The 57,671-nt window shown below is 41.6% G+C and carries 55 protein-coding genes and 4 pseudogenes (2 of these 59 only partly in view); 7 read left to right on the forward strand and 52 right to left on the reverse strand.

Features of this window, described 5'->3' with window-relative positions; genetic code table 11:
* The 15 genes from manA to L0M13_RS13005 all read right to left on the reverse strand — a co-directional run.
* Positions 1 to 183, reverse strand: the start of a protein-coding gene (gene manA / locus L0M13_RS12935) for a mannose-6-phosphate isomerase, class I (RefSeq protein WP_235196891.1). It extends 795 nt beyond the left edge of the window; the window shows 183 of its 978 coding nt (coding positions 1-183); the start codon lies at positions 181 to 183; its stop codon lies beyond the left edge, outside the window.
* A gap of 38 nt (positions 184 to 221) precedes the next feature.
* Positions 222 to 1,607 carry a sugar phosphate nucleotidyltransferase gene (locus tag L0M13_RS12940; RefSeq protein ID WP_235196892.1) on the reverse strand — a complete coding sequence of 462 codons (1,386 nt, stop codon included), beginning with the start codon at positions 1,605 to 1,607 and terminating at the stop codon, positions 222 to 224.
* A gap of 367 nt (positions 1,608 to 1,974) precedes the next feature.
* Entirely contained in the window at positions 1,975 to 3,216 is a 1,242-nt protein-coding gene (locus L0M13_RS12945; RefSeq protein WP_235196894.1) for a glycosyltransferase family 4 protein, read from the reverse strand.
* Between the two features lie 11 nt (positions 3,217 to 3,227).
* On the reverse strand, positions 3,228 to 4,376 hold the full coding sequence (locus L0M13_RS12950; RefSeq protein WP_235196895.1) for a glycosyltransferase family 4 protein: 1,149 nt from the start codon (positions 4,374 to 4,376) through the stop codon (positions 3,228 to 3,230).
* A 28-nt stretch (positions 4,377 to 4,404) separates the two neighbouring features.
* Complete coding sequence (locus tag L0M13_RS12955) at positions 4,405 to 5,769, reverse strand: hypothetical protein (protein WP_235196896.1); 1,365 nt, start codon at positions 5,767 to 5,769, stop codon at positions 4,405 to 4,407.
* Between the two features lie 48 nt (positions 5,770 to 5,817).
* Positions 5,818 to 6,774, reverse strand: coding sequence for a glycosyltransferase family 2 protein (locus tag L0M13_RS12960; protein ID WP_235196897.1), 957 nt, complete (start codon positions 6,772 to 6,774; stop codon positions 5,818 to 5,820).
* A 229-nt stretch (positions 6,775 to 7,003) separates the two neighbouring features.
* On the reverse strand, positions 7,004 to 8,077 hold the full coding sequence (gene gmd, locus L0M13_RS12965) for a GDP-mannose 4,6-dehydratase (RefSeq protein ID WP_235196898.1): 1,074 nt from the start codon (positions 8,075 to 8,077) through the stop codon (positions 7,004 to 7,006).
* An 11-nt stretch (positions 8,078 to 8,088) separates the two neighbouring features.
* Positions 8,089 to 9,039, reverse strand: coding sequence for a GDP-L-fucose synthase (locus L0M13_RS12970; RefSeq protein ID WP_235196899.1), 951 nt, complete (start codon positions 9,037 to 9,039; stop codon positions 8,089 to 8,091).
* A 307-nt stretch (positions 9,040 to 9,346) separates the two neighbouring features.
* The gene (locus L0M13_RS12975; RefSeq protein ID WP_235196900.1) at positions 9,347 to 10,813 is read right to left on the reverse strand and encodes an MOP flippase family protein; all 1,467 of its coding nucleotides are present in this window, start codon (positions 10,811 to 10,813) and stop codon (positions 9,347 to 9,349) included.
* Between the two features lie 20 nt (positions 10,814 to 10,833).
* The gene (locus tag L0M13_RS12980; protein ID WP_235196901.1) at positions 10,834 to 12,942 is read right to left on the reverse strand and encodes a hypothetical protein; all 2,109 of its coding nucleotides are present in this window, start codon (positions 12,940 to 12,942) and stop codon (positions 10,834 to 10,836) included.
* A 114-nt stretch (positions 12,943 to 13,056) separates the two neighbouring features.
* Positions 13,057 to 14,073, reverse strand: a complete 1,017-nt coding sequence (rfbB, locus tag L0M13_RS12985; protein ID WP_235196903.1) for a dTDP-glucose 4,6-dehydratase — start codon at positions 14,071 to 14,073, stop codon at positions 13,057 to 13,059.
* A 17-nt stretch (positions 14,074 to 14,090) separates the two neighbouring features.
* The gene (rfbA, locus tag L0M13_RS12990) at positions 14,091 to 14,978 is read right to left on the reverse strand and encodes a glucose-1-phosphate thymidylyltransferase RfbA (RefSeq protein WP_235196905.1); all 888 of its coding nucleotides are present in this window, start codon (positions 14,976 to 14,978) and stop codon (positions 14,091 to 14,093) included.
* Between the two features lie 17 nt (positions 14,979 to 14,995).
* Entirely contained in the window at positions 14,996 to 16,147 is a 1,152-nt protein-coding gene (locus L0M13_RS12995; protein ID WP_235196906.1) for a DegT/DnrJ/EryC1/StrS family aminotransferase, read from the reverse strand.
* Between the two features lie 18 nt (positions 16,148 to 16,165).
* Entirely contained in the window at positions 16,166 to 17,659 is a 1,494-nt protein-coding gene (locus tag L0M13_RS13000) for a lipopolysaccharide biosynthesis protein (protein WP_235196907.1), read from the reverse strand.
* 39 nt (positions 17,660 to 17,698) lie between these two features.
* On the reverse strand, positions 17,699 to 18,664 hold the full coding sequence (locus tag L0M13_RS13005; protein WP_235196908.1) for a glycosyltransferase family 2 protein: 966 nt from the start codon (positions 18,662 to 18,664) through the stop codon (positions 17,699 to 17,701).
* Between the two features lie 511 nt (positions 18,665 to 19,175).
* On the opposite strand from L0M13_RS13005, the gene L0M13_RS13010 reads away from it, so the two are divergent.
* Positions 19,176 to 20,177 carry a GNAT family N-acetyltransferase gene (locus tag L0M13_RS13010; RefSeq protein WP_235196909.1) on the forward strand — a complete coding sequence of 334 codons (1,002 nt, stop codon included), beginning with the start codon at positions 19,176 to 19,178 and terminating at the stop codon, positions 20,175 to 20,177.
* Between the two features lie 60 nt (positions 20,178 to 20,237).
* Here the strand turns inward: L0M13_RS13010 and L0M13_RS13015 are convergent, their stop codons facing one another.
* From L0M13_RS13015 to L0M13_RS13060, 10 genes are all read right to left on the reverse strand, one after another.
* A complete protein-coding gene (locus L0M13_RS13015) occupies positions 20,238 to 21,212 on the reverse strand; it encodes a hypothetical protein (protein WP_235196910.1) in 975 nt (324 codons plus the stop codon).
* 52 nt (positions 21,213 to 21,264) lie between these two features.
* Entirely contained in the window at positions 21,265 to 22,395 is a 1,131-nt protein-coding gene (locus L0M13_RS13020; protein WP_235196911.1) for a right-handed parallel beta-helix repeat-containing protein, read from the reverse strand.
* 225 nt (positions 22,396 to 22,620) lie between these two features.
* Positions 22,621 to 23,307: a CpsD/CapB family tyrosine-protein kinase gene (locus L0M13_RS13025; protein ID WP_235196912.1), complete on the reverse strand. Its 687-nt coding sequence runs from the start codon at positions 23,305 to 23,307 to the stop codon at positions 22,621 to 22,623.
* Positions 23,304 to 24,041 carry a YveK family protein gene (locus L0M13_RS13030; protein ID WP_235196913.1) on the reverse strand — a complete coding sequence of 246 codons (738 nt, stop codon included), beginning with the start codon at positions 24,039 to 24,041 and terminating at the stop codon, positions 23,304 to 23,306. Before L0M13_RS13030 ends, L0M13_RS13025 begins: the two co-directional genes overlap by 4 nt.
* 87 nt (positions 24,042 to 24,128) lie before the next feature.
* Positions 24,129 to 25,331, reverse strand: coding sequence for a glycosyltransferase (locus tag L0M13_RS13035; RefSeq protein WP_235196915.1), 1,203 nt, complete (start codon positions 25,329 to 25,331; stop codon positions 24,129 to 24,131).
* Between the two features lie 299 nt (positions 25,332 to 25,630).
* On the reverse strand, positions 25,631 to 26,614 hold the full coding sequence (gene galE, locus L0M13_RS13040) for a UDP-glucose 4-epimerase GalE (RefSeq protein WP_235196916.1): 984 nt from the start codon (positions 26,612 to 26,614) through the stop codon (positions 25,631 to 25,633).
* A gap of 26 nt (positions 26,615 to 26,640) precedes the next feature.
* Positions 26,641 to 27,810, reverse strand: a complete 1,170-nt coding sequence (gene galE, locus L0M13_RS13045; RefSeq protein ID WP_311195570.1) for a UDP-glucose 4-epimerase GalE — start codon at positions 27,808 to 27,810, stop codon at positions 26,641 to 26,643.
* Positions 27,811 to 28,012: 202 nt separating this feature from the next.
* On the reverse strand, positions 28,013 to 28,477 hold the full coding sequence (locus L0M13_RS13050; RefSeq protein ID WP_235199325.1) for a VanZ family protein: 465 nt from the start codon (positions 28,475 to 28,477) through the stop codon (positions 28,013 to 28,015).
* 66 nt (positions 28,478 to 28,543) lie between these two features.
* The gene (locus L0M13_RS13055; RefSeq protein WP_235196917.1) at positions 28,544 to 29,551 is read right to left on the reverse strand and encodes a GNAT family N-acetyltransferase; all 1,008 of its coding nucleotides are present in this window, start codon (positions 29,549 to 29,551) and stop codon (positions 28,544 to 28,546) included.
* Between the two features lie 51 nt (positions 29,552 to 29,602).
* Positions 29,603 to 30,508: a GNAT family N-acetyltransferase gene (locus L0M13_RS13060; RefSeq protein ID WP_235196918.1), complete on the reverse strand. Its 906-nt coding sequence runs from the start codon at positions 30,506 to 30,508 to the stop codon at positions 29,603 to 29,605.
* 337 nt (positions 30,509 to 30,845) lie between these two features.
* Between L0M13_RS13060 and L0M13_RS13065 the strand changes: the two genes are divergently transcribed.
* Positions 30,846 to 31,847, forward strand: a complete 1,002-nt coding sequence (locus tag L0M13_RS13065) for a GNAT family N-acetyltransferase (protein ID WP_235196919.1) — start codon at positions 30,846 to 30,848, stop codon at positions 31,845 to 31,847.
* Between the two features lie 72 nt (positions 31,848 to 31,919).
* On the opposite strand, the gene L0M13_RS13070 is transcribed toward L0M13_RS13065, so the two are convergent.
* Positions 31,920 to 32,135, reverse strand: coding sequence for a hypothetical protein (locus L0M13_RS13070; RefSeq protein WP_235196920.1), 216 nt, complete (start codon positions 32,133 to 32,135; stop codon positions 31,920 to 31,922).
* Entirely contained in the window at positions 32,132 to 32,263 is a 132-nt protein-coding gene (locus L0M13_RS18365) for a hypothetical protein (RefSeq protein WP_260107520.1), read from the reverse strand. The genes L0M13_RS13070 and L0M13_RS18365 overlap by 4 nt, the downstream gene beginning before the upstream one ends.
* A 267-nt stretch (positions 32,264 to 32,530) precedes the next feature.
* Between L0M13_RS18365 and L0M13_RS13075 the strand changes: the two genes are divergently transcribed.
* Together L0M13_RS13075 and L0M13_RS13080 are read left to right on the forward strand one after the other, a co-directional pair.
* A complete protein-coding gene (locus L0M13_RS13075; RefSeq protein ID WP_235196922.1) occupies positions 32,531 to 33,010 on the forward strand; it encodes a hypothetical protein in 480 nt (159 codons plus the stop codon).
* Positions 33,011 to 33,044: 34 nt separating this feature from the next.
* Positions 33,045 to 33,494, forward strand: coding sequence for a GNAT family N-acetyltransferase (locus tag L0M13_RS13080; RefSeq protein WP_235196923.1), 450 nt, complete (start codon positions 33,045 to 33,047; stop codon positions 33,492 to 33,494).
* Positions 33,495 to 33,571: 77 nt separating this feature from the next.
* Here the strand turns inward: L0M13_RS13080 and L0M13_RS13085 are convergent, their stop codons facing one another.
* The 17 genes and pseudogenes from L0M13_RS13085 to abc-f form a co-directional block, all read right to left on the reverse strand.
* Entirely contained in the window at positions 33,572 to 33,994 is a 423-nt protein-coding gene (locus tag L0M13_RS13085) for a hypothetical protein (RefSeq protein ID WP_235196924.1), read from the reverse strand.
* A 524-nt stretch (positions 33,995 to 34,518) separates the two neighbouring features.
* On the reverse strand, positions 34,519 to 35,742 hold the full coding sequence (locus L0M13_RS13090; RefSeq protein ID WP_235196925.1) for a MalY/PatB family protein: 1,224 nt from the start codon (positions 35,740 to 35,742) through the stop codon (positions 34,519 to 34,521).
* Between the two features lie 202 nt (positions 35,743 to 35,944).
* A pseudogene (locus tag L0M13_RS13095) lies at positions 35,945 to 36,774 on the reverse strand (aldo/keto reductase).
* A gap of 25 nt (positions 36,775 to 36,799) precedes the next feature.
* A pseudogene (locus tag L0M13_RS13100) lies at positions 36,800 to 37,785 on the reverse strand (2-hydroxyacid dehydrogenase).
* 15 nt (positions 37,786 to 37,800) lie between these two features.
* Positions 37,801 to 38,949, reverse strand: a complete 1,149-nt coding sequence (gene dgoD / locus L0M13_RS13105; protein WP_052650815.1) for a galactonate dehydratase — start codon at positions 38,947 to 38,949, stop codon at positions 37,801 to 37,803.
* Positions 38,950 to 40,440, reverse strand: coding sequence for a tripartite tricarboxylate transporter permease (locus tag L0M13_RS13110; protein WP_235196926.1), 1,491 nt, complete (start codon positions 40,438 to 40,440; stop codon positions 38,950 to 38,952).
* A 15-nt stretch (positions 40,441 to 40,455) separates the two neighbouring features.
* Positions 40,456 to 40,899, reverse strand: a complete 444-nt coding sequence (locus tag L0M13_RS13115) for a tripartite tricarboxylate transporter TctB family protein (protein WP_052650813.1) — start codon at positions 40,897 to 40,899, stop codon at positions 40,456 to 40,458.
* A gap of 92 nt (positions 40,900 to 40,991) precedes the next feature.
* The gene (locus L0M13_RS13120) at positions 40,992 to 41,975 is read right to left on the reverse strand and encodes a tripartite tricarboxylate transporter substrate binding protein (RefSeq protein ID WP_235196927.1); all 984 of its coding nucleotides are present in this window, start codon (positions 41,973 to 41,975) and stop codon (positions 40,992 to 40,994) included.
* A gap of 21 nt (positions 41,976 to 41,996) precedes the next feature.
* Positions 41,997 to 43,019 carry a 2-dehydro-3-deoxygalactonokinase gene (locus L0M13_RS13125; RefSeq protein WP_235196928.1) on the reverse strand — a complete coding sequence of 341 codons (1,023 nt, stop codon included), beginning with the start codon at positions 43,017 to 43,019 and terminating at the stop codon, positions 41,997 to 41,999.
* Between the two features lie 15 nt (positions 43,020 to 43,034).
* Positions 43,035 to 43,682: a bifunctional 4-hydroxy-2-oxoglutarate aldolase/2-dehydro-3-deoxy-phosphogluconate aldolase gene (locus tag L0M13_RS13130; RefSeq protein WP_235196929.1), complete on the reverse strand. Its 648-nt coding sequence runs from the start codon at positions 43,680 to 43,682 to the stop codon at positions 43,035 to 43,037.
* A 153-nt stretch (positions 43,683 to 43,835) separates the two neighbouring features.
* Complete coding sequence (locus L0M13_RS13135) at positions 43,836 to 44,600, reverse strand: IclR family transcriptional regulator (protein WP_235196930.1); 765 nt, start codon at positions 44,598 to 44,600, stop codon at positions 43,836 to 43,838.
* Positions 44,601 to 44,692: 92 nt separating this feature from the next.
* Positions 44,693 to 45,595, reverse strand: coding sequence for a sugar phosphate isomerase/epimerase family protein (locus L0M13_RS13140; RefSeq protein ID WP_235196931.1), 903 nt, complete (start codon positions 45,593 to 45,595; stop codon positions 44,693 to 44,695).
* Between the two features lies 1 nt (position 45,596).
* Positions 45,597 to 46,421, reverse strand: coding sequence for a sugar phosphate isomerase/epimerase family protein (locus L0M13_RS13145; protein WP_235196932.1), 825 nt, complete (start codon positions 46,419 to 46,421; stop codon positions 45,597 to 45,599).
* A 181-nt stretch (positions 46,422 to 46,602) separates the two neighbouring features.
* Positions 46,603 to 46,764 (reverse strand): hypothetical protein, encoded by a 162-nt coding sequence (locus tag L0M13_RS13150; RefSeq protein WP_235196933.1) that lies wholly within the window; start codon positions 46,762 to 46,764, stop codon positions 46,603 to 46,605.
* Between the two features lie 139 nt (positions 46,765 to 46,903).
* Entirely contained in the window at positions 46,904 to 47,632 is a 729-nt protein-coding gene (locus L0M13_RS13155) for a GNAT family N-acetyltransferase (protein ID WP_235196934.1), read from the reverse strand.
* Positions 47,610 to 47,900, reverse strand: coding sequence for a hypothetical protein (locus L0M13_RS13160; RefSeq protein ID WP_235196935.1), 291 nt, complete (start codon positions 47,898 to 47,900; stop codon positions 47,610 to 47,612). The genes L0M13_RS13155 and L0M13_RS13160 overlap by 23 nt, the downstream gene beginning before the upstream one ends.
* Positions 47,901 to 48,180: 280 nt before the next feature.
* Entirely contained in the window at positions 48,181 to 49,809 is a 1,629-nt protein-coding gene (gene abc-f, locus L0M13_RS13165; protein WP_235196936.1) for a ribosomal protection-like ABC-F family protein, read from the reverse strand.
* 372 nt (positions 49,810 to 50,181) lie between these two features.
* Here abc-f and L0M13_RS13170 point away from each other — a divergent pair.
* A pseudogene (locus L0M13_RS13170) lies at positions 50,182 to 51,157 on the forward strand (ATP-binding cassette domain-containing protein).
* Positions 51,158 to 51,172: 15 nt separating this feature from the next.
* Positions 51,173 to 52,015 carry an ABC transporter permease gene (locus tag L0M13_RS13175; protein WP_235196937.1) on the forward strand — a complete coding sequence of 281 codons (843 nt, stop codon included), beginning with the start codon at positions 51,173 to 51,175 and terminating at the stop codon, positions 52,013 to 52,015.
* Positions 52,016 to 52,020: 5 nt separating this feature from the next.
* Here L0M13_RS13175 and L0M13_RS13180 read toward each other — a convergent pair whose 3' ends face one another.
* From L0M13_RS13180 to L0M13_RS13200, 5 genes are read right to left on the reverse strand one after another with little or no spacing between them, the layout of a single operon-like run.
* Positions 52,021 to 52,602 (reverse strand): hypothetical protein, encoded by a 582-nt coding sequence (locus L0M13_RS13180; RefSeq protein ID WP_235196938.1) that lies wholly within the window; start codon positions 52,600 to 52,602, stop codon positions 52,021 to 52,023.
* Positions 52,593 to 53,846, reverse strand: a complete 1,254-nt coding sequence (locus L0M13_RS13185; RefSeq protein ID WP_235196939.1) for a M28 family metallopeptidase — start codon at positions 53,844 to 53,846, stop codon at positions 52,593 to 52,595. Before L0M13_RS13185 ends, L0M13_RS13180 begins: the two co-directional genes overlap by 10 nt.
* Before the next feature lie 35 nt (positions 53,847 to 53,881).
* Positions 53,882 to 54,985: a zinc-binding dehydrogenase gene (locus L0M13_RS13190; protein ID WP_235196940.1), complete on the reverse strand. Its 1,104-nt coding sequence runs from the start codon at positions 54,983 to 54,985 to the stop codon at positions 53,882 to 53,884.
* Between the two features lie 51 nt (positions 54,986 to 55,036).
* The gene (locus tag L0M13_RS13195; protein ID WP_235196941.1) at positions 55,037 to 55,885 is read right to left on the reverse strand and encodes an alpha/beta fold hydrolase; all 849 of its coding nucleotides are present in this window, start codon (positions 55,883 to 55,885) and stop codon (positions 55,037 to 55,039) included.
* 23 nt (positions 55,886 to 55,908) lie between these two features.
* On the reverse strand, positions 55,909 to 56,295 hold the full coding sequence (locus L0M13_RS13200; RefSeq protein WP_235196942.1) for an ABC transporter permease: 387 nt from the start codon (positions 56,293 to 56,295) through the stop codon (positions 55,909 to 55,911).
* Between the two features lie 71 nt (positions 56,296 to 56,366).
* Here L0M13_RS13200 and L0M13_RS13205 point away from each other — a divergent pair, with 71 nt between their 5' ends.
* Positions 56,367 to 56,702 (forward strand): hypothetical protein, encoded by a 336-nt coding sequence (locus tag L0M13_RS13205; RefSeq protein ID WP_235196943.1) that lies wholly within the window; start codon positions 56,367 to 56,369, stop codon positions 56,700 to 56,702.
* On the opposite strand, the pseudogene L0M13_RS13210 reads toward L0M13_RS13205, so the two are convergent.
* The 3 genes and pseudogenes from L0M13_RS13210 to L0M13_RS13220 form a co-directional block, all read right to left on the reverse strand.
* Positions 56,672 to 56,803: pseudogene (locus L0M13_RS13210) on the reverse strand (ABC transporter permease); the annotation flags it as partial. The gene L0M13_RS13205 and the pseudogene L0M13_RS13210 sit on opposite strands and share 31 nt — an antisense overlap.
* Entirely contained in the window at positions 56,772 to 57,380 is a 609-nt protein-coding gene (locus tag L0M13_RS13215; RefSeq protein ID WP_235196944.1) for an ABC transporter permease, read from the reverse strand. The gene L0M13_RS13215 and the pseudogene L0M13_RS13210, both read right to left, overlap by 32 nt.
* Positions 57,377 to 57,671, reverse strand: partial view of an ABC transporter permease gene (locus tag L0M13_RS13220; protein ID WP_235196945.1) — the 3' portion only. Its footprint extends 95 nt past the window's final position; only the last 295 of its 390 coding nucleotides appear in the window; its start codon lies beyond the right edge, outside the window; the stop codon is at positions 57,377 to 57,379. Before L0M13_RS13220 ends, L0M13_RS13215 begins: the two co-directional genes overlap by 4 nt.

Here is a 57,671-nt window from a genome sequence, read left to right on the forward strand (position 1 = left end):
TAATTTCTTGCCTTTTAATGCCCCGTTTCTCACCACAGAGGGGCCGTTTTCATGTGCAGAAATCACCCAAGCTTCTCCCGTCAAATGAGTCGGGATTTGATAATCGAATAAAGTTTGCAGTCTGCTGCCTCCCCAGATCCGCTCTTGGAAAACAGGATCAAGAAAAACCGGCTCTTTATACATGAACATGCCTCCCCATCCCAAAGATAAGAATTTGCATTTTATTGCTGAATAGCCGACAGTCTCCCTTTGCAGACTGCTTCGATTTCTTCCCATTCATTCAAAGCCCGGAATATATCCTCCTCGATCAATTCACTGCCAGTTTGGACTTCAATGATCTCCATTTCAGTCGTAGCACGAAGGGTATGCTTTGCAGCCAAAGGAATATGAATCACATCGCCAGTTCGCACATGGCTCAGCTGGTCATTGATCACAAAAACCCCTTCGCCTTTTACAATTGTCCATACTTCGCTTCGCTTATAATGAACTTGATAACTGAAATTTTTACCCGCATGTACAGTGAGGCGCTTGATCAGCACTTCATTTCCTTCTGGGTACTTCGTGTGTTCCAATACCCGGTACCATCCCCACCGGCGTTCTTCATACATCGGGCGGCCGCCAAAGCCGTCGACATATTCTTTTACTTTTGTACTGGCATCTTTATCGGTCACTAAAATCCCATCCGGGCTTGCAGCCACTACGACATTATCAAGACCGAGCAGCGTAATCGGCACGTCAAGTTCATTGACGATATGCGAATTTTTCACGTTTTTGCCGATGACGCCTTTCCCAGTAATCGAACCGCCCATTTCTTCCGTTAACGTATTCCAGGTACCAAGGTCTTTCCAATAGCCTTCGTACGGCAGCGAAATAATTTGCTTCGCCTTTTCCACCACTTCGTAATCGAAGCTGTTTTTAGGCAAAAGATGATAATTTTCGAGGAGCCCTTCATAATCCGTCGGAAGGCCACGTTCAATTAAAAGGTCAATAATATAATCCAGCCGGAACGCAAACACTCCGCAATTCCATAAAGCATTTTCAGCAATCAGGGTCTCTGCCTCCGTTTCACTCGGTTTTTCCTTAAAATAATCAACGGTTAAATAATCATCGCCATTCAATGCTTTCGGAATAATATATCCGTATTTCGCAGAAGGATAAGTCGGTTTAACTCCCATTAAAGCCAAATCGGCTCCTGAGTTTTTCAGCGCTTCCTCTAAGTCGTGGACTCGTTTGAAAAAAGCATTGTCTACATATGGATCCACAGGAAGCATGCCGACCACTTCATCAAGCCTGCATCCTTTTACAGAAAATAAGTAAACGGCCGCCAGTGCAATTGCCGGGAAAGTATCTCTTCTTTCCGGTTCGGTCACGATATGGACAGATGGCCCCAATTGAGTTTTAATCATGTCCACTTGAGAATAGCTCGTTGCTATAATGGAATGGTCTGCTAGGTTGGTTTCCTGCAATTGCTGCCATACACGCTGGACCATCGACACCTTATTGCCCTCTTGGTCATTCAGTACCTTCAAGAATTGTTTTGACCGTGCATCATTCGATAAAGGCCAAAGCCGTTTACCTGATCCTCCTGACAATAAAACAAGTCTCATATAATATCCTCCCATCGCCTTCTAATCTGCTTTATTCACGCTAATTCAGCCGCATTTAACACATGACTCTTAAGTAGGTATAAAGAATGACTTAATCCACACCCAAAGATTCTTTCTACCTGCATAAGAAATGGATATAACCCCATTGTACTCACAATTATCTGATAATTCAATATAAATATTCACATTAGTTAGAAATATCAGAAATCATTAAATCTTTTTATGGAAAATATCATTCATTTTTATAAGTAATTAGAATTACTTAACCTAATTAATTTAATTTAATCCCTAAATGAATATGGGTATTTAGGTTTTCCGGATTTTAAAAAACCGTCTTGTCCCTATGTGGACAAGACGGTCGGCTTACTTATAAAGATTTTAATACTTCCCGGTATTTGCCGATTGAATTTTCCCGCGTAAGATTCTGTTCTAAATACACACGGCCATTCAATCCCATACCTTTTAGCTCTTCCCGGTTCATCTCATAAAGCTTTTTAATTGAATCGACGATTCCCGCATAGTTCTGTGGTTCTACGACGACACCCGATCCGCTTTCCGAGATCAGCCTCTCCACTTCACTGCCTTGTTCCAAAACGCCAAGAATCGGTTTTCCAGCTGCCATCACCCCGTAAATTTTACTTGGAACCGAAACACCTTTGATCCCTTTCTGATTCACCACTAAGTGGACATCGGCCGCATTCAAGGAATAACGGATAAACTCTTTCGGTTGATAGGGAAGAAACATCACATTGTTTAAGTGATTCGCTTTTGCATATTCCTGCATTCGGTTCTTCACAGCACCTTCTCCAATAAATAAGAACACAATGCCCGTTTCTTCTCTAAATTCTTTAATGATTTCTACGATATTCTCCAAATCATAGTAGAGGCCCAGATTGCCTGAATACATGACGATGAACTTATCCTGCAATCGATGTTTCGCCAAAAAGTCAGCTACCATCGGCTGATTTTTATCAAGCGGGAGGATTTCTTTTTCATTGGTCCAATTGCTGATGACGGAATGATCTGGCACGCTCTGATTCGAAAATCGCTGCCTAAGCGTTTCGGCCATGTCCCGACCGACAACTAAAACATGGTCAGCATAGCTGCAATTCCATTTATCAACCATTTTTGCGGCCTTAAATATTGCTTGGTTATTCGTGTAGGAAACAGCTTGCGCCTGCTCCGGATTAAAGTCATGGATGCTATATACATGTTGGGCCCGCTTAAGGAACTTCCCGATCGAGCCGATTAACCCGCCTAAAATTGGGGGTTGAGAAATCGTAAAGATAATATCAATATCCCTTTCCTTGAGCAGTGCTACATTCGCTAAACTGAAATACGAAAGGATATAGCGGATCCGGCTAATTTTCGAGTTCTTATTAACTTCAGGCAATTTAATCCGGATAATTTTAATCGTTTCCAAATAATCTTCCTCGAAAGTCTTCTTTACTACTTTCTTTTCCCCTGCATAGCCAGGCTGTGCCGCAATAACCGTAATCGAAAAGTCTTCTTGGAGATCTTTGGTCAATTCGGTCAACAATTGGCTGGTGGCTGCTAAGTCCGGATAAAAATAATTGATGACAAAAACGATTTTCTTTTTAGGTTCCATACGTCGCCTTCCTATCCTAAAGAATTAACAGAGATTGGTGCTTCCTGATTATCGAAATCACTGAAAATGGCTATAAGCGAATCGGTATATTTGTCTTCTGTATAATATTCTTCGTAGATCTCCCGGCTGATTTTGCCAAGCAGCTTTCGCTCTTCTTCATTTACAGCTAACTGTTTAATCGCTTGTTTGATATCCGTCACTACAGGTTCGACTAAAATTCCGCAGTCTTCTATCAATTCAGCGATAATTCCACGATCCGACGATATAATCGGCAATCCCGCAGCCATGCCTTCGATAATGGACATCGGTTGGCCTTCCACTTTGTATTTTGTTGGCAGAGCCATCATATCGGCTTGAAGGAAAAACTGCTTTTTCTCTTCCCCACGTTTCGTTCCATGATAGATAATTCGATCGGCCATTCCGTATTTATCAATAAACCGTTTCACTTCCTGGAATTCATTTTCACTTTGGATCGCTCCTACCAGATTCAATTCAAGGTCCAACCCTTCTCTGATCAAACCCACCACAGCATGGATCAATTCAACATACCCTTTTTCAGCCATTAAATTGCTCAAATACAAAATCGATATTCTGTCTTTCTTCCGATTAAAATCGATTTCACTTTTTCGGATGAAATTTTCAGGTATACCGTTTGAAACCACTTCCACTCGTTTCACGAGATTTTTATAATTGGGAGCCAATTTCCCGCCTAAAACGATGCCAACATCCACTTTCTTCAAGGTATTTTCGATGAATTTCCGCAACCTCCCGGAAGTCGCATCAATTGTTCCGCCTAGATTATTGCCATGGAGATGGGTAACCACTCGATTCTTATGGGAAATTTTACAGAAACGGATGAACAGGCAATCGCGGATCAATCCCATTTTAGTTTGAGAAATTGAAATATAAAGGATGGCATTTTTATTAAACAGACTGAGAAAAGCAGTATATACAAGTTTCACTGAATCAAAAAATAATTTATCAAATGCCAAACCCCCGGGATCTTCAAAATCCTTTCGGTTCAAATTCATTTTTTTTACATCATAGATTTCATGGAGCTTTTCTGCTTCATACAGTGATTGAAGAGCGATGCTTTCGCCTAAAATCGGAGGCGGCAGCGGCCCTACAAAAATTAAAGTTTTCTTTTTCATGTTCCCCATCCGGTTCACCTCTCCATTCCTAGGATCCCTATTTGAATTTCAATACCGGCTTTCCAGCCAAATCTTTTTCCAATGCATTGACCACCAAATAAATTAAGATAAAGACTGGAACAATGACAAGCATCGGCTTTATATAATAGATATATCCATACCAGAAAACACGCGCGATGGTGGTTACGATTAAGTAATAGCCGAGAGAAAAACCAAAATCTCCGAATAGCTTCCGGAGCAGTAATGCCGGGATAAACACCACAAGATACGTTAAAAACGGAGCTAGAATGACTCCCATTACTTGATAATTCAAGAAATACTCCCCGTATATGAACAAGCCATAATTGGTATGTATCGACTCCGCCACAAGATGCGCTGCCCCTGGACCTGCTTCCGACCCAAGAAACGAAGGCATTAATTGCGGAATATAACCGAGAAGCGTAGAAACTGTCCCATGATCATAGGTCACCTCAATGGCAGCAGCAGTGGAGTAAACCAAATCCTGGACTGTTGGATAATTCACTAAAACTGCAAATGAATCCAAAATGGCTGCTGCATCAAACACCAATCCGTTATGCCGCACAATCCCTAAATAAGAAAAGACCAAAAGCCCGATGGCAATGATGCTGAATTTCTTAAAATTAAAGTTGGCCTTAAAAATCTTCCCTTTCTTCGTGTTCGTAATGATGACGTATAAAATCAGGATCAAGCCCAGAATATCCACCCGTGCATAATGGGAAAGCAGCCAAAAAGGCACAAACAACAAAGCAGCTTTTCGCAGCATACTTCCCTTAACCCCAATCAGGACAAAAAAGTAAGAAATGGCAACCACTGAATTCCAGGCATTTCCCGGCAGCAAGCTTGGCGAGAATTCATGGTAGGCCCGCCCCGGAAGATCCGGCAGATAAATGATGGCGGACGCAATCGCAACAATGCTGAAGAACCAGGTAGACAATAAGCTATTCGAGTCCCTGAAAAAGAATTTTAAAATGACGGCATCATATTTCTTAAATGATTTATTATCAAGAACTAGTAAAAGCGACCAAATGAAGTAAAAAAATAATGCCCCAAAAGCTAAAATGTAAAAATGTTTTTCAATTAGCTGCGTTCGATCATTAAATAATGGCTGCACTTCGCCAGCAGGAGCAAATCCGAGAATGCTCAATATCGGCAGGAACAACAGCAAAAGTGAGAATGAAGCAAAACCGACTTTGAAGATGGCGACATCCATGACAAATTTAACGGCAAAAATTCCTAATATAATAAAATGAAACACATCTTCCGCATGGAATTGCTGGCCGATTTGAGCAAAATAATACAACATCGCTATTCCAGCAATGATATTGACTGCCACTTGAAAGATCCGCTCATTTTTATTGTCTGATTCACTGTAATTCACCATATGCTCATCCCTCTATCCTCATAATGCTCTTCGGTATTCGATTAAGTATTAAGTAGAAAGAATTTCAGAGAATTTATAGTTCTTTTTCGATTGTTTATACATGATTTCCAGGACTTTCAGCGGCAAGAAAGTAGAAAGATAATAGATGAACGCTTTTAACGAGCTATTCTTTTCAAATGCAGCTTCGAGCAACACTTTTCTGGCCAATTTAACCGCTTCTTTGTCGCAGCTGGTAATGCCCACTTTCAGCAATGTCTTAAAAATATTAATTGAAAATTTCTCGAAAACGCCGTTCCCTAATTCCTTCGCTAAGTTTTTATAAGCCTTAAAAATATATACTTGGCCGTTTAGTACCGCCGTATTATTCGTTGAAATGCGCTCTCCGGAATGCTGGAAAAACAGCACCATGGAATCTTTCACAAAATCAAAATTTGTAATCTGTGATAAACGGAGATATAAGTCCCAATCCTGGCAACTGGGTAAGGCGGATTCAAACCCGTTGATTTCATGAAGCAGCTCTGTTTTAACTAGAACCGAAGAAGTCGTGTCAATACAATTAGATTCCATGAGCATCGGCAAAATATTCCCACGGTAACGAGGAATAATTTCCTTAATGGTTTCGCGCTCATTGACCAATTTGACACCAGTGTATACTGCGCCGACTTCCGGATTGCTATTGAATATCGCCAGTTGTTTTTGTAATTTGTCCGGCAGCCATTGGTCATCTGAATCCAAAAATCCAATGTAATTTCCCTTAGCGTGCTTAATGCCGGTATTTCTGGCCTCAGAGCCGCCTCTATTGATCTGATGCCGAATGTATTTGATGCGTGGGTCGTGCATTTCTTTCACAACCGCTTCTGTGTCATCTGTCGAGCAATCATCCACAATGATGATTTCTAAATTTTGATGGCCCTGATGCTGGAGGCTGTAAACAGCTTTCTTCAATAATTCAGAACGATTATAAGTGGGGATTACGACACTTACTTTTTCATTTGTTTTTCCCAATCGAGTCCACTCCTTAGCGTCTGTCTCCTCTTATATATTGAACATACAATTTTACAAATTTTTAATTGCACGCTTAACACTGATGCAGGATTAAGACAGAATCTGACTCGGCGGAAGCCATACATATCTTGTCTATAATCTAATTTCTGAGTTGTACGAAAATACAGAATACTTATATGGATGAAAAAATATGCAGAGCCCCTCTCATCCGCAGCTCTGCATTTTTTCCTTAAAACTCTTTTGTGCTGTATGCTTCTTGCTTTTCTTTGCCTAATAAACGCAAATCGTTTTTAACCATAATCTCTACCAACTCTTCAAATGAGGTAGCAGTGGGATTCCACTTCAACAGCCGTTTCGCTTTTGAAGGATCGCCCAATAATTGTTCCACTTCAGCCAAACGGAAGTAATCCGGATTCACTTCAACAATTACTTCTCCTGTACGCTTATTGATGCCTTTCTCTTCCGGCCCTTCGCCTTGCCATTCGATTTCTATTCCGGCATGAAGAAACGCTAGTGTCGCAAATTCACGGACCGTATGCATTTCTCCGGTCGCAATGACAAAATCTTCCGGCGTCTCGTGTTGCAGGATCAACCACATACATTCAACGTAATCTTTTGCATATCCCCAATCCCGGCGGGCATCCAAATTCCCAAGCGATAGCTTCTGCTGTTGTCCACTGGCAATTCGCGCTGCGGCCATGGTAATTTTACGTGTCACAAAAGTCTCTCCGCGGCGCTCTGATTCATGGTTGAAAAGAATGCCGTTCACGGCAAACATGCCATAAGATTCTCTGTAGTTTTTCGTTATCCAAAAGCCATACAATTTGGCGACCCCATATGGTGAACGCGGATAAAATGGCGTTGTTTCTTTTTGCGGCACCTCTTGGACTTTTCCGAACAGTTCTGAAGTGGATGCCTGGTAAATTCGGGTTTTATGCTGCAGCCCAAGAATTCGTACCGCTTCCAATATCCGTAGTGTGCCAATGCCATCTACATCCGCTGTATATTCCGGAGTTTCAAATGACACTTTCACATGAGACATGGCGGCCAAATTGTAAATTTCGTCTGGTTTGATCTCGCTGATCAACCGGATGACATTTGAGGTATCTGTCATATCCCCGTAATGGATAAAGAAATTCTCGCTGGTCTTCAGCTCTTCGATATAAAGGTGTTCTATTCTCTCTGTGTTAAAACTCGAGCTTCGCCGAATGATGCCATGAACTTCGTAGCCTTTCTCCAAAAGAAAATCTGCTAAAAACGATCCATCCTGTCCTGTAATCCCTGTTATCAATGCTTTTCTCATCGAATCCCCCATTATTTAACCGTAATAGTTTCTTTGCTGATATTTTCCAAGAACCACTCATAAGCTAATTTCAGCCCATGGTCCAATGAAGTTTCCGCTTTCCAGCCAAGGCTATGCAATTTGCTTACATCAACGAGCTTACGGGGAGTACCATCCGGTTTTGACGTATTGAATCTGATTTCCCCTTCATAGCCAGTAATATCCTTAATCTTTTCGGCTAATTCTCTGATGGAAATATCTTTGCCTACACCGATGTTCACTAATTCACTTTTACTGTATGTGTTCATCAGATAGACAGCGGCATTGGCCAAATCATCTGAGTATAGAAACTCTCTTCTCGGCGTTCCCGTGCCCCATACTTCTACTGTTGGAGCAGAATTCACTTTCGCTTCATGGAATTTCCGGATTAACGCAGGCAGCACGTGGGAACTATTTAAATCAAAATTATCATTAGGGCCAAATAAATTGGTCGGCATAATCGAAATAAATTTAGTTCCATATTGCTTGTTATAGTACTCACACATTTTAATCCCTGCTATTTTCGCAATAGCATAGGGCTCATTGGTCGGCTCCAACTCTCCAGTCAATAAAGAATCTTCTCTCATTGGCTGAGGGGTGTATTTCGGATAAATGCATGTGCTTCCTAAGAAAAGCAGCTTTTTTACTCCGTTCTTATAGGACGCATCTATTACATTCGTTTGAATCATTAGATTGTCTCGAATAAAATCAGCTGGAAAATCGTTGTTTGCTACAATCCCCCCGACTTTTGCAGCAGCTAAAAATACATATTCCGGCTTTTCTAAGTTGAAGAATGCGTCAACTTGGCCGCGGTCTGTCAAATCCAATTCGCAATGAGTCCGTAAGACAAGATTATGATAGCCATTCTTCTTCAAATCTCTGACAATAGCCGATCCTACAAGACCCCGATGCCCTGCTACATAAATCTTTGATGACACATCCATTTAAACCCCATCCTTTTCTATGGTCTCTTAAGAGAATGCTCTCTTGCCTATTGCCAGAGAGCATATGCCGCTGAATAATTGCATATCGCTAAATCGGGCCCTTTTCACTCTTTAATATTCTTCCTGTATATCTGTACATATTTACCAATACTAAATGCTTATACTATACTTTATTTTTATCATTTTAGCATACTTTAGACTTAATAAAACAGATTATTTAGATTATTTTATAAATTTTACAGAATTTCTTTTCTATAACCAGTAATCTTCCAATTTCGCACTTATTTTTTAACTTCTAGAGGCAAATTCAAACCGTCGCCTTTTGGATAAAGAAACTTTTTACTTCCAGCAGTAATTTTCGCTGGAAAATAATCATCATGAATCCATAGATCATCATTCCTGCACTAAAGCTAATAAGGATAATAGCTAAGTCATTGGTTTTCGCCAGGATGCTGATCAACCCATGGAGCAATAAAATCATCACTGCTGAATGAAAAATTGGAATAAAGATGGATTTCAATAATTCATTAAAGCTATTGCCGATAATTAGCCGGATTCTGCTGAAATAATTGACAAAGAACAGAACAAACCGCAATAAGCCCATGGCTAATGCGACCAATGCAATTTCTCCAGTCAGGCTTGAGAAATAAACAACGACCGGCACAATAAATAACAGCCCCAATTGCCAATAAAAACTCCAGCGCACCTTCCCTACTGCAGTAAATAGGCTTCCGCTCGGATTTCCTAAAGCACGGAATAAGGCATAGAAGCAGAGAATCTGGACAATGATTACGGCTTCCGTCCATTCTTTCCCTAAAAGAAGCGGCACAAGATAAGGCGCTAATACGATAAGACCGGAAAAAAATGGTGCATTTAACGTCATAATCAGCTGAATGATGAATAGATAAGCTTTTTGCAGCCGCTTTTGATCACTTTGAATTTTAGCGAAAACAGGAAATGATACACGCGTAATCATAGGATTTAATTTCTGGATAGGTTGCATGATCAAGTTCATTGCCATACTATAAATCCCAAGAATTTGAGGTCCCATTAAAATTCCGATAATAATTTGGTCGATTTTCGTATTGAAATAATTCGCAGTCGTAGTCCCGAGACGATACAATCCGAACGTTATCAATTCCGTAATGTTTTTCCAAGAGAACACAAACAGTGGCCGGGTTTCTGGATTTTTAAAGCCTGAAAAGACCCACGGCACAGTCCGTACGAGCGAACTTGCAATATGGCCGAATACAAGAGACCACGCCCCCGATCCCATATAAGCTGCTAAGAAAATCGTGAGAGAAACCCCTATAAAAGAAGCGATGATTTCGTTCTTCGTAATTTGGCTGAATTCTAAATTTTTACTGGCTATCGTTTGGAATTGCAAACCAAACGGGATAATGAGAAAACTGATGCCGACCACCCGAATCATCCCTTTTAATTCAGTATGATCAAATAGGCTGGCGAGAAGCGGTGCAGCAAAGAATAAAATGATGAAGATTCCAAAACCCATGAAAATCGAAAACCAGTAAAGGCTCGATAATTGAATTTTACTGATTTTCGCCTTTTGGATGATTGCATCTGTCAGTCCCATATCCATATACATTTGGGCAAACTGAATGACGATTTGCACAAGCGCTAAAATCCCATAGACGGCAGGACCGAGAATGCGTCCCAGAACTACTAATTGGATAATCTGCAGGACACTTGTAATGAGCATTGATAATGAAGTGAGTTTCATGCTGTTGGCCACTTTCTTTTTTAAAGTCGACATCGCTTCAACTCACTCCAATCTCAATACAGGATTTTTTTCCAAAGATCTTTTCTGCTTTTCAAATCGATGCCATACGGGATGTCCGCCATAAAGTTATCGGGATATCCGATGAAATCAAACGACTCATCAATTGTTTTTGGTTTGTGATCGTATTTATACAAGAACTCAAAATCGATGATTCGCGGCCCCTCTTTGGTCATTAATATATTGCCAGGATGGAAATCGATCAATGCGAATCCTTTTTCATAAAAGAACCGGCTAATGCCCAAAATCTCTTCTTTGTATTTTTTCAACATCCACTTTTTCACTCGTTTGTTTTCAGCAATCCTCAGTGTATCCAACAATGGCACAATCAAATAATTGTCGCCGCTGTCGAGGAGTTTCGGAATAAATTCACATTCTTTGCTAAGCTCTCCATAAACATAAACTTCACGCTTTAAAAAACGTTCTTTTCCTGCTTGATAGGTTTTTTTGACTGCTTTTTCCCCTTGATATTCGATCACTTCCACTTTAGCCCGCCGCCGATTACCGGATAAATCTTTATAGACTTTCTCTTTTGTTACGTAAGCTTTGTCCCATTCAGTAATGGTATTTCGGACGTAAGCCATCGTTTCTGGAACGACCATATTGATATAATCCAATGCTTCAATTTCATCATCAGAACTATGGATCGGATTCGTCTTCTCTTCAGCTTCAAGATTTGAATTGATTTCTCTCCGGACTTCTTCCTTAAAGAGATAATGTTCGTTCGATACATGCGGATATTTCTTTTTGAATTTTTCCTTTAAAGGTTTGGGATGATAATCATACATGACAAGCAGTACTGCCGGATCTCCCCCATTTACTGGCCATGGTCCTTGCCCCCAATTGCCCCCGCGCAGCCTTTGAGATGCCTGCCTTTTTTGTTCGCGATTCAATTCAATGGCTTTCACCAGGTTTAATCCGCTTTTTTCCAGCCAATTGATGATAAAACCCGTCAGCCCCCTCTTATAAGCCCAATCCCTTATAACGAACACCATCACTTCTCCCGATTTTTCAAAGTCATCTGAAGAACGGATGATAGTCTCTTTCAACCAAGATGCATTTTCTTCCGGCAACTTTCGAATCGTATCGGTCGCCGGCGCCCACCCTGCTTCTCCTAACAAACGATGGAAATACATAAGATTAAGCTCTTTTAATTCCATGTTATTTTCCTTCGCTAACGCTTGTAAAATATTTAAATATTCATGATCGGCCAATTCTTGCCGGCCAAGGTCTCCGTCTCGAACCGGGATTCCGGATTTTATTCCTTTATGATAAACTGCGTGATAAAGAAGGCTTAGAAAGTAATGGCGCTTGTCCGGCACAAAAAAACGGCCTTTCCAAAGCGTTCTTTCTGCGAGGATTTTCTCAGCCAAATTTGGCGGGTAATAAGCCATATTCTTAAAGCTGCTTCCCGGCAAACCACTGACACTATAGAGGTCGAATGGCAGAATGCCTATTTTCTCATTTAATACTTGTTGTACTCTGAAAATGTCTTCGTCTGCTACTAAGAGATCGACATCTTCCTGAATATCGGAAAAGGGGATCTTATCAAACCATCTGAGGACAACATATCTCAATCGCTGTTCATTAAAGCGTTTGAAAAGTGAATCAAGCGGCGTTTCTGGAGATAGATAATAGCGCGCTTTCTTTTCTTTCTTGTATTTGCGTCTAAACAAAATGCCCCTGCTGACTGCTCCATTTTCTTCAGCGAACTCTTTAAAACTCATTTCCCATCTTCGTTTCCGGGCATATTTGTACGCCCATACTGCCAAAAAGCTGAAGTTATTCACCAAATGATTCGGTTTAAAGACAATCAGTTCTGCTGAAGAATTAAACGCTTTTTTAATGTCATCGAATCCTGCCTTGCCTAAAATCAGGACGTCCGCATTGTTTTTAAAAATGACATCATTGCTGTTTACGGGATATGCATATCCACTGAACGAATGGGAAATATCAGAGACCACCGCTAAATAATTATCATATCCAGCTGCAGCCAGCTCCATTTTCAGCTTATTGTCTTCCGCGTTATAATGCAGGATTTTCACTTTCCTCTTATCATCATTCAATTCTCTTAAATAATCACTGATGCGCATACTATTCTCCATTACTGCACCTCCCCACTTTTCATAAACAGCCGAAAAAAATCAAAACAGAAGAGCCTCATCCCAAATGTCCGCTAAAGGATGACGCCCCTTGAACCTATATGGCTTTCTTTTTCATTATTTGCTGATAGGCTGCAAATCCGGTTTTGGCTGGCGCTGCCGTTTCAGGATATGCTCCCACCAATCCTGGTTTTCCAAATACCATTGAATGGTTTGCTGAATGCCGCTGTCGAAACTATACGTCGGAATCCAGCCCAGCTTCTCTAATTTGGACGGGTCGATGGCATAACGGCGATCATGGCCAAGGCGGTCGGGTACATATTTGATCAATTCTTCGGATTTCCCTAGCCCTTTGAGAATCGTCTGCACCACTTCCAAATTGGATTGTTCATTATGGCCGCCGATATTATAGACTTCACCTAATTCTCCTTTATGGAGAACCAGATCAATGGCCGAACAATGATCCGCCACATGCAGCCAATCCCGAATGTTTTTGCCATCTCCGTAAACCGGAACGGGTTGATCTTTCAAAACTTGAGAAATGGTCAATGGGATCAACTTTTCCGGAAAATGATAAGGACCGTAGTTATTGGAACAGCGCGTAATATTGACTGGCAAACCGAAGGTCTCGAAATACGAACGCACCAATAAATCGGATGAGGCTTTACTTGCACTATAAGGGCTATTCGGCTGAAGCGGAGTCTCTTCTGTGAAGAATGTAGAAGGATCAAAATCCAGCTCTCCATATACTTCATCTGTTGAAATATGAACAAACTTTTGGACTCCGATTCGTTTTGCAGCTTCCAACAGAATTTGTGTGCCTAATATATTCGTGCGGATAAATACTTCCGGTTCACGGATTGAACGGTCGACATGGCTTTCAGCTGCAAAATGGACAACATAATCAAACTTTTCCTTTTCAAAAAGCTTATGAATTTCCAAGCTTTTCGTTATATCTGTATGGACAAACGTATAATTGCTTTTCCCTTCAATTTCCCCATGCTTCGTCAAGTCTCCGGCATAAGTTAAGGCATCCAGATTAAAAATATGGTATTCAGGATATTTTTCCACCATATAATGAACGAAATTACCGCCGATAAACCCTGCTCCACCAGTTACTAATACTTTTTTCATCAGCAAGACCTCTATTCTCAATTGTTTAATTGAAAGGATTTTTCTGCAGCGATATCAATCAAATATTTTCCATAATCGGTTTTGATCAACGGCTCCGCCAATTCCACTAATTGCGTGCGAGAAATATAGCCCCGGCGGTAGGCGATCTCTTCGATGCAAGATACGTATAACCCTTGTCTTTTTTGAATGGCTTCGACAAAATTAGCCGCCTGCAGCAATGCTTCATGAGTTCCTGTATCCAACCAGGCAAGGCCGCGTCCCATCAGGTTGACCGTCAACTCTCCGCGCTGCAGATAGACATCTATAATAGAAGTAATTTCCAATTCTCCGCGTTCTGAAGGATGAATGTTTTTAGCGATTTCAATCACCTGATTATCAAAGAAATACAAGCCTGGAACTGCGAAAGAAGATTTTGGTTCTTTCGGTTTTTCTTCAATCGAAAGGACCTTATTGTCATCCCCGACTTCTACTACGCCATATGCTCTCGGATCAGCGACATGGCAGCCAAAAATGATGCAGCCATGCTCAAGTTCAGCCGATTCGATCAACCGGCTTCCAAAATCGGATCCGTAGAAAATGTTGTCACCCAGCACCAATGCGACGGGAGAGTCGCCGATAAAACTTTCCCCAATGGTAAATGCTTCAGCTAACCCTTTCGGCTCTTCTTGAATAGCATATTCCAATTTAATCCCTAATTTTTGTCCATTGCCAAGAAGGCTCAAAAAACCGGCCACGTCCCGTGGAGTCGAAATGATCAAAATTTCTTTGATGCCCGCAAGCATCAACACCGAAAGCGGATAATAAATCATCGGTTTGTCATAAACCGGCAGCATCTGTTTCGAAATGGATTTCGTTAATGGATAAAGGCGCGTTCCGGATCCTCCGGCTAAAATGATCCCTTTCATAACCAATCCCTCTTTTCTTAGATTCGAGTCAAGGCCTTCAAACTTTGTTGAAGTTCTTTAATCAATTGGCAAATTTGATTTACCGCTTCTATCGGCAAGTTACCGTAATACGGCATGGATAAGACTTGTTTCACTGCTTTTTGTGCAACAGGCAAGTTTTCCGGTTTCGCAGATTCAAGCTGTCGATACCAGTCAAAATCACTGCATAGCGGATAAAAGTACTTGCGGGTGAAGACATTGTATTTCTCCAATTCTTGATGCAGCCAGTCCCTCGAACTGCCGAATTCCTGTTCATCCACTTCAATGACGAAATACTGGTAACTGCTCGATTCCCCTTCTAGCACGGTAATCGGACGGATGCCTGGAACTTCTGAGAAATGCCCTTCATAGGCTTTTTTCAATTGATGCCTTTTTAGGCGCTCTTCTTCTACGAGCTTCAGCACTTCGATTCCGATGCCCGCCTGGACTTCGTTCATTTTAGCGTTCAAGCCTGAAAGCACCACTTCTTCTGCATTCAGGATTCCGAAGTTTTTCAAGAGATTCAATTTCTGAAGCAATTCTTCGTCTTTAACTGCTAAAGCGCCGCCTTCGATGGTATTAAATAATTTGGTTGCATGGAAACTGAACATCGTCATATCCCCAAAATCACTTATTGGCCGATCATGCAGTTTCGCACCAAAAACATGCGCTCCGTCGTAGATGACTTTCAATTTATGTTTTCTGGCAATCTTCTCAATCTGGTCTACATCACATGGATTTCCAAAAACATGGACCGCTAAAATAGCGGAGGTTTTTTCCGTGATTAACGCTTCTATTTTAGAAGCATCGATGTTTAAAGTGATGGGATCGATATCGCAAAAAACAGGCTTCAGGCCGTTCCAATCCAATGCCTGGACGGTGGCTGGAAATGTAAAAGGCGTCGTAATGACTTCGCCAGTTAGCCCAAGCGCTTTTATGCCAAGCAGCAAAGCCAGTGTCCCGTTGTTGAACAAGGAGAGATTCGGCGCTTGCAAATAGGCTTCTAATTGCTTAGTCAATTCTTTATGCTGATTCCCGTTATTCGTAATCTGGCCGCTTTTCCAGATTTCGCTGATTTTATTCGTGACATCTTCCACTTTCGGCATTAATGGACTGGTGATAAATATCGGATTTTCAAATGGACTGGCCATATTCTTCATCCCCCGCGATCATACTTTTTTTATATCACTAGATTTAGCAAAGCTGATTTTCTTCAACATCGGTTTAAGCAAATCAACAACAATACTCAATTCCTTAATTCTCAAAAGCTTACTGATTGCAATGTATAAGATGATGCCCAAACTGATCTGGAACAGCAATTTCAACAAATTGCTTTCAAACAGGTATTCACCGCCGATATAAACAGCAATTCCCATTGCAAGAGAAATGAGATACATCGGGAACAAGTCCTTTACCTGCTCTTTAATGGAGTAGGAAATTTCACGGGCAGAAAAATAAGTATTGAAATACAAAGCGACGTAAGAATCGAGGACGATGACGCCGACAAGCCCCATGATGCCAAGCTTGAACCAGATTGCTAAAAAGATGAGCAAAGACAAGACCACCATTTTGGCAATTTCCAAGTACAGGAACAAATCAGAGCGGCCGCGCACTTGGAGAATATTTAAATTCAAGGCATGGATGGGGTAAAGCATTCCGGCAATGCACAGCAATTGAAAATAGACCACCATTCCGGCCCATTGTTCCCCCAAAACTAGATGGATGAGCGGTCCAGCTATGGCAGCGATTCCTGCCATAACCGGAAAAATAATAAAACCGGATAACTTAATGATTTTACGGAAAGCTTGCTTGATTCGATTTTCATCATCTTGAAGGCTGCTGAGCACAGGATACGTCACACGCTGCAATGTAGCTGTCAACGTTTGTGCAGCAACATCACTAAATTTGGAGGCATTTGTATAATATCCAAGGCTTCTCGCCGAATATTGCTTCCCGATGATCAAGAAGAAAATATTCGTATAGATTGTATCGATCAAACCCGAAATCAATAATTTCCATCCAAAACCAAACAAGCGTTTAAAGGATTTCCAGCTAAATACGAATGAGGGCATCCACTTTCTTGATAGGGACAAAAATAGCGACTGGACTGCATTCATTGTCAATTGCCGGATGACTAAGCTCCAAACTCCCAGTCCGGCAAAAGCTGCCCCAACAGCAAAAACTCCTGACAAGATGCTTGCCGTTAAATTCACTTTTGCTTGGACTTTGAAATTCACTTCTTTCGTGAACATTGCTCTTGGAATGATGGCAAAAGAATTGATGATCACGCCAAGCGAAAGTACTCGGATCAGCATGGTCAAATCAGGCTGGCTATAAAAAGAGCTGATAGCCGGCGCTGTCAAATAGAGAAGAGTATAGATAAAAAATGAAACAGCAATATTGAAATAGAAGACCGTGGAATAATCCGTTTGAGTCACTTTCTGCTCACGAATCAGTGCTTGGGTAAATCCACTGTCTGTAATGGAATTGGAAATGGCTATAAAAATCAAAATCATGCCAATCAGTCCAAAATCTTCTGGAAGCAACATTCTGGCCAGTACGACTTGAATGATAAACTGCCCACCTTGGTTCCCAACCAAGTCACCAAAGCTCCAAAGCAATCCGCTTATTGTCTTTTTCTTTAAGGAATTCTGCTTTTCCATAAGCTGGCTCCAATCAAAATAAGGTGGTTTCACTCTTTTTTACGTAATCAGTTTCCATTTCACTGCTTTTAATACGCAGGCAATACGTGGAAATGAATGCTTCACTTTCAAAGCCGCGATTCTTTTCAATCCTAATTCTTTGTACAGCTCGCTATATTCCGGTTTTTTCGCTTCTTCTTTTTCTCCCATTTCAATTAAGAGGCAAAGATGGTTTTTCTTCTTCGTGCGGTTGATTACCGCATCGTACTGAAAATGTGTGTACGCATTGATTTCATCCAGCATTGCTGCAATGTCATAGACATGCTGCGTCTTTTTGCTCAAAGTGCCTAATTCCCTGTCTGTCCAGGAACCATTCACACCAATGCGGTAGGCTGACATGATTTCATCTATATAATAGACATTGCCTTTGAGGGCAGCGTAAATCACTAAAGGATAATCGCCAACTACAGCATTCAAATAAAACGCCGGCATTTCGCCTACCTTTTCACGGGCAATCATAATCGAATTGGTAGCAACAAAATCTCCTCCGCCTTCAATCAATTCTACAATCGTGAAAATTCTGCTTTCTGCACTCGGCCGCACTTTTGCAACCACCTTTTTCCGGCTGGAAGATACCTTGTAAGCCCCATGCACACACATGCTGCACTCCGGATGAGCTTCCATATAATCCACTTGCTTTTGAAGTTTGAGCGGATCCGTCCAGTAATCATCGCCTTCACACATAGCTGTGTATTTCCCACTAGCCCTGCTGCTGTTGATCAGCTCTACACTGACCCCTTTTGAATATTGATTTTCTACTTGGTAGATGGGTTTTATAATATCTGGGTATTTTCTTTCATACTCTTTGATAATTTCTGCTGTCCGGTCAGTTGAAGCATCATCATGAATAAGGATTTCAAATGAAAAATCGGTTTTTTGCATAAGAAAGCTTTCAAGTGCATCCGCTATATATTTTTCATGATTATAGGCTTCACAGGTAATGCTCACCATCATCTCTTTTTCCATCCTTATATGGCTCCTCTTCAATTAAATTCTTCTATTTCAAGAGATCGCTTCCATCAGTCCACTCTCGTTCAGGCAATTACATCTAAGGTTTTATCAGTCTTCCTTTCATCAGAAACCCAATAACCAATAATGAGAGCCATTAGTAACGGGTTTGTTAAAATAATCCTTTTAGTTCGAAATAATACTAATACTTTCTACTTAAGTGATTCTATTTAATTTTCATTCTATCACAGAATGCACCATAAGTAACAGATTATTTAGATTATTTTATTTATTTAGAAAATATAAATTGTATTAATCTTGTAATTTAAATCTATATAACCAACTCTATAAAAGTATTTCGCTCAATATTATTCTGAATAAATAGTTTTCTTATTCACTTTTCTATTTGTTGTTGATATAATTAAATTGATGTTTCCCTGATTCAGGAATTTTTAGGAGTCTGTTGGTTTTGTTCGATCCGATTCGTCTAAAATATATTCTTATAAAACAAAGTGAGGTGCATTAATTAGTGGATGTATACTATAAGAAAAATTATGGGCTCTTGTACGAGCAAATTGAAAACGGCAAATGTGAAATTTTTGATTTTCAAAGTTCAACTGGCTCTGTGAGGCATCTGTTTATCAAGAAAGAAATTCCTTATTTACTAAACGGCATTCAATTTTATGATATTTTTTCTCCTTATGGCTACGGAGGACCACTCATCACTTCATGCAAAGAAGGAAAAAGAAACGTGCTCGCAAAAGAGTTTGAAGCAGCATTCTCCGCATACTGCAAAGAGCAGCAAATCGTCTGCGAGTTTGTACGGTTCCATCCTCTCTTCTCCAATGCCCAGGATTTTTCAGCCTGCTATGAACTTTCTTTTAAAAGTTTCACTACTGGCACGGCATTAGCCCCTTATACCGATCCAATCCAACATGAATTTTCAAAATCCACTAGAAAAACGATTCGTAAAGCATTAAAGGCCGGCGTTACCTATCGAATCACAAAAAAACCAGAAAGCTTGGCACCATTCCGCACGATGTATGTGGAGACGATGAAAAGAATTGGCGCACACGATATCTACTTCTTTGATGACATCTACTTTTCAAACTGCTTGGCATACTTCGGCGACAATATCCTTTTGGTCGAAGCCATATACGAAGGAAAAACGATTGGCATGGAACTCCATTTTCACTACAATAAGTGGATCCATACGCACCTCTCGGCTACCAAAGAAGAATTTCATCATCTGTCTCCCGTTTATGTCATGACCTATGCAATCACAGAATGGGGCAAATCGAATGGCGCCGAGCTGATTCACTCAGGAGGCGGCAGAACAAGTGAACCGGACGACAAACTTTACCTCTTCAAGAAAAAATTTGGACAGAACACACAGTTTGAATACTATACCGGCTCGAAAATTTGGAATGTGGAAGTATATGAACAGCTATGTGAAAAAAGCGGCATTTTAATGGAAAGTGATTTTTTCCCTGCATATCGCAACCCTGTCGAAACACCTTCGAGAGTCTAATCCTGTTAGCAAAAGCCAAGAAAGCTGCCGAATCCATAATGGCTGGCAGCTTTCTTGGCTTCATCTTTTGATGGCAATATAATTATTCAGCGCTTCTTTCAATAGGCCGGCCATATACTCCATATCTTCCAGGCTATAGCGTTGATCACATGGAAGCGGCAGGATATTGGCCGTATAGCGATTCTCAATAGAAGTTTCTTCGGTATCAGCCAAAACATTCGGCCAAAGCGTAGGGATATAAATTTTCTGTCCAGCTAAAAGCTTTCTGATTTCAGGTCCGTTTTCGCAGTAAAATGGATAGGCAAAAGCACCTTCTGGAGAAAAAACATTTAAAGGATTCAATAGGCGAAGCTCATTTGCTAAATAACTGAAATTGCGGCTGCGGACCTCTTTCGCTTTTTCATAATCAATAGCACCCATAATATTATGCGTTAGCTTAGACATGTGTTTCAGCGGCTCCAAATCAAATAATTCATTGACTTCATGGTATTCCTTATAATAATCCGATGCCTTCCCTTCAAACCGCCCCAATAAATACGGATAACGGTCTTTGGAAATATCCACTGCCAATTCTTCATCCAATACCGCATCCGTAGAAAGATAGGCGCCGTCCGGTACCCCAAAAAATTTTCGGCAGGAATAAATTGTATCGATTCTTGGAAGCGGTGGCTGAAAAAACGCATGGGTATTGTCGACAATAAGCGAGCCATACAAAGATTCGAATTTCTTAATCGTGTCATTTGAATGCTGGCCGTAATGATTGACGAGATAAAGGTAAGCCCCGTTTTCCAGCCTATGATCGATTTTCGGCTTAAAATCCTCATCGATATGGTAATAGCCGAAATCATAGCTGTAATTCTGCAAGGTATCCCGTATGCAATCACATAAATAATAAGGAATGTATATTTTTTTAATCGCTCTCGCTTTCATTACATATAACAGAGCATTCCGCGCACTATTTAATGCGAGTAGATCCGGATAAAATTCCTGCCCCGCTAAATTCTCAAGTTCAAAATATCCCCCGATTTCCTTCACATCAACACCCCTTCGATACTTTATCTATTCCGCTTCAAAACTTAGCTCGAGGCTATTCTACATAAGAATTTTGCTTTTCATATTTGGCAAACATTTTCGGATCTGTGATGATCAAATTCCCTTTGTTTACCGTGTTCCCCGTAATGACATGCCCTTCCCCAATGTCTACAAAAATCCCGAAATGCGAATTGCCCCTCGGATTCGTCGCAAAATTATTGGTGATGACAATATCATGGCTTGGCGTCAAAAGATTTTCTCCGCCGTCTCCTGGGCGAATCGCAATATTGTATTCATTATCAAAAACATTATTGGAGGTGATAATATTCGATTCAGCGCCATTTTTAATATCAATGCCATAATAAAATCCGCTGACGGTATTGTTTTCAATGCGGCTATTCTTTTCGCTCTCTACGGTAATCCCTTGTTCAATCGTATGGTCTGGACGGTCTTCCGTAACTACACAATTAACTACGGTATTGTTTTCCCCCACCCCGTATAAAGAAAGATGCCCGTCGCTCGAATTCCGGACAACACAGGAATCGATGATGTTATTGTTGGACGAAAAATTGATGATGCCGGAGCCATAATTGTATTCTGATGTGACGTTTCGGATTAAATTATTATCCGCATCATGCAGATGGATTCCCTGGGAGTGGTTTTTTGTATACGTGTTTTCAATCGTACTATTTTGCGTTTCATGCAAGAGCACAGCAATATTGGAAGTCAATTCAGCATCAACCGGAAATTTGTCCCCGATGAGCGAGCCGCCCTTCAAATGAACATCTGCCGTATCATGAATCCAAAATATTCCGTAGCGTCCGTCGGTTTCCGTTTTAATGGTCACTTCATCCATTTCAATAGTGATTGGATTGGTGATTTCAAGCGCAAAATGACTTTCTCCATATCCGGTGACCGCCTTCAGATTCGGGTTTCGGCTTACTTTATAGATGCCATCCGGCAATTTCAGGGTTCCTCCAGTAGGCACTTCATTAATGGCTGCTTGCAGCGCAGCGGTATCATCCGCTATGCCATCTCCTACCAAACCGTTCTTATCCTCTAACATTTTTTCATCCTCTGGTTCCATCGCAACTTCAGATCTATTCAAATTCATATACAAGAGATAACTGATTCCAGCGATTCCAAGAAAAACGACCATCCACCTTAACCATTTTGCATTATCCAATTAAATCCTCCTTTGGCTATTTAAAAATAAAGTTCTTTGAAACGATTGCCAGGTTGTTTTAGGAGAATTCACACGCCTCTCTTTAGAGATATCATTTTATTAATATTATCAGAGAAATACACAAATTAATAGTTATTATTAGAATTTTCTAATATCTAAAGACAATAGAAAAGCCGTTTGCTAAAGGAGGTGGATTTCCTTCCAGCTGCGGCTTCGCCAAAGTCTTTAATATTGGTAGTAGTATGTTTCTTTCGTCTGCGTAAAGTTATTGAGGACGATTCCCAAAAGCTTACTGCTGGTCAGTTCAATCATCTCCTTCGCTTTTAACGCTCCACGTTTTTCAGTGGTGCCTGAATTGATGATCAACACGGTTCCTTCACAATGATCCGCTATCAATTTCCCATCAGCTACTGATAAAATCGGCGGCGAATCGAAGATGACCAAATCATAGGATTTTCCTAAATGTTGGATCAGGTGAGCCATTGTCTCTGAAGCTAACAATTCAGCCGGATTGGGAGGAATCGGTCCGCAAGTCAATAAATGAAGCCCGCTGATCGGCCCTTTTTTAATCGCGGCTTCTACTGGCAAGCGGCGAGTCAATACACTCGACAATCCGACCGTGTTGCGGATTTCAAAAGTGTGGTGCATCGTCGGTTTTCTCATATCGCCATCAATTAGAAGAACTTTCTTTCCTTCTTGTGCAAAGACGACGGCCAAGTTAGCCGCAGCAGTCGACTTCCCTTCTGCAGGAGCTGCAGAAGTAATCGCAAGCGACCGGATTTCTTTATCAGCCATTGAAAAATTAATATTCGTTCTGACATTCCGGAATTGTTCCGAAACGAAACTTTTCGGTGTTGTATAAGCAACTAATTTTCTTCCGGTACGATCTATTTTCCGTTTCGTTTTACTCATGTTCTGAACGCCTCCTTCTCTTTAAGCGACACTTGCTCAATCTTGCGGATTTTGTGATTCTCATTCATCGGCGACACTACACCAAGTATTGGGAGACCGAGCAACTCCTCGACATCTTCTTCACTTTTTACCGTGGTGTCTAAAAATGCCAGCAAGAAGGCGATGCCCACCCCAAGTACAAGCCCGCCTGCAGCAGCTGCTGCAATATTCATCACCAAATTGGGCTCAACAGGTTCCGGGTTTTCGCTCAATGTTGCTGTTGAAAGAATATTAACATTGTCCACATTCATCAATTCTTCAATTTCTGCCTGGAAAACCGTTGCAATCATATTCGCGATTTTGACTGCTTCGGCCGCATTTTCATCTCTCACGGAAATATCAATAACTTGAGACTCGGACGCTGAATTCACGGTTATTTTATTTGTCAGCTCTTCCGCTGTTGCCGTTAAATTCAAGCGTTCGATTACTTGATCGAGTATAAAAGGTGTTTTAATGATGACACTGTACGTATTGATCAATTGAAGATTCGTTTGAATGTCTGTATTCGTAATAGGCATCGTTTCACTTTGCTCTGAGTTGATCAGAATCTGGGTGGAAGTCTGGTAAATAGGCGTCACTAAGTAAACAGTCGCCGCTCCAGCCAATACAGCGGCTAAAATGACCAGACTGACAATCATCAAAATCCTCTTTTTAATAATTCCATATACCGTCCGCAAATTTATTTCTTCAATCATTTCGCTGTCCCCTTTGCTCCGAATTTTCTTTTACACTGATTTGAATAGGCCCATAGAACCTGAAAATCTTTATTCCGTTAATTAAATCTAATAATTCAGATTATTTAAGAGCTTAAATTCCTCCTCATATAACGGATCTTTTGCCAGATGGACCATTAATGAGAGCTTCTCTTCCCAATCTTGTTTCTTCGCAACTATTTGCCTTTCTTGAATCAAGCTATCAGAATTTCTAAATTTAATGCTTTTTAGGCATTCTGAGATAAACTCCAAATCGCTTTTCGCATAGGAATAGACGCCGGATTGCTGATACTTTTCTGTAGTGGGCACGCCGATGCCGACTACCGGTATTCCAGCTGCTAAGTATTCGAACATTTTCAATGGACTGACTGCTTGATTGTATTCAATTTTTTTATAGGGCAGCACCCCAACATCCATCGCCTTCATATACCGCGGAACGTTTTCATATTTTACGCCGCCCAAGCTATGAACATTCTTCAATGCCAGCAGCTTATCGAGCGATTCATTTTTTTCTTTTGCTACAGGACCGACGAGTATCAGTTGGACAGAAGGTGCTGTTATAGCTAGTTTATAGAGAAGCTCAAAATCGAGTTTACTTTTAATGCCGCCTATAAAACCGAGCCGCGGCGAGGGAATGTTCTTCAATTCAGCTATTGGCGCATTTGCAAAATCATTGTACTCGACTCCATTTTCAATGATTACAGCTGGTTGGCCGGTGATGCGCTCAATTTTATCACCTAGAAATTGCGAACTCGCGAAGCGGACCACGCTGCTTTTCGCAACTCTTCTCTCTGAAAGCTGAATCATTTTCTTTAAGATAGCTGGTTTTACCCGTTTCAAGCCGCTCGGCTGTACCCAAGTACTCCCCCAGGAATCACTGCAGTCATAAACAATGCGATCCCATTTTGCAGCTGCTGCTAAATCGCTGAATCCCGGATAAGTGAACCAAAGAATTCGCTTTTCTCCTTCGCTGACTTCTTTTACGATTTTCTTGAAAATGGAAAGTGTCATTCCGCTTTGAAGATTGATGATATTCTTGTAATCATTGATTTTCAGCTCTACGAGTTTTTCTGACTGATCCACTCTTCTCCAACGTTTTTCCTTCCTGAGTAGCTCTCCTTTGTTGCCCGTTTCGATAGGAGAAATCCAAAAGACCTTTCCCGTATCTGGATGCTGCAACAGTTTTTCTACGAGCCGGTGCCTTCTATACTTTAATGCGTCATCTCCAATACCAGACGGCGCTACCACAAAATGATCAATTTGCATCTTCATCACTCCACTCCCTATTGCTTAGGTGAAAAAAAAGACTGCTTCTACAAATGATTTGGTTCATTATAATCAAAATACAGTTGAATGGACATAGGTTTCATAGTTAATAAAATCATTATAATACGAATTTAACTGAAATACCTAATAATTCTGAAAATATTTGAAATAATTTTTCTTTTAATAGTTAGAAGGACTGAAATTGCTTAATACTAAAGGAGCAAGAGAAGATTTCAAGAAAAAACAGCCTGCCCTTTTCAAAGGGTAGACTGCTATTTTCGCTGAAAGGTTTCGTTGAATTCTTTTTAAATTTGGCGATTAAGGCTCTTGCTATGCCAATTCCATGCGCTCTTAATAATTTCTTCTAATTTGTATTTCGGCGTCCATCCAAGAATATCCTGGATTTTTTGAGAAGATGCGACTAGCACCGCAGGATCTCCAAGACGGCGTTCCGTATAATCGATTACTGCTTTTTTGCCAGACACTTTCTCACAAAGGTCAATCACTTCTTTTACCGAATAGCCGGAACCATTGCCGAGATTGAAAATTTCATTCTCTACAACGCCTTTGACTAAGCCTTCATATGCCAAAATATGCGCGTTCGCTAAATCAGTAACATGGACATAGTCCCGAATGCAAGTTCCGTCTCGAGTCTCATAGTCGGTTCCGAAAACGGAAATCTTTTCACGCTCTCCAAGAAGGTGCTGCAAGATAATCGGTATCAAATGGCTTTCGGGATCATGGCTTTCCCCTATCTCCCCGGAAGCGTGTGCGCCTGCTGCGTTAAAATACCGTAAAATGACGTATTTGAAATCATGGGCTTTAGCGGTATCTGCAAGAATCCGTTCAACCATCAATTTCGAACGGCCGTATGGATTGATCGGCTTCGTCGGATTGTTTTCTGTGATAATCGCAGTTTCGGGAATTCCATATGTAGCTGCTGTAGAAGAAAAGATAAACTTGTCCACACCGTATTCAACCATCTTTTTCAAAAGCATGATGGTGGCCCCAACATTATTTTGATAATACTTTAAAGGCTGTGTGACAGATTCACCAACTAGGCTATTGGCTGCGAAGTGGAAGACTGCTTCAATATTGTGTTCTGTGAATACTTTATCCAAGGTTTCCTCATCACCTAAGTCTCCGTTAATGAATGTTGCTTTTTCGTTCAGCAGGAAAGGAAACCCCGTGGTCAAATTATCCAGTACAACGACATCATAATTTCCGATCAACTCTTTTACCGTATGGCTGCCAATATAGCCGGCGCCTCCGCAAATCAATATGGACATCGAATTCCCCTTTATTTTTCAGACATTTAGTTTTTACAAAATATGTGAAAAGCATAGCATATTTTCAAAGGGAATGGGTAATTCCCCTCGAATAAGGGGCAGCGTGAAATCACTGCCCCGCTCAAGCATTCAAATTTAAAAAGCTTTATCCAGCTCCCGCCTAAAAAAGCGGCAGCGGGATGTGTGGATTCTTTGTAGCCAAAGGGATTTTTCGCTTGCCAGTTCCAAGAGTCCTTACACATCTGCATTAAATCTCTTTCTGCTTTCCAATCTAAGTACGATTCAGCTTTTGATGGATCCGCATAATAAGATGCTGCATCCCCACTCCGGCGAGGGGCAATCTGATAAGGAATATCAATACCCGTAGCTAAAGAAAAAGTCCGGATCAGGTCGAACACGGAATAGCCTCTTCCAGTACCTAAATTGAATGTTTCAAGTCCTTTATGCGTTTCTAAATAGTCCAAAGCTTTTACATGTCCTTTTACAAGGTCGACAATGTGGATATAATCACGGACACCGGTTCCATCATGCGTTTCGTAATCATCACCGAAAACTTGCACGACTTTCCGCCTTCCAACTGCCACTTGTGTAATGAACGGCATCAGATTGTTCGGCTTGCCTTTTGGTTCTTCACCGAGCAACCCGCTTTCATGTGCTCCGATCGGATTAAAATAACGAAGCACAGCAATGCGCCATTCGGGATCCGAGGCGATTAAATCTTGAAGAACTTCTTCCGTCATCGACTTACTGCGGCCATACGGATTGGAAGCGCCGAGAGGCGACTCTTCGATGAGCGGCATTTCATCCGAGACATCGTAGACCATAGCCGAAGAGCTGAATATTATTTTTTTGACCCCATGCTTCTTCATGATTTCACATAAGTACAAGGTGCCTCCTAAATTGTTCCGATAATAGGCTAGCGGGTCAGTTTCCGATTCAGCTGCCGATTTTAACCCAGCAAAATGCATGACAGCTGAAATCGGATGCAAAGAAAAAATTTCGTTCAATTTCTTATAATCCAATAAATTGACTTGATAGAAAGGAAAGTCTTTGCCTGTAATCCCTTTAATGCGCCGGATCGCTTCACTCTGACTGTTGATCAACGTATCGGCAACCACAATTTCATGTCCCGCTTCCAGTAATTCAACTGCTGCATGGCTGCCAATGAATCCAGCTCCGCCCGTTATAAATATCATAGTGGCCCTCCTCCTACCCAAGGATTTCTAATGAATCTCTATACTAAATGACTTAGGTTAAATTAAAGTTAAATAGTCTAAATTATCTAAAAACTTTAAAAAGGGTAGGTTGTTAGATAGTTTTCACTGTAAATAATAGAAAAAATATTTAATATAAAAAAATCGTTCCCTTTTGCAGGAACGATTTTTAGCGAACTTCAATTTAATGATTGGGAAACCCGCTTAGAGAAGAACCATTTTCTAATGAGCCAAAATAACAGTAAACCGGTTGCAGCTCCGCGCTGTCTATCCCTACGTCCCGTATTTCTCCGCTTCTGCCAGGGATAAAAAGCTGATGGAATTCATCGGACATTGCGTACGCCGCAGCAATCAAAAAAGCATATGCATAACTGCGGAATCCTCCTGCACCACTTTTTTGCAATGCATTGAGCGCCAAGATCCCTAGCAATAGGTAGGCGATAAAATGTGCACTTTTGCGAACGATAGTATGCAGCGTCTCTACTGAATCTCCGAGTGCCGGCGAAATCTGCTCAGCCGCTTCAATGATTTTTTCCGTAATGACGGAACTTAATTCACCTGATTCACTACCAGGTTGATGGGACAGGAAAAAAATGACGGCCATCCAAATCAGGACAGCTGCCCAAGCTGCTATAGGTATATTTTTCATCAATCGATTAGCCTCTTTTTCCAAATGTTTGGCTTTATTATACCACCTCTCTGGCCTCCTTTCTCTTCAACTCATCGTTTTTTCAGGTTTAGCAGTCATCCGGTAAGCTTGCGGGGTGCTCCCGTTCTTTTCTGCACCCACCATTTCACATAAATGAGCGTATCTTTCGGGATGCCAGATGCGATGGCCTGTGAAATAGTCCAACTCTTCGCTTTTGCTGAATTTCTTTTTAAACTGATAGAGTTTATCGTCGGGCTCTCCCGTTCTCCCGCCGCCATGATGGATTCGCTCATAGCCATGTTCCTTCCCCCATTGTGCAAGGGCATATTGCAGGACATAGGCCGGTGCTAGCCGGTGATATTCTTTTAACGTCCCGGTAAGGTGCGCATGGATGGTATTGCCGCAAGCAAAGCTGATGCTCATGCCAATTGTTTTCCCTTCGTACAACACTTCTACTGTGACAAGATATTCCCCTAACAGTTTCATGCAGTTTTCAAAGTATTCATCATCAAAATAGTAAATGGAATCTGCATCATTCCGGTTCATCGTCAAATAATAGATTTTTTTAAAATCATGAAGATCGTCCGGATTTTGAACCACTTGGAATTCAACACCGGCTCTGAGCGACTGTCGAATGTCCCTTCTGCATGACGAGGAATACTCATGCTGGATAGGATCATCAAAATCTTTTAACTGTGTCTGGATGGTCTTTCTTTTGAAATGGATATCGTAGCAGTCTTTAAAATCAGCTGCATTATTGAAAAGCGGATGAAATCGAACAAATTCGCATACGATTTTATTTACTTCACAGTAATGCTGAAAAGCCGCTTCGTATTCTTTCACAAGTTCTTTTCTGTAGCCTTCTTCATACTCAACAATGATTGGACCTCCGTAGCCATAAGGAGTCGTCAAGTCGTAGTATGGTCCACCTTCGATTTCTATTGGAATTTCCCTTTTGATAAATAGATTCTTAATGATTCCTTGTGGCCCTTCGTAGGAAAATTCTTCAGCAATGCCGCCTTCGACGTTTTCATAGAGCCGTGCATAATCTTTTTTGAAATAGATATCTTCCATACTTAAAACCTCTTTTCTTCTCTCTCTTTAGATAAGCTTCTATTCCCACTCTTAACCCCGGTACAGTGGGAAATAGCCTGGATATTTAATTCCCTGCGTTGCCTTTTTCGCTTCCGATAATTGCTCATAAGCTTCCTGCATGCGGATTTTCTTCCCCATCAAAAGCTCTAAAAACGGCGCTTTTGTAAAGTTCTGCTTAAAGCGGTAAAGGTTCTCATCAGAAGCCCCTCCAAGATGAAATTCCTTTTTGCCATTTTCGACTCCCCACCGGCAAGCTTCGGAAATTACGAGGCTATTCCCTGCCAGTGGATAGGCCGCAGGATCATTTGCAGCTAAGTGGTAATGCATATAATCTCCGTGATGAAGAATGAGAGATGAGGAGATGTAGTTCCCTTCATGAATCGCATTAATGAAAAATTGCTTTCCACTGAACACTTCAAACGACGCGTGCAGGGAATCCAAACTGAAAAGATAATAGTCGCCAATGTTATTTTTTTTGGCTGTCAGCTCATAGAGCCGCTGAAATTCACTTGCGCTTTCGCCAATGAAATCCAGTTCGATGACGACATTATTTTTAGCCGCTTTTCGCACTTGTCTTCTGCTCTGGGAAGAAAATTGCTCCATAAAATAATCTTCCCCAGTCAAATCGATATAGACCGTATATCCGTTATCGCGAAACTCATAATAATCTTCAAAATCCAGTCGATTTTTTAACCATGGGTTGAATCGGATATACTCGCTGACAATCTTATGATCTTCACAATACTGCTGGAATTGCTCTTGGAAGACTGCAGCTAAACGCTGCCGCTGCCCATCTTTGCATTTCAAAATAATCGGTCCACTAAATCCGTAAGGCGTGATGATATCGAAATAGAGTGCACCGCTTATCTGTACCGGCGTTGGCCTGACGATAAACTGGTAATAGACATGTCCGATGTCATTCTTTATTTCAAACATACGCCATTCACCGCCTATCTCTTTTGTCTCAAAAAATTTCCCCCACTCTGGTAAAAAATAAATATCCGGCACTTGCACGTTCACTCCATCATTCCTTTCCAAAAACAGGATAAATAAGCTAATTTCTATCAATTAATTTCTAAAATATTTGAAAAGAGTATATCATAAAGGCCTATATTAAATACAGATAATTCTGAATACATTATTGAAATTTTAGCTGAAATGCATTTAAATATAGTTTGAGGGACATCTAACTATTCATTTGCCTAATTCAACTTTCCGCTTATACTATGTGTAATTCAAAGGTTTACTATTTTAAGAAATGAGGGTGATTGGATTGCCAGACATCTATTTTGATGAAGCTTATGGAAAACTTTATGAAGAAATCGAAGGCGGTGTCTGTGAAACTTTTGAATTCACCCACCCGCTTGGCAGCGTTAGGCACCTATTTATCAAAAGAAAAATTGATATTGAACTGGATGGCATTTGCTATTACGATTTAACGACGCCTTATGGATATGGCGGACCACTCATGCACTGTGAGGAAAAATCCAATCGACCGCTTATAGCGAAAGAATTTCAAAATGCGTTCCAGCAATACTGCCAAGAACAGAATATCGTCAGTGAATTTATCCGGTTTCATCCCGTCTTTTCAAACGAAAAAGATTTTGAAGAGGTGTATAAATTAGTTTGGAGAAGAAAAACAATTGGCACCAATATTGCCGATTTTGAAAATCCGGTTCAAAGCGAGTTTTCAAAATCGGCGAAAGAGAATATTAAACGGGCAGCAAAGGCTGGAATCGAGACTCGTGTGACTCGTCACCCGAAAAGTTTAAAACTGTTTAAAGAGTTCTACTATAAAACTCTGCAAAAAAACCAGGCGGAAGACATCTACTTTTTTACAGATGATTATTTTGATAAATGCCTGGCACTTCTCGGGCCTTCCATTTTGCTGATTGAAGCCGTTTATGAAGGTGAAGTAATCGGCATGATTTTAAATTTTGTCCATGGTGATTATGTCCATATCCATTTATCCGGTACGCTGCAGGAAACGATTCACTTATCGCCCGTCTACATAATGATGCAAACACTCACTATTTGGGCGAAAGAACAGAACATGAAATTGATCCATTCCGGCGGCGGCAGAACATCAAGCCCTGATGACAAACTATTCCAATTTAAAAAGCGGTTCGGCAAACATACGGAGTTCAATTATTATTTCGGCTATAAGATATGGAACCCATCTGTTTATGAACGTTTGATTGAAGCAGTTGGAGCGGTTCCAAACAGCCCTTGTTTTCCGGCTTATCGGGCTCGGCTAACTAAGGAAGTAGGATAAAAAAGACGCAAGATGGGTTATTCCCCCATCCTGCGCCTTTTTTCTATGGTTGAAGTTAACTATTGCCTTGAATTAATGAAGCATCTCTTTTTTTAATTCCTTCATTTTCTTATCGTATTCTTTCTGGATCACACCTGAGAGGAGATGGCTGAAAACAATTGGGACCGCCATCATGAAAACAGCTGCAAGAAATACGTTTAGTCCCAGATGAGCATGAAGAATGCCGAAAATCACAAAACTGAAAGGGGCGACCCCAAAGACAGTAGCAAGCGACAAAAACAATTTCATCGACTCAAATTTTCTGCGTTCCGCTGCGCTGAACGTGAATATGTATCTTCCGGGTTCTGCACCTCGCTTGTGTGCAAGCCTTTCGCGTATTTCTTTTCAATCATAGGCAAGAATACATCTCTGTTCATCAATAATCCCCCTTTGTCAGTTTTACGTCGATGGCAAGCTCTTTGTTAAGATGAGACTGAGGCTAAAGAAACTAAAGAAGTTATTTCCTAGTGCTATAATATCATATTGTTTGAAAATTAGAACTACTTTATAAAGAATATTTCTTCTTTTCTTCACTCAATTTATAGGCAATGTATCTTAAACTGAATTTTCAGTTTAATTTATTAAGAATTTAGTATATACTTAAAAACAATATGTTTTTTCATTCTCATTAAAGGAGCGAATTCATGACTTTAAAAGATATTTATTTTGAAAAGCCTTACGCCCGTTTATATGAAGCCATTGAAAAAGGAATTAGCGAGGTATTTGAATTCCAACACCCATTAGGGTCGATCAGACATTTGTACATTCGATGCGAATTGGATACAAGACTGGGTGGGCAAACTTATTATGAAATTAAAACGCCTTACGGCTATGGCGGACCATTGATATCCGATTGCCTTGAGCGCGACAAGCCCTTTCTAGTAAAAGAATTCCAAGCCGCTTTTCAAAAATACTGCAACGAGCAGCGGATTGTCCGCGAGTTTGTGCGCTTCCACCCTGTTTTCTCGAATGCAGAAGATTTTGCAGACTGCTACGACGTTTCTTTCAAGCGAAAGACAACCGGCACCAATCTGGCATTATCGGAAGACCCGGTCCAAGCCGAATTTTCGAAATCGTGCCGAAGGAATATCAAGAAAGCATTAAATAAGCGGGGTCAGCTTTAAAGTAACGGTTCGACCGGACAGCTTAGGGGATTTCATGAAACTTTATTATGAAACGATGAAGCGAAACCAAGCTGAAGAGATCTATTTTTTTGATGAAGCTTATTTTGATAATTGCTTGGCATTGCTGCGTGAAAACATTCTGTTGACCGAGGTGTTTCATGAAGGAAAAGTAATCGGAATGGGGATTAATTTTGTATATGGCAAGCTCATCAGTACGCACCTATCGGGCACTCTAGGAGAGTATCATCACCTTTCCTCTGCTTCAATTCTGCAATATGCTTTAACCTTATGGGGGAAGGAAAACAATATCTCTTTGATCCACGACGGCGGCGGAAGAACGAGCGATCCTGAAGATTCCCTGTTTCTTTTCAAAAAGCAGTTTGGAAAAAATACAGAATTCTCCTATTACGTTGGAAACAAAATCTGGATGGAAAAAATCCATCATGAATTGAAGGAATCCGAGCAGCTCATTCAAGCCAAATAAAAAATAAAAGGCGATTTAAAAGGGCAAAACAAGCCTTTTGAAATCGTCTTTTCATTATTTTTGTTTACGTATTCATATTATGACCAAATGCATCGATAACGGCCTCTTTTATCCACTTGGATGTCATATAGGCGGATCAATTCGCACATACAATAAAATACTTTTAAGTTTTCCATCGAGAAATCTTTTATTTTTTCATCATCTATGTAAGTGACGAGGTTATCGTCTTTTCGGTAAATATATCGTTTTTCTGTATATAAAGATTCGTTGTAGATAGAAGAACCCTCTTCCAAAGACGTCTGGAACTCTGACCATTTATAAAGGGAGCCTTCAAGATGATCAAACTCCCACGAGAAAACAAGGACAAGGTCATGTTCATCTAAGAAATACACCGTTTCCTCTCGCGTTTTTAACATTTCTTCTACGGTTTCCCCTACAATTTTTTTAAATTTACTTGTATCAAATTCCTCTACTACTGGTTCCCTTTTGAATATAAACATGAATTCCTCTCTCCTACGTAATAAAGTATTTTAATGTTCTCTGGAAAACCCGCAGCAATCTATCAACACGTGCTTTTGTTGCTGAATGTTACCTTTAACTTTTTACAAAATTAACTTGAATTAATATACAATAAAATATCTCTTTAGACTTTTAATTTTTATCTTTACTAGGTATTATATACCTTTTAATTATTTTTTAGAATAGACTTATATACTCATAATTATTATTCCTAAAAAATTCTTACTAGTTTTATTTTTTTAGGAATATTTAATATAAAAATCATTTTATTAATATTTAATAATAGAACCTTTTTTATTTTATAACTTTCAATAGTTAGTATGATCTATTATCTTCTACTAAATGAGCAATTTCTCAAAGGAGAGAATTTCCATAGAGGTAGATAGTAATACTCGCAATTCAAGATTTACGGGTTAGGAAATTATTTTCACCTTTAAACTTTTTGCTATATCAATTAAAAACCATCCCCATTTTATAATCGGGGATGGTTTTCTCAAAATCGTTCTTATTTTGCCGCCTTTTTTTCAACGGGCTGTTTTTTTGAAAGGTCTTCAAACTCGCGGGAGATCCGCTCAAGTGCTTCTTGTATCAATGGACGCGGAGATGGAATGCAGATCCGCTGGTACATTTCCCCTTCTTCCCCGAACATATTGCCGTCTTCAAGCAAGACATTGGCTTTATTGAAAATCCGGTCATGGATTTCTTTTGCGCTGATGTTGTAGCCGCTGAAATCGAGCCACATTACATACGTGCCTTCCGGAATAATCACTTTCACTTCCGGCATATGCAGAGCCAGATAGTCTTTGACCATTTGCATCGTGCCATCAACATAATCTTTTAGCTGATCAAGCCAATCTTCGCCATCGTTGTAAACCGAGATCAACGCAGACACTGCAAATGGCGATGGCAGCTGCATCCCCATTTCAGTTGCGAAAGTTGCCCGCAAATCTTCGTTTGTGATAATAACATTCGTACAATGCAGTCCGGCCACATTAAAAGTTTTATTGATGGCTGTGAAAGTGATGAGCTTATCGGTAAACTCAGTGGCTTTCGCCATCGGGATGAATACTTCACCTTTACGGATCAAATCGCCGTGGATTTCATCTGCGACAATCACGACGTCGTGGCGATGGCAAATTTCCGCCATGCGCGCGAGCTCTTCTTTCGTGAAGACGCGGCCAGTCGGATTATGCGGATGGCAAAGGACGAACATGGTCGTTCTCTCCTCTTTCGCTTTTTCTTCAAAATCCTCAAAGTCGATTGCGTATTGCCCGTCTTCCCTTTTGACCATCGCATTGTTGACAACTTTTCGGCCGTTGCCTTCAATTGCTGATGTAAACGGCGGATAAACCGGACGCTGGATGATAATGCCGTCGCCTTCACTTGTCAACGCTTTAACCGCTACGTTGAGCGCATGCACAGTCCCTGGGCTATAGACGATTTCCTTTTTTTCAATCTTCCAGCCATGGCGCGTTTCGAACCAGCGCTGGATCGCTTCGTAGTATTCTTCCGGAAAAACGGAATAGCCGAAAATACGGTGGTCCACTGTTTTGTGGAGTGCATCGACAAGCGGCTGCGGCACCGGCAAATCCATATCCGCTGTAAATAAAGGAATGGTGTCTTCATCATAGCGCTCCGTCAATCCAAATTCCTTGATCATATCGCCGCCGTCCCATTTCATCGAATAGGTCCCTCTTCTATTTACAAATTCATCGAAATTATACTTCATTTCACTACTCCCTTTCTATTCTATTTCTAGTTTGGCATATGGACGCGCGGCTCGTCTAATCATATACATTTCCACTTAAGCTATTCTTGAAGCATAAGGTGAAATCCTGCTGAGATAAGTCCGCCTCACATTATTTGTTTGAAAATTAACAAAAGAAAATGCTGTATCCGTCTTTAAGAAGGATACAGCATTTGGGTACAGCTTAGAAATTAAACGTTTCAGGATCTGCACCGCTACGGCTGTTGATATTTAAGCCGTTGATTTCTTGCATATCTTCTTCTTCCAATGAAAAATCGAAGATATCTGCATTTTCAATGATTCGATGTTCTTTAATTGATTTGGGAATGGTTAAGACATTATTTTGGATATCCCAGCGTAAAATAATTTGCGCGGGGTTTTTTGATGCTTTTCAGCAAGCCGTTGAATAACCGGGTCCCCTAGCAATTCGCCTTTTTTCAATGGAGACCACGCTTCTAACTGAATGCCTTCACGTTCACAGAATTCTCGTAGCTCCACTTGCGTCAGATGTGGATGGTATTCAACTTGGTTAATCACTGGCTTAACTTCGCCTTCTCTCAGAATATCTTCTAAATGATGAATATTAAAGTTGCTGACGCCAATCGCTTTGACTTTCCCCTCATGATACAGCTTTTCTAGAGCTTTCCATGTCTCAACATATTTGCCTCTAACTGGCCAATGAATCAGGTAAAGGTCCAAATATTCCAATCCTAGTTTCTCTAAGCTGATATCAAAAGCTTTTAAGGTGTTTTCATAACCATGGTCGCTATTCCAAACTTTTGTGGTAATGAATAAATCTTCTCGAGGAACGCCAGATTCTTTAATCCCTTTTCCCACTCCTGCTTCGTTATCATAAAACGAGGCTGTGTCGATGCTTCGATAGCCATTTTGAATAGCTGCTTTAACTGCCTCTGTTACAACATTTCCGTCTTCCACTTTAAAAACTCCAAGCCCCATAATCGGCATCTTAACCCCATTATTAAGTGTTACTGTATCTTGTAAACTTTTATACATTTTGTAGCCTCCATTTGTTATTAGTTTATTTTTGTTTTGCCATATCTTTTAATTCTTTGACTAGATTTGGCGGATTTTGCCCTGTAACTCCTGCTACTAAATTATGCGCCGCCGTCATAGCCATTTTGAATCGTGTCGCTTCTGTAGCGGAACCCATGTGCGGCATAGTCACCACATTGTCCATTTTTAGCAAAGGATTGTCTTTATCCACAGGCTCTGTTTCATATACATCAAGGCCAGCTCCTTTGATTGAACCGGTCTGCAACGCTTCGATCAATTCTGCTTCTTTCACAATTTTTCCGCGGAGCAATTGAAAAAGAAAGATGACGGCTTCATTAAATCGAATTCTCTTTTGCCAATCAGCCCTTCCGTCGCAGAACTAAGTGGGAGCATAACTAAAACAAAATCAGCTTTTCGTAGGAGATCATCCAATTCTGCGTAAACTGCTCCATATTTTTCTTCAGCATCTGGACGCTTCGAACGATTGTTATAAAGTACGTGCATATCAAATCCTAAGGCTGCCCGTTTAGCGATCTTTTCACCAATATTGCCCATCCCAATAATTCCCAAAGTGGCATGGTGAACATCTTGCCCTAAGAAATCTTCGTCGTCTAAACGGGACCAGCTTCCGTCTTTTACGTATTGATTCAACCGCCCTAACTTTCTAGCCGTCATCAAGATTAGTCCCAATGCCAAATCGGCAACACTGTCATCCAGAACATGAGGAGTATTGGTGCCTAGCACATTTCGTTTTTTCATCAGTTCATAATCGAAGTTTTCATAACCGGCTGCGACATTGCTGAGAATCTGCAATTTTGGTGCATGGTCCAAGAATTCTTCTGAGACTTTCCATTTCGAAATCATTAATCCGTCGACATCAGCAATCTCGTCATATAGAACGTCTTGGGGAATCGCTTCTTTTTTATCCCAAATTTTATACTCGCAGTACTGGGCAATATATTCTTCTACTTCAAGCGGAATCGGTTTAGCAATATATACTTTAGGCTTCATCTTTTCCCCTCCCATTTACCACTCGGCAATGCTGCCATCTTGATGACGCCAAACTGGATTTTTCCAGTTATGGCCGATTTCACTTTGCTGTCTCACGTAATCTTCATTTATCTCGATTCCAAGACCTGCACCTTGTGGAATTTTCACATAACCCTCGGTATATTCAAATACAGAAGGGTCTTTAATATAGTCCAGGAGATCATTCCCTTGATTGTAATGGATGCCCAGACTTTGTTCTTGAATAAAAGCGTTGTGCGCGGTCGCATCTACTTGTAAACAAGCAGCTAAAGCAATAGGGCCAAGTGGACAGTGCGGGGCGAGGGCCACATCAAATGCTTCTGCCATAGTAGCGATTTTTTTGCATTCAGTGATGCCTCCAGCGTGAGATAGATCTGGCTGGATAATATCCACATAGCCTTCTGTAAGAATCTGCTTAAAATCCCAGCGAGAAAACATTCGTTCTCCTGTCGCAATCGGTATTGTGGTATGTTTCGCAATTTCCCTCAACGCTTCGTTATTTTCTGCAAGTACCGGTTCTTCGATAAACATCGGCCGGAATTGCTCGAGTTCTTTGGCTAAAATTTTTGCCATCGGTTTATGTACGCGTCCATGAAAATCAATGCCAATGCCAACATAAGGGCCAACTGATTCTCTAACCGCCGCAACTCTCGCAAGCGTTTGATCGATTTTCTCGTAAGAATCGATATATTGGAGCTCTTCGGTGCCGTTCATTTTAATCGCTGTAAATCCAGCATCCACCACTTTTTGTGCAGCTAACCCAACATCAGCTGGACGATCTCCGCCAATCCATGAATACACTTTAATCGAATCACGGCAAGCACCGCCGAGCAATTGATAGACAGGGGCATCAAAATACTTCCCTTTAATGTCCCATAACGCTTGATCAATACCGGCGATTGCACTCATTAGAATTGGACCTCCCCGGTAGAACCCTGAACGGTATAACATATTCCAATGATCTTCAATTCGCAAAGGATCTTTTCCTATCAAGTACTCCATCAATTCATGGACGCAAGCTTTGACCGTAGATGCTCGACCTTCAATTACCGGCTCTCCCCATCCGATAATTCCTTCATCTGTTTCAATTTTTAAAAATAGCCACCTCGGTGGAACTTGAAACAATTCATAGCTGATGATTTTCATTTAAGATTCTCCTTCCGTCGTCGGTTTTTTCACTTTTCTAGTCAACAGCGGAGAAAATAATGTTATAACCGCCAAGATGAGCAAGACCACTGTAATAGGTCTAGTGATGAAGATGTCAAAGCTTCCTTGAGACATTACTAAAGCCCTTCTGAAATTACTCTCCATTAATGGCCCCAGTATAATCCCTAAAATTATTGGAGAGGCAGGGAAGCCGTAGCGCATTAAGAAGTATCCTGCAATTCCTGAAATCAACATGACGAGAACATCAAAATAATTATTTCCAAGAGAATACGCTCCAACTACACAAAGCACTAAAATAATCGGTGTTAATACAGTCGTTGGCACCAGTAATATTTTTGTGAAAAGCCGGATTCCAAATAACCCGACAATCAGAATCATTAAATTTGCAACCAACATCCCGACAAATAATGTATAGACGATCGGACCGTTATTTTCGAACAACATCGGACCCGGCTGAATTCCTTGTACCATTAAAGCACCTAATAGAACTGCGGTAACGGCATCACCTGGAATACCCAAAGTCAGCAAAGGAATCATTGCGCCGCCAGTCACACCATTATTTGCTGCTTCTGGAGCTGCCACACCTTTCATTTCCCCTTTGCCGAAGCCGTCTTTATTTTTCGAAAAACGTTTTGCTTCGTTATAGGCAACAAAAGCGGCAATGTCTCCGCCCGCTCCTGGAATCATTCCGATAAATGTTCCGATAGCCCCTGAACGAAGGATTGTACCAATTAAAATTTTAAATTCAATCCATTTCAACTTTACTTTTTCAACTACAATTGTAAGTTTTCGTGTCGAGAAAATACTCCCCATCGCCCTGAAAGCTTCCGAAGCAGCGAAAAGCCCAATCATTACTGGTATCAAATTAATGCCGCTTGAGAGATTGACATTATCAAAAGTAAAACGTGGGAAGCCACCAATTGGATCGATACCGATAGTGGCAATCAATAAGCCGATAAAACCAGCAATCAGCCCTTTAACCATGGACTTTCCAGCAATGCTTGAAATAATGGAAATTCCGAAAACTGCCAATGCAAATGTTTCCGGAGCACTGAATTTCAAAGCGAACGTAGCCAGTTGTGGTGCGATAAAAATTAAAACAATGACACTTAATATACCGCCAATAGCCGAAGAAACTGTTGATACGGTTAATGCTTTATGCGCTAATCCTTTCTTTGACATCGCATAGCCATCTATTGCAGTAGCTGCAGAAGATGGGGTTCCTGGCGTGTTGATCAGAATGGCTGTGATGGACCCGCCGTATACGGCTCCGAAATAGACTCCAATCAATAAGAGAATTCCGGTAACCGGCTCCATTCCAAAAGTGACTGGCAAAATCAGCGCCACTCCCATCGTAGCTGTCAGCCCTGGAAGTGATCCAATTGTGATACCAGCAATAATGCCCATTAAAAGGATGAGCAGTACATTTAATTGAAATACACCTGTTAAACCTTCTAATAATAAGTCCAAACTATTCACCCCTAATTAAGAAAATAACGTACCCATCGGTATCGATACTTTCAGCAGAATCTGGAAGAAAACGAAAATGAAGAGACTGGTTCCAACCGGTATCGTAATAAGCAGGATTTTGTTCTTAACTTTAGAGAACAGCAATAATCCTAACACCAGCAAGAAAGTCGAGATATAAAATCCGATATATGGAATGACAACAACATACAAAATAACGAACAACATGGCTCCGATTGAATATTTCATTGTATTCTCTTGTTCATCCGATTCTTCCTTGTTACGAAATGTCTGAATCAGAAGAATGGAACCTAAAATAATCAGCATAACGGAATATACACGCGGCATAAATTCTGCGCCGATTAATTGATTTTCCAATTTCGGAAAATTGAAAGTTAACGAATAGAAAAAGCCAGCAATAATGATTATGATCAGTCCACTAATGTAATTGGGTTTCTTCACGCATTTCACTCCTTAAAGAAGAGGCTTGACAAATGCCAAGCCCCTTTCATGACAATCGTCTGGGTAATGTTCTCTGAACTTTTCAACTGGATTTAATTAAGCCCTAAATCACCAATGATCTCACCGAAATCTTCTTCGTTTTGCTTCATGTATTCCTCAAACTCTCCGGAATCTTTAAGTTCAATTCCTAAGCCGTTTGTTTTCATGAATTCTGCAAAATCTTCATCTTCTGCTGCTTTCATGAAGCCCTCTTCAAGCTTCGCTACCACATCATCCGGCGTATCCTTCGGTACAGTCAACCCTCTCCAAGTCCCTGTTGGATTGACTTCAAGTCCAGCTTCTCCAAATGTCGGAACATCAGGTATGATATCGGATCTTGTGTCAGCCATCACTGCAAGCGTTTTTACATTTCCAGCTTCAAGCTGCGTCTTAACTTCTGCCGGGCTAACAGTAACTGCATCAATATGGCCGCCTACTAAAGCAGTGACTGCTGGAGCAGCCCCTTCATGTGGAACATGGTTCAATTTAATATCCGCCGCTTTTTCAAGGCTCGCTGCAGCAATATGCCAAATCGATCCTGTCCCTGAGTTACCAACACTTACTTCACCTGGATGATCTTTTGCATAAGCAATAAATTCTTCAAGTGTATCGTATGGAGCATCAGCTGCTACAGTCAAAGCCGCTGGATCAAAATTAATCATCCCGATAGGCTTGAACTGATCATAAGTAAGTGGAGATAAGCCTAAATGTTTGAACATTGTCAGTTCTACGAAAACCATCGTCACTTTATAGCCATCAGCTTTTGCATTGGCACCTTCAGACATGCCGACTGAACCGCTTCCGCCTGTCTTATTTAATACACCGATAGATTGTCCAAACACGTCTTCCGCTTCATTTGCCAGCGCACGAGCAGTGGCATCCGTCCCGCCTCCAGCAGCTGCTGGAACAATAATTTCAATAGATTTCTCTGGGAAATTCCCGCCATCACCGGAAGAAGCCCCCGAACTTTCTTCACCACACCCACCGATTGTCAAAGCTAACGCGGATAATGTAACAGCCCATAAAAATTTCTTCATCATAAAACCCCCTGTTTTGTTTTAGTAATCGCTTACATTCAGTTCATTGCCTGTCAGATAAACTGATGCGACTTCTTGTGCTCCGAAGACCATAGAAGCAGCCACCTGCTGATCATTTGCTTCGATAATACGCCAACCATTTCCTAAATACTTTAATAAATGCACAAACACTTTTCGCAAAGGATCTGACCCCCCGACGATAACCCAATCCACTTCATTGTGTTCAGTTGTCTGCATCAGGGCTTTAATATCGTCGTGAATGACTGCTCCGACAAAATAATTAGCACGCTGATTCTCATTTAAAGTTGAAAACATCTGTAATAGCCGAATATGATAGAAACTTCTTGTAAATCCATATTTTTTTGATGCTTCGTATCCTTTTTCCAACATTTCTAAATCAATTTCCTCCACAAGGCTAGTTGTAAGAGATTTTGATAAAATTGTCTCTTTCTGGATAGCGTGAAGAATTTCTCCTCCTAGAGTCGAAAGGCACGACTGCAGATTTTTTTGGTTATCGACTGCGACGTATTTTGTGTGAGAACCCGGCAAAACCATAATCCCATTCCCTTGGACCTCAATCTGTTTTAATAAGCCGATTGTTTCAACTTCTTCTCCCCTCATCACATCATAGTCATTGATAAATGCCAGAGAGTCTGAAATATCCTCAGTATTATTCTTCATGCCCGGTACGAAAATACAAGGAATCGAGAAGAATTCTTCAAGTTTGATAACTACGGATTTTCGGGCAAAATCATCGAAGCTGGCTGGACTGGTAATGTGAGGAACCTCATGGACGCCTAAATCAGAAGTAATCATTCCCGAAGCAACCATGTACCGAATATCTTTCGACGCCAGCGAATTTCTTTCCAAAATTTTTTCAATAGCATCTTTCAAGCCACTCTTTAACTGTTCATTATGGCCATCTATTGCCGTGTTTCTTACGCCGATATTTATTTTTAGTTGATCTAAGATTTCACTGCTGCCTCTATCTACGAGACGAAGCCGTGAATTCGTTGTCCCTGAATCTATTAATATCGTTTTCATCAAATCCACCACTTTTTATAATTTCTTAGACAATTCAAATCGATTGGCTAACTCGACAAATTCTCTAGCACGTTTCTCAATTTCATCAAAATCTCCTTGTTTAACTAACTTATTATCAACGAGAGCGCTGCCGATACCTAAAGCGGAACTGCCAGCTTCCAAAAACTCTTCTGCATTTTCAAGAGAAATTCCACCAACAGCCATAATATCAAGATGTGATAAAGGCCCTTTGAGATCGGTGATATATTTAGACCCAACTGATCTAGCAGGAAAGATTTTAATCATGCGAGCACCATATTCATAGGCTGTTAATGCTTCTGTCGGTGTTAAAACTCCTGGCACGATAAAAGTGTTATATCGATTGGCCATTGCAATTGAACTTTCTTTCAAAGTTGGAGCTAGTAAAAAAGTGGCTCCTGCCAATATGGCCTGACGGGCACTTTCAGGATCCAAAACTGTTCCGGCTCCAATGGCCAAGTCAGGATACTTTCCTTGAAGTGAAGCGATTCCTTCTAGCGCTCCGGGTGTGTTCAATGTTATTTCAACAATCCGTATGCCTCCTCGATACAAACTTTGGACTGTTTGTTCCAATTCATTAACTGAATCTGTCCGGATAATGGCTACAATTTTATGCTTGTTGACTTGGCTAATCACATTTATCATTTCCTGCCCCCTTTGTTCCTTAATAAGGAACGTCGTTTCATAAATAATTTTTATTTTTGGCGTTCCTTACTACGGAACGCCGTTTTGTTTAGTAGATTCTTTTTTAGTATATTTAATAAAGAAAGCGCTGTCAACGAATATTTTGAATTTTCTTTAAGCGCCCAGTAATTTTGAAAGTTCATTAGAAACCCGTAGTACTTCTTTAGCCATCATCTCTAACTTCTCTTCAGTGACCCGCATTATTGGACCTGCTACGCTAATCCCGGCAATTACTTCTCCTTGATGATTAAAGATTGGAGCTGCAGCACATTTAATGCCTGCTTCGTGCTCTTCATCATCAATTGAATAGCCTCTTTTGCGAATCAGCTGAATATTTTCCAGCATTGCTTCTTTTGTAATTAAAGTTTTCTCGGTGTATTTGCGAAGGCCAGCTTCAGTGATTACTTCTTCTATTTTCTCGTCCTGCAGAAATGCAAAAATCGATTTGCCAATCCCCGTGCAATGAATCGGGGCTCGCTTGCCAATATTTGAAAACATGCGAATCGTTGCGTTGCTTTCCAACTTATCAATATAAACGATTTCGTGTTTGTCCATGATTGCCAAATGGGCAGTTTCTCCCGTTATTTCAGTCAATTGATGCAAATACGGAGAAGCAATCTTTCGAATATCCAAATTATCTGTAACGACTTGTCCGACTTCTATAAACTTTAAACCCAGCATATACTTTTCTGTCTGGTGATCTTGTTGGACAAACCCCTTATTGTACAAAGACATAAGGAGGCGATGTGCTGTGCTCTTAGAAACGTCAAGACGATTCGATAATTCGGTTACCCCTAGCCCTTGGGGAATTTGCTGCAAAATCTCAATAATTTGTAAAGCCCGATCAACAGACTGAACGGTAATGGCTTCTTTTTTCATATACTTTCCTCCTGGCAGTATAACAATCATCTAATAAAGATTCTCCCTAAATTCTATAGGATAGTCTCCTAGATTCATACAATAAACTCACTCTATCCTCTGACTTCAGTAAGTAATCTCTTTAAAAATTGCTTAGTTTGCAGCTCGGTGGAATGGGCATTTTCATTCTCGTTTGTCCGTACTTCTACAGAGATTCGGAATGGCTTTGCAGCAAAAAGCCCCTGAGATTTTACTTTCTGCATAATGCTTAGCGCTTTTTCATATGTCAAAAATCCAGGTGCACCTAGAGGGATATGATGATCTCCATAAAGCGGATCTACCGGATTTAAAACAGCATTTGAAAGATGCAATTGGCCCATAAGGGGACCAGCCAATTCTATTGCAGTTTCAATTTCTTCTTCATTCAAAGCAGCATGTGCTGTATCAAATGCAAAGCCAATATTGGGATGATTGTTTTTAACGGTTGATAAGATTTTGCAGGTGTCTTCTGTAGGGCCAAGAAACATTTTTTTATGGGCATGTCGGTCTAATGGTTCTACAAGCACTTCTATGCCATAAGGCTCCGCTTCTGCACAAATTGACGAAAGGCTCTTTACCAGGTTTTCTCCGGCTTTTATCCGCAGTTCTTCTCCTGGATCCTGTCCGGTTATCAATGCGATATTTGAGGCTCCCGCTTCATTAGCCCATTCAATATTCCTTAAGATTTCGTCCACGGCATGCTGTCTTGCTTTTTCATCAATAGCAGATAAGTTCAATCCATGCTCCGTAATAATCGCAGTCATCCATTGCGTTACGATTAACTCTGAGGCAGAAGTAACCTCCTGAATCCTTTTTCTTTTTTCTTTGTCATGAATGTTCGCAATTTCAATTCCTCGGTAAAAACCTTCTTGTGCAATCTCCTCTATTTTTGAAACAAAAAAGCTTTCATCTCCCGTAAATGGGCGATAAATTTCAGGCATAAGAATGGTGGGCAAAAACTCAATCGGTTTTTCCATATTAGTTAACCCCTTGACTGATTGGTTTAAGATTCGAATTCACGTATTTGCTGATATCGACTACCGCTTGTTTCGGGTTAGCTGTAGATTCCTCAGTTTCTTCTTCAACCATGATCCATCCGTCATATCCTGAATCAGTCAGCAATTGGACAATTGCAGGGAAATCAATATCCCCGGTTCCCATCTTTCTCCACTGAAAATCTTTAGTAGCATCTTTGAAGTGTACATGCTTGATGAAAGGCAAATATTTTTTGAAAATCTCCAATGCATCCATCCCACCAAATACAATGTGGCCGGCATCCGGAGTATAGCTAATATAATTCGTATCCAACCCCTCAAAAAGAATTTCATAATCTTCCTTTAAACGGAATACAGACCCTGCTGGTGAATTAGGATGAAATGAACAGAGCACCCCTTGTTCGTGCGCTCTCTTCGCTAATTGATTAGCACAACGAATGATGTTTTGCTGGCGGTTCACCAAGTTTTCCCGCAAGTTTCCGGTTCTTGGAGCTACATTTAATAAGGCATTAGGAAAATGCTTTATATATTCAATATAATAGTCAGCTAAAGCTTTTTCCTCCTCCGTTTCTTGTGGTTCTAACCAATTGAATGGGATCGTCAGAGCAGCCAATTGAAGACTTCGCTGATCTAGTTCTTTTTTTAATGCTTGTGGATCGCCTTTAAATCTTCCTAGTAAAGAGACTTGAATATCCACTCCCTGAAATCCAGCATATTCCACGACATCTGCTATTTCTGGAAAATAATCTGATTTTTTATCATAATCCAGCTCCCAAGTCGATCCATGACACCCATATTTTATAGTCATTTATTTTCCTCCTCGAATTTTTTGTTCCTTTATACGGAACCTTGTTTCATTAATTGAATCTTTCATCAATTGTAGGAAAAAAAGAAAGCGTTGTCAATTTAGTTTGAGTTTAATTTCTTTAATCCTTTCTTTAGACAAATAAAAAACCAGACACAAAGTGCCTGGCCGCTTAGCTTTTCTGTTATTTAGAAACTTTGTCCTTGAGGTTATTCTTCAAGTTCACTGCTTTGTCTTTATAGTCTGCTGCTTTCTCTTTGTAATCGTCCTTATTTTCTTCCCAATGGGCTTTGCCTTTTTCGATTGACTTGTCTTTCAATTCGTTGAGCTTATCAAGAAATGCCATATGCTTCACCCCGTTTTGCTCATCTTACAGGAATGGATCTGATTTCACAACGATTTGCTCTAATCGTATAAACCAGGCGTTTCTTCTAGCTGAATAGCGCAAAAAGCTCGGCATTTAACGGCAGCTTTACTAATGAAAATTAACTTATTGTGTGGGCATAGCGGTATGCCGGAAAGGCTAGAACCGTTTCCCCCACTCGCTGCATATGGCATAAGCGGCTGTAGATTTCAGGGTTCCAGATTTTATGGCTGACATAGTAATTGAAATCCGTGTTCTTTCCAAATTGCTTTTTCAAGAGATATAACGGATCATCCAAGCCTCTTCCTTTTCCCCCGCCTTCGTGGATCATTTCACATCCCTGCCCTTTCCCCCAGAGCACGAGTGCATAGCGCATAACAAACGCAGGCGAAAGATGGCGATATTCAAAATACGTCCCCGATAGATGAATGTGGATCAACTTTCCATAGGCAAAGTTCAAACTCATTCCAATCACCCGGCCTTCATAAAAAACTTCCACGAGCAAGATGTATTGCCCCAAATTCCGAAGCAGTTGATCGAAATATCCATCATCAAAATAATAGATAGCATCCGCTTCTTTCCGGTTCATCGTCCGTTCGTATATGTCTTTAAAACCCTTCAAACTTGCCGGGTTTTGAGTAATCCGGTATTCCACACCTGCATTTAAGGCTTTCTGAATGCTTTTCTGCTTGGATTTCGAAAACTCTGCTTGAATCGGATTCTCAAAATCCCGTAAATTGGTGCCAGTCGTATAACGCTGCAGGGTCAACTCATAACAATCGCAAAAATCCTCGGCATTCATTAAAATCGGATGGAAACGGACGAACTCACAAATGATGTTCTGTTCCAAGCAATGCTCCTGGAAGGCACGTTGAAAAGCCTCCACAAGACGTGCTTTTCCCCGCTTCTTTTACTCGGATGATCAGCGGCCCGCCATACCCGTAGGGAGTTACCAAATCATAGTAAACTTCACCCTCCAACCGAAATGGAATTTCCTTTTTGATATACAGATGCCGAACTTCCCCTTCTTCTCCTATATAATGAAAGACTTCACATTTGCCATTTTCAATTTTCTCGTATAATTGGCCGTAAGCTGTTTCAAAATAGATATCACTCAACTGGAAAACCTCTTTTCGTAAACTGGAGCGTCCTTTAGAAAGCATTTTTAAATTTTTGCCGTGTATTTCGTTAATAAATGCAGTACGGTTATACCTGAATTAAAGAATTCTAATAATTCAGATTATAATTATTTATTTTAGCTGTTAATATACAAGGCGTCTAGTGGTTTCTCGCATAAAATGTAAATTTGATGGAAATAAAATTAAAAACGTTCCTCTATATAAAAAACCTGAAATCCTGACTTAACAGGATTTCAGACCATCAAATTTTATTCCATTGTTACAAACTTTTAATTTCTCTCGTCAACTCATTGAATCGGCCATCCAATAAGGCATACTCCTTATCGTTCGGCGTCATGAAACTCAATTTCCCTAGCACCGCTTGGCGTTCCGTTTCTAGTTTCAGCCGTAATTCATCGATGGCTTCCTGCTCCGGCGCCATTTGCTCCAATTGTTTATGGATCCCCCCGTCTTTGATGACCAGTTTGGCAGACGTTGTTTCTTCGATAAAGGTTTTATCGTGCGATACCACTAACATCGTTCCTGGATATTCCGCTAGCGTCGCTTCCAATTGCTCACGCGACTGCAAATCCAGATGGTTGGTCGGTTCATCCAAAATCAAGACGTCTTTTTCTTCCAATATATAAACCATCAATTTGCATTTGATGCGCTCACCCATGCTCATCAATCCGATCGGCTCCGTCCACTGCGCTGCGGTAAACCCGAGATGCTTCATCAAATTTTGGACTTTGCCTCGCGCTGCGAATGTTTCTTTATAGAACAATTCCTCCGGTGTCTTCTCTAGCGGCAAGTCGAATACTTCTTGAGTCAGATAGCCGATATCTGCTGAAGGAGAAAGCCAAATCTCGCCTTCCGTTTCCTCTTCTCCCATGATTATTTTCAGTAAAGTCGTTTTTCCGCTGCCATTTGGCCCTTCAATTGATATCTTTTCTCCGTGCTGCACTGTGAAATTGGCCTTTTCAAAAAGAATGCGGCTGCCAAATGCCTTCGACAGATTTTTCGCTTCCAAAAACCGTTTGCCTATTTTTTCATTGGCTTTCACAGAAAATGAGACTTCGTATTCCGCTTCCGGCGGCGCTGCTTGATGCTTCTCCAATTCTTTTTCGAGGCGCTTCTGCTTCGATTTGACTTGCTTGTCCATGCGCTTCGCTTTCTTGCGGTAATATTCTTTCGCTCCTTCTTGCTTTGTGGACTCCGCATGCGCTTTATGGGACCAGGATTTAAGTTCTTCCATATGGCCTTCGATCCGCTCCACCATCTTCTGCTGCTTTTCGTAATCGCGCTGCTGCGATAACCGCTTTTGCTTTCTTTCTACTACATAACTCGTGTAATTCCCAATATGCTCAATCAGTTTTTCGTGTTCAATCGACCAAATTTTTGTCGCAATCGCATCCAGGAATGTCCGGTTATGCGAAACTGAAACGATCGTTCCTGGGTAGTGTTTGAGTTGCTCCAGCAATAATTCGATGCCTGGCTGGTCAAGATGGTTGGTCGGTTCATCTAGCAATAGTAAATGGGCCCCTTTGGCAATTCCTGCTGAAAGCCGGGCCTTCAATTTCTCGCCACCGCTCAAAGAAGAATAATCGTGTGCCGGTACTTGCCATTTCTTTAGTAGAACCGTTTCCGCTGAATCAATTTGGTCCACTTCATGCGATTCCGCCTCCTGTTCGACATATGCGATTTCCAGGCGACCCGCCATGTGGTGAATCCGCCCTTTGCTTGGTGCCAATTTGCCGGCTATCAATTCAAGCAATGTCGATTTTCCTGCGCCGTTCTTGCCGATGATCCCAATAATCTCCCCTTGGCGAACACTCGCATTCACCTCTTCAAAAATCACCGTATCTTCTATTTCATAATTGACTTGCTGCAATTCCATCAATTCTTTCATCTAACCATTCCCTTCTGAATAAGGGAGAATTAAAAAATCCTCCCAAAAATTTCTTGGAAGGATTAGCCGGTATTTGCCTAACTTAAATAAGCCATTTCGATAAATGAATAGCTCGACAGTTTTATAAGTGGGCAGACTAATCCTATTTCACGTGATTTGAAATATCCATTTCAAATGAAGAAAATAAGATTAGTTACGCATTGTCCACCCATCAGCCTTTCTGTCGCTTAGTTGAGATGATTATAGCATAGAAGGATAATTAAATAAAAGAAAATTGAAAAATTAGAACATTTGTTCTTTTGTTTTTCTTCAAATGGGAGTATACTCTTTTCAAGAGCTGCACAATAATCCAAACGAAAGGTGAGGATTTTAGTGGATGCAAATCGGACGAGGGAAACAACATCATGGGCCATTGAAGCAAAAGGGCTCGTGAAGACATTTGGAAAGCACCGGGCCGTCGATGGTGTGGATCTAACCATTCAAGAAGGGACTGTCTATGGATTTTTAGGACCAAATGGCGGGCAAAACGACAACGATCCGCATGCTTGCGACATTGTCAAAGCCTGATGCCGGAACTGCACGGATCTTCGGATACGACCTCGCAACTGAAGGAGACCGTATTCGAAGCCGCATCTCGTTGACTGGACAATATGCTTCTTTAGATGAAGATTTGACTGGCCTCGAGAATTTAGTGATGATGGCTGGCTTAATGGGCTATGGACGAAAAGAAGCCAAAACACGCGCAAAAGAATTGCTCACCGCTTTCGGCTTAGAAGATGCGGCCAAACGCCAAGTGAAGAATTATTCAGGAGGGATGCGAAGACGCATCGATATTGCCGCAAGCCTAGTGGTCACACCGGATCTGCTATTTTTGGATGAACCTACCGCGGGACTGGATCCGCGGAGCCGCAACCAAGTTTGGGATATCGTCCGTACACTCGTTTCTACAGGAACGACTGTCCTTTTGACAACGCAATATTTAGAGGAAGCTGATCAACTCGCAGACCGCATCGCCGTGATCAACCAAGGGAAAATCATCGCAGAAGGCACCAGCAGTGAATTGAAAGCATCTGTCGGCACCGGAACGCTTACGGTCCAATTGGTAAACGCCGAAGACCGTGACCGTACAATCGAATTGCTAAAGCAAAAACTTTCAGTTGGCATCCATACCGGGACCGACCCAACAACGCTGACAGCTCAAGTAAGCGACCCTTCATTAGTTGCAGAGGCTTTAGGTGCCCTCACACAAGAACGGATTGCCATCAGTGACTTTTCACTCGGACGCCCAAGCCTAGATGAAGTCTTTTTGACTCTTACCGGACAAGCCGCAGAAACAGAAAACGTTTAACGAGGAGGAAAACACATGATTGACTCCACGGAACTTCGTAAGCAAATTACGGTAGATGAGCGTTTGCAAGATGCGATTTCTTCCACTAGCCGGCCGAAGCGTCCGAGCGCGGTTTCGTCAACTATGGTATTTGCCACCCGTGCCTTATTGCGCATCCGCCATGTCCCTGAGCAAATGTTCGATGTGACGCTTTTCCCGATCATCTTTTTATTAATGTTCACTTATTTGTTCGGCGGTGCGATTGCCGGATCGACTGCGGATTATCTCCAGTTCCTGCTGCCCGGAATTCTGGTCATGACCGTTGCACAGATTACGATGTATACGGGAATCGATTTGAATAATGATATCCGCAAAGGCATTTTCGACCGTTTCCGGACCTTGCCAATCTGGCTGCCGTCCGCATTGATCGGCGCTCTTTTGGTCGACGTCATCCGCTATTCCATGGCTTCTTTCATCATGATTGGACTGGGACTCGCGCTTGGCTTCCGTCCGGAAGGCGGACTTTCTGGTGTACTGATGGCCATTGGGATGATCTTAATCTTTTCATTCAGCCTTTCTTGGATTTGGACAACCTTAGGATTAATCGTCCGTTCGGAGAAATCTTTAATGATGCTCAGTTTCCTGGTCATGATGCCACTGACTTTCGTCAGCAATGTTTTTGTGGATCCGAGCACTTTGCCTTCATGGCTTCAAGGATTTGTAGAAATCAATCCTATTTCCATTCTGGCTACGGCCGTCCGCGGATTCATGCACGGCACGGCAACATTCGAACAAGTGATGTGGGTGTTGATTGTCTCGCTGCTATTTGTTGCGATTTTTGCACCACTGACCATGTATCTCTATCGGAATAAGAAATGAGCTCTTTAATGAATTGAATGACAAACGAAAGAGATTGACGGCTTGATCGCCATCAATCTCTTTTTCATTGGACTTCCAGCACTTCTCTTGCTTGCTGCAATGCCCAGACGATTCGGTTCTGCCCGCTTTAAATGGTTCTTTAACACGTTGAATTCGTGGGAGCCTTCTGTTAATCCATCAAAATTCAACGCTGGGGCAATATCCGGCAGCGGCGGAACATTTAAAGCTGAATCATGCCAGAACTTTCCTTTTGTCGTGTAATTGATCGGTATGAGAATACGCGAAAGCTTTTCAAGCGCCGCATTGGCTTTTCTCACTTGTGGGTTTGTTACTTCCACTGTTTCCAGTTGCTGTAGTTTTTGATAGAAAGACTGCAAGGCATTGCGCAATTCTTTCACTTCTTTTAATGCCGGCGCAAAATCAAAATGGCTTTTCGCTGCTTCTTGGTAGCTAAGAATGGTTTGTTCAAACTCATCCGCTGTATGCACAAAATTAAACGGGTGAATCGGTGCATTCGCAGCTCGAAGCACACCGGTCAAATAGATTTTAATGTCTTTTAGTAGGATGTCCATATCGGCTACATGCATCCAGTCTTCTTCTGTATGCCATTCAATATTGCCGCCGCACCGCCTACTGGATAATATCCCTTTTCATTTAACAAAGATTCCGGAATGGTCGACGAAAGCATGAAGAAGGAAGTGATTCCGATGTTGTTGAATGAGTAATCTCCCGCACGTAACGGCCTTCCGCCTTTTGACGGCAAGTTTACCGCATCTTTTACCACGTCGGTGCAAAATTCATCCACTTCGCTCATCCACATCATATGGTCATACGATGTTGCCCACCTGCACCCCGGAGAATCGCAGTTTACCGAAGCAATGCAATTTTTTTCAAGATCCAACCCGAACTCATCCGCAAACCAAGTCGACCCGCCGTAGCGCCCTGTCGAATGCCCTGTCCAAATAGCGACTCGGACGCTGCGTTTTAATTTGTCTCGATTGCTATGTAAAATCCGCACCATTTCAAGCAAAGCCGCATTTCCGGTAGCGTTATCGCCAATTCCTTCATGCCAAGAATCCAAATGTCCATGCAAAAGCACGTACTTTTCCGGTTCCTCCGTGCCTTCTATGAAAATATCGATAATCGGGCACGAGAACCATCCTTTTTCCAGATTCGTTTTGAATGTTACGTGTACGGCTCCCTGTTCACAAAGCGCACTCAATTCTTGCCCGTCCGGCTTATTGATCGCCATTACAGGAATGCCTGGCTCATCGTGGATATTGGTTAAATCAGGCGCACCCCAAATGGTTGTGCATATCCCTTCGTGAATATTATTTCCCGGGCTAATAAACAGAATGGCAGCAGCACCTTTGTCGGTAAATTCCTGAACTTTCCCTGGCATCGGAAATCCTTCCGTCAAAATCACTTTGCCAGTCAGATCGCCCATATCCTTTGGATTATCTGCCCCAAAAATATCATTGATTCCTTTGGCGTAGCCTGTAGGAATGTAGACAACTTCTCCAGTAATCGCTTCGTCTCCTGTTATGACTGAAAAGGAGGGAGATTTGATGCGGTATTCTTTTTCTAACGGAGCCGTTACGTGCAAAGAGGACTTTTTGGGCACACTTAAATAAAGATCAGGTGTGTGGATCTGATGCGGAACGTCCCAGTCCTTTAAAAATCCAGCCAAGTAATCGGCAGCGATTCTTTCATCTTCACTGCCGGATTCCCGAACCAATGTGCTGAATCTTTCCAGAATCGTGAGAGGCAATTCAGAAGTGATTTCAGCCAGCAAGGCTTTTTCTACAGATACATCTACTTTTTGATTCATTTGCTCAACCTCCTTTTATTCGTATTAATTGTTTTTCACGATGGCTTGATAATAATCTTTCCAAAATGTTTTCGTTGGTCCAACTCTTCTTCTGCCGCTGCAATTTCTTCAAGCGAATAAACAGCGTGGACTTGCGGATGCAGTTTTCCTTGCCAGATGGAATCCGTCACTTGCAAGAAATCTTCCCAGTTCCCCATCGGTGCCCCAAGAATTTGGCGATGCCATTGATAAATTTCACGGATGCTGATTTCCGGAAAATCTCCGGCTGTTGCACCGGACAACACCATTCTTCCGTTGAAATCCAAACAATTAAGGCTTTTACGGAATGTCGGCTTCCCTACTGAATCCAGCACGAGGTCGACGCCTCTTCCATCGGTCCATTCCAGGACTTCCGTTTGCCAATCTCCATGCGAATCAAAGGCCGCTTTCGCACCGATCTTTAAACATCTTTGCCGTTTCTCCTCGCTTCCCGCTATCGCAATAACCGTTGCGCCTGCAGCCACCGCAATATCCAATTGAGCAGAACCAAGGCCGCCTGATGCCCCGACAATGAGTACGACATCAGAAGTTTTCACTTTCCCGACAGTTACTACGCCTCGCCAAGCCGTTGTATAAACAGCTGGAATAGCAGCGGCGGTTTCATCCGAAATTTGATCGGGAATCGCAATAATGTTTTTTTCAGGAACCACAACAAATTCTGCAAGGCCGCCCCATCGATGTTCTCCGATGATTTGGTAATCCCTGCACATGCTCGGTTCACCCGCCCGGCAAGCTCTGCAATTTCCACAGCCGTATGCCGGATTGACCAATACACGGTCTCCTATTGAAAAGCGGTGATCACATGCATCCTGTCCGGAACCGTAAGCAGCCACTCTTCCCGCAATATCCACTCCTGAAATATGGGGCAATGTCAGTTTCGGGACACCTGGTCCTTTTAAGCCTTCGCGTGCAAAAACATCTAGATGATTCAGCCCGACAGCTTTCACTTGAATAAGCACTTCTCCTGCTTTTGGCCGGGGAGTCGATAGTTCTTCTAATTGAAGAACTTCTGGACCGCCATGTTCCCGAATTACGACTGCCCGCATCTTTTCAGGGACATTCGTTTTTAAAGAATTTACTGCGCTCTCTTTTTCTGCCATTCGGATTCCACCTTTCCGGCTTATTGGCATTGACTGAGATCATTGGATGTTTTATTTATTTACAGGAGACGACACTTTGTTCAGGAATTCCCTTACCAAGGCCAAATAGTCTTCGTTTTCCTCTTGCTGCGGCGAATGTCCGCTGTTTTCAAAAATGACCAGTTGTGCATTCGGCACTTTCTCTGCAATCAACTCTGAACATTCGACTGGCGTAATCCAGTCGTGTCTGCCCACCGTTACCAGCACTGGAACTGAAATCTTGTGGAGGTCATCGTCCAAGTCGAATTCCGGCTTGTTGTAGCGGAATGCATAATTATGGGTTTCGTAGCGGTAGTAAATTGAATCGATGCGGCTTTTGACGGCTTCTTCATCGTATTTCACCGTATAGAGCGGTTGAATGGCTGCGAACATTTCTTTTAATTCTTCATTAGATTCCGTCTTGCCGTCGAACAAACGGCGTATCCCATCTTCTTTAATCCCTGGAAGATTGCTTTGAAGAGCCCGGTCTACAGACAGGTGATCGAATTTATTATTCGATCCCGTATCTCTCAGCAGGACATGCGTGACATTTTCGGGATAGCGGAGGACATATTCAAGCGTCAAGAACCCACCGTAGGAACCGCCAAGGATTTTAATCGGTCCATCAACTAAGCGCTTCCGCATTTCTTCAATGTCGGCAGTCCATTGTTCATGGGTAAAAGGCGGCTTTCCTTCTGAACGGCCAGATCCGCGCATATCCATGAAGACCAGCCGGTATTGGTCTCCCAGCGGCGAAAAAGCTTTAATATCTCCTCGGCAATCCCCGAGACCCGGAGCTCCGTGGATGAAAAAGATCGTTTCCCCTTCCGGGTTCCCATGAATTTCGTAATAGAGTTCATTGTCGTTAATGGTAATAAACAAATTCCATCTCTCCGTTTCATTTTTTATTTTTTAACAAATTTCGGGTCCAATGCATCTCGGAGTCCATCGCCTAAGAAATTATAAGCAAGAACCACGATGGTGATCGCTACACCCGGCAACACGCCCAATACAGGGGCAGTCCAGATGTATTGCTGAGAATTTTGGAGCATATTGCCCCATGTGGCAGTCGGCGCTTGAATTCCCAATCCCAGATAACTGATGGCACTTTCCGTCAAAATCGCTGCAGCAATCGTTAAAGTTCCGGAAACGATAATGGACGGAACAATTTGTGGAATGATGTATTTTGTCAAGATCCGGAATGGCGTAGCACCTGAAGCATTGGCTGCTTCGACAAATTCGTATTCTTTCCATTTCAGCGTTTCCCCGTAAACCACACGGGCAATTTCCATCCAACTCCGCTAAAGCGATCACCAGGATTACCATAGCCGGGCTTGTGCCAAGAACTGTTAAAGCGACTAAAATGAAGAAAAACGTCGGAATCGCCATCATCGCTTCGGTGATTCGCATTAAAATGGATTCAACCACTTTCCCAAAAAATCCAGCGCAAGCACCGACTACTGTTCCAATCAGCAATGAAAATAACATCGCTGCTAAACCAACGATCAATGTCACTCGGCCGCCATGGAGCATGCGGGCGAAAACGTCCCGGCTTAAATCATCTGTCCCAAAAGGATGCTGCAAGGACCAGCTTGCCAACGAACCTGCATCCTGCAAAGTGTCTGGATCCGTGGTCCAAAACAGCGGCCCTAAAAATACGACAGCGTGTATAACGACTAAAAACCAGAACGAACCGTAGGCGACTTTATTATTGCGCAGCGCCTTCAAGACACTCGTTTTGCCTTGACTCGGCTTAATATCCAAATCTTCAGTCAGAATTGGTTTCGTAGATACTTCCATTTCCCCTCACCTCCTGCTTATACGTTTTTAACTCTTGGATCCACGCGGAATACAGAAGATCCACGAGCAAATTACAAACAACTACCACAATCGTGATGACCACTGTCACTCCCATAACCAGCGGATAATCACGGCCTCGGGCAGCTTCGATAATCAATGTACCGATTCCCGTCCATCCGAATATCGCTTCGGTAATGACGGCTCCGCTCAATAGCCGCGGAATCAGCATTCCGATGATGGTGATTATCGGGATCAATGCGTTCCGGAGTGCATGGACATAAAGCACAATCGATTCTTTCGCACCTTTTGCCCGGGCAGTCCGGATGTAGTTTTGCGAAATGACTTCAAGCATTGAAGATCGGGTAAAGCGGACAATATTCGGCAATACCGTCGTAGTCAAGATGAGCACAGGTAAAATCAGATGCGATACGTAGCCCCATAAACTAAATTCCTCTCCCCTTGAACCGACGCCAGAAGATGGCAGCCAGCCAAGATTGATGGAAAAGAGCAAGATTAACATTAAACCAAGCCAGAATGCCGGCACCGACAATCCGACGACACTAAAGAAATTTATCACGTGGTCTTGCGCTTTCCGCGTTTAATGGCGGATAAAACGCCTAAGAAAATCCCGAGGATGACGGAAATCAAAATGGTGAAAATAGTCAATTCAATCGTATAAGGCAGCCTCTCTAATATCCGCTGCGTAACCGGTTCACCCGAATTAAAAGAAGTCCCTAAATCGCCTTGAAATGCATTGCCGATCCATTCGATATAGCGGACCATGACAGGTTCATCCAACCCCAGTTTCTCGACCATTGCTTGCCGCTCTTCGGCAGTCGCGTCCATCCGCATCGTACTGGATGGGCCG

Origin of the sequence: Planococcus sp. 107-1 (assembly GCF_021513255.1) — a bacterium.
Lineage (GTDB): Bacteria > Bacillota > Bacilli > Bacillales_A > Planococcaceae > Planococcus.

Coding starts and splice junctions, on each gene's coding strand:
- galE (WP_235196916.1), bottom strand. CDS start 26,614: ATGTCCATATTGATTTGCGGAGGCGCCGGCTATATTGGCAGCCATACG.
- L0M13_RS13085 (WP_235196924.1), bottom strand. CDS start 33,994: ATGTTTATATTCAAAAGGGAACCAGTAGTAGAGGAATTTGATACAAGT.
- L0M13_RS13150 (WP_235196933.1), bottom strand. CDS start 46,764: ATGGCATTTCTTGATAAGCTCAACGAATTGAAAGACAAGTCAATCGAA.
- L0M13_RS13180 (WP_235196938.1), bottom strand. CDS start 52,602: ATGCATGTAGCCGATATGGACATCCTACTAAAAGACATTAAAATCTAT.
- L0M13_RS13200 (WP_235196942.1), bottom strand. CDS start 56,295: ATGGAAATTGCCCGTGTGGTTTACGGGGAAACGCTGAAATGGAAAGAA.
- L0M13_RS13185 (WP_235196939.1), bottom strand. CDS start 53,846: ATGAATCAAAAAGTAGATGTATCTGTAGAAAAAGCCTTGCTGGCTGAA.
- L0M13_RS13060 (WP_235196918.1), bottom strand. CDS start 30,508: ATGTTTGAAATAAAGAATGACATCGGACATGTCTATTACCAGTTTATC.
- L0M13_RS13205 (WP_235196943.1), top strand. CDS start 56,367: ATGAAGAAAAACGTCGGAATCGCCATCATCGCTTCGGTGATTCGCATT.
- L0M13_RS12945 (WP_235196894.1), bottom strand. CDS start 3,216: ATGGAACCTAAAAAGAAAATCGTTTTTGTCATCAATTATTTTTATCCG.
- L0M13_RS13080 (WP_235196923.1), top strand. CDS start 33,045: ATGAAACTTTATTATGAAACGATGAAGCGAAACCAAGCTGAAGAGATC.
- abc-f (WP_235196936.1), bottom strand. CDS start 49,809: ATGAAAGAATTGATGGAATTGCAGCAAGTCAATTATGAAATAGAAGAT.
- L0M13_RS12980 (WP_235196901.1), bottom strand. CDS start 12,942: ATGGAGAATAGTATGCGCATCAGTGATTATTTAAGAGAATTGAATGAT.
- dgoD (WP_052650815.1), bottom strand. CDS start 38,949: ATGAAAATCATCAGCTATGAATTGTTTCAAGTTCCACCGAGGTGGCTA.
- gmd (WP_235196898.1), bottom strand. CDS start 8,077: ATGAGAAAAGCATTGATAACAGGGATTACAGGACAGGATGGATCGTTT.
- L0M13_RS13005 (WP_235196908.1), bottom strand. CDS start 18,664: ATGGAAAAAGAGATGATGGTGAGCATTACCTGTGAAGCCTATAATCAT.
- L0M13_RS13140 (WP_235196931.1), bottom strand. CDS start 45,595: ATGGAAAAACCGATTGAGTTTTTGCCCACCATTCTTATGCCTGAAATT.
- L0M13_RS12970 (WP_235196899.1), bottom strand. CDS start 9,039: ATGGATGTGTCATCAAAGATTTATGTAGCAGGGCATCGGGGTCTTGTA.
- L0M13_RS13075 (WP_235196922.1), top strand. CDS start 32,531: ATGACTTTAAAAGATATTTATTTTGAAAAGCCTTACGCCCGTTTATAT.
- L0M13_RS13090 (WP_235196925.1), bottom strand. CDS start 35,742: ATGAAGTATAATTTCGATGAATTTGTAAATAGAAGAGGGACCTATTCG.
- L0M13_RS13145 (WP_235196932.1), bottom strand. CDS start 46,421: ATGACTATAAAATATGGGTGTCATGGATCGACTTGGGAGCTGGATTAT.
- L0M13_RS12975 (WP_235196900.1), bottom strand. CDS start 10,813: ATGTCGACTTTAAAAAAGAAAGTGGCCAACAGCATGAAACTCACTTCA.
- L0M13_RS13125 (WP_235196928.1), bottom strand. CDS start 43,019: ATGAAAACGATATTAATAGATTCAGGGACAACGAATTCACGGCTTCGT.
- L0M13_RS13175 (WP_235196937.1), top strand. CDS start 51,173: ATGATTGACTCCACGGAACTTCGTAAGCAAATTACGGTAGATGAGCGT.
- L0M13_RS13030 (WP_235196913.1), bottom strand. CDS start 24,041: ATGATTGAAGAAATAAATTTGCGGACGGTATATGGAATTATTAAAAAG.
- L0M13_RS12950 (WP_235196895.1), bottom strand. CDS start 4,376: ATGGGGAACATGAAAAAGAAAACTTTAATTTTTGTAGGGCCGCTGCCG.
- L0M13_RS13130 (WP_235196929.1), bottom strand. CDS start 43,682: ATGATAAATGTGATTAGCCAAGTCAACAAGCATAAAATTGTAGCCATT.
- L0M13_RS18365 (WP_260107520.1), bottom strand. CDS start 32,263: ATGAACAGAGATGTATTCTTGCCTATGATTGAAAAGAAATACGCGAAA.
- L0M13_RS13135 (WP_235196930.1), bottom strand. CDS start 44,600: ATGAAAAAAGAAGCCATTACCGTTCAGTCTGTTGATCGGGCTTTACAA.
- L0M13_RS13025 (WP_235196912.1), bottom strand. CDS start 23,307: ATGAGTAAAACGAAACGGAAAATAGATCGTACCGGAAGAAAATTAGTT.
- L0M13_RS13070 (WP_235196920.1), bottom strand. CDS start 32,135: ATGAAATTGTTTTTGTCGCTTGCTACTGTCTTTGGGGTCGCCCCTTTC.
- L0M13_RS13055 (WP_235196917.1), bottom strand. CDS start 29,551: ATGGAAGATATCTATTTCAAAAAAGATTATGCACGGCTCTATGAAAAC.
- L0M13_RS13035 (WP_235196915.1), bottom strand. CDS start 25,331: ATGAAGATGCAAATTGATCATTTTGTGGTAGCGCCGTCTGGTATTGGA.
- L0M13_RS12955 (WP_235196896.1), bottom strand. CDS start 5,769: ATGGTGAATTACAGTGAATCAGACAATAAAAATGAGCGGATCTTTCAA.
- L0M13_RS12940 (WP_235196892.1), bottom strand. CDS start 1,607: ATGAGACTTGTTTTATTGTCAGGAGGATCAGGTAAACGGCTTTGGCCT.
- rfbB (WP_235196903.1), bottom strand. CDS start 14,073: ATGAAAAAAGTATTAGTAACTGGTGGAGCAGGGTTTATCGGCGGTAAT.
- L0M13_RS13120 (WP_235196927.1), bottom strand. CDS start 41,975: ATGAAGAAATTTTTATGGGCTGTTACATTATCCGCGTTAGCTTTGACA.
- L0M13_RS13050 (WP_235199325.1), bottom strand. CDS start 28,477: ATGAAAAATATACCTATAGCAGCTTGGGCAGCTGTCCTGATTTGGATG.
- L0M13_RS13190 (WP_235196940.1), bottom strand. CDS start 54,985: ATGGCAGAAAAAGAGAGCGCAGTAAATTCTTTAAAAACGAATGTCCCT.
- rfbA (WP_235196905.1), bottom strand. CDS start 14,978: ATGAAAGGGATCATTTTAGCCGGAGGATCCGGAACGCGCCTTTATCCA.
- L0M13_RS13000 (WP_235196907.1), bottom strand. CDS start 17,659: ATGGAAAAGCAGAATTCCTTAAAGAAAAAGACAATAAGCGGATTGCTT.
- galE (WP_311195570.1), bottom strand. CDS start 27,810: ATGATATTTATAACGGGCGGAGCTGGATTCATTGGCAGCCATGCAGCA.
- L0M13_RS12995 (WP_235196906.1), bottom strand. CDS start 16,147: ATGGCCAGTCCATTTGAAAATCCGATATTTATCACCAGTCCATTAATG.